44 protein-coding genes and 1 riboswitch (1 of these 45 cut by a window edge) are annotated in these 57,671 nt (G+C 60.3%); of the genes, 31 read left to right on the top strand and 13 right to left on the bottom strand.

The genetic code is table 11. From position 1 onward, the window contains the following. Positions 1-885, top strand: partial view of a bifunctional D-glycero-beta-D-manno-heptose-7-phosphate kinase/D-glycero-beta-D-manno-heptose 1-phosphate adenylyltransferase HldE gene (hldE, locus tag IB246_RS08970; protein ID WP_008040393.1) — the 3' portion only. It extends 540 nt beyond the left edge of the window; only the last 885 of its 1,425 coding nucleotides appear in the window; the start codon falls outside the window, past its left edge; its stop codon occupies positions 883-885. 137 nt (positions 886-1,022) lie between these two features. Here the strand turns inward: hldE and IB246_RS08965 are convergent, their stop codons facing one another. The 4 genes from IB246_RS08965 to IB246_RS08950 all read right to left on the bottom strand — a co-directional run bounded on the left by IB246_RS08965 (position 1,023) and on the right by IB246_RS08950 (position 4,544). Beyond that, on the bottom strand, positions 1,023-1,991 hold the full coding sequence (locus IB246_RS08965) for a hypothetical protein (protein WP_008040396.1): 969 nt from the start codon (positions 1,989-1,991) through the stop codon (positions 1,023-1,025). 33 nt (positions 1,992-2,024) lie between these two features. Next, positions 2,025-2,837, bottom strand: coding sequence for an aldo/keto reductase (locus IB246_RS08960; protein WP_008040399.1), 813 nt, complete (start codon positions 2,835-2,837; stop codon positions 2,025-2,027). Continuing rightward, on the bottom strand, positions 2,834-4,009 hold the full coding sequence (locus IB246_RS08955) for an NAD(P)/FAD-dependent oxidoreductase (protein ID WP_008040401.1): 1,176 nt from the start codon (positions 4,007-4,009) through the stop codon (positions 2,834-2,836). Before IB246_RS08955 ends, IB246_RS08960 begins: the two co-directional genes overlap by 4 nt. A 202-nt stretch (positions 4,010-4,211) precedes the next feature. After that, complete coding sequence (locus tag IB246_RS08950; protein ID WP_008027887.1) at positions 4,212-4,544, bottom strand: DMT family transporter; 333 nt, start codon at positions 4,542-4,544, stop codon at positions 4,212-4,214. A 102-nt stretch (positions 4,545-4,646) separates the two neighbouring features. On the opposite strand from IB246_RS08950, the gene IB246_RS08945 reads away from it, so the two are divergent. Continuing rightward, positions 4,647-5,567, top strand: a complete 921-nt coding sequence (locus tag IB246_RS08945; RefSeq protein ID WP_008040402.1) for a LysR family transcriptional regulator — start codon at positions 4,647-4,649, stop codon at positions 5,565-5,567. Continuing rightward, on the top strand, positions 5,560-6,837 hold the full coding sequence (gene waaA / locus IB246_RS08940) for a lipid IV(A) 3-deoxy-D-manno-octulosonic acid transferase (protein WP_008040404.1): 1,278 nt from the start codon (positions 5,560-5,562) through the stop codon (positions 6,835-6,837). Before IB246_RS08945 ends, waaA begins: the two co-directional genes overlap by 8 nt. Before the next feature lie 193 nt (positions 6,838-7,030). Here waaA and IB246_RS08935 read toward each other — a convergent pair whose 3' ends face one another. Continuing rightward, positions 7,031-8,470: a TolC family outer membrane protein gene (locus IB246_RS08935; protein ID WP_008027893.1), complete on the bottom strand. Its 1,440-nt coding sequence runs from the start codon at positions 8,468-8,470 to the stop codon at positions 7,031-7,033. A gap of 192 nt (positions 8,471-8,662) precedes the next feature. Further along, positions 8,663-8,768, top strand: a riboswitch (TPP riboswitch). 163 nt (positions 8,769-8,931) lie between these two features. On the opposite strand from IB246_RS08935, the gene thiC reads away from it, so the two are divergent. Both thiC and cytX read left to right on the top strand, forming a co-directional pair. After that, on the top strand, positions 8,932-10,821 hold the full coding sequence (gene thiC / locus IB246_RS08930; RefSeq protein ID WP_008027894.1) for a phosphomethylpyrimidine synthase ThiC: 1,890 nt from the start codon (positions 8,932-8,934) through the stop codon (positions 10,819-10,821). A gap of 155 nt (positions 10,822-10,976) precedes the next feature. After that, positions 10,977-12,269, top strand: coding sequence for a putative hydroxymethylpyrimidine transporter CytX (gene cytX / locus IB246_RS08925; RefSeq protein ID WP_008027897.1), 1,293 nt, complete (start codon positions 10,977-10,979; stop codon positions 12,267-12,269). Here cytX and IB246_RS08920 read toward each other — a convergent pair. Further along, positions 12,238-12,984 carry an RsiV family protein gene (locus IB246_RS08920; protein WP_008040407.1) on the bottom strand — a complete coding sequence of 249 codons (747 nt, stop codon included), beginning with the start codon at positions 12,982-12,984 and terminating at the stop codon, positions 12,238-12,240. The genes cytX and IB246_RS08920 overlap by 32 nt on opposite strands. Before the next feature lie 229 nt (positions 12,985-13,213). Here IB246_RS08920 and IB246_RS08915 point away from each other — a divergent pair, with 229 nt between their 5' ends. The 9 genes from IB246_RS08915 (at position 13,214) to IB246_RS08875 (ending at position 22,616) form a co-directional block, all read left to right on the top strand. Then, positions 13,214-13,831, top strand: a complete 618-nt coding sequence (locus IB246_RS08915) for an NUDIX domain-containing protein (RefSeq protein ID WP_008027900.1) — start codon at positions 13,214-13,216, stop codon at positions 13,829-13,831. Continuing rightward, a complete protein-coding gene (locus tag IB246_RS08910; RefSeq protein ID WP_008027902.1) occupies positions 13,822-14,274 on the top strand; it encodes a DUF1249 domain-containing protein in 453 nt (150 codons plus the stop codon). Before IB246_RS08915 ends, IB246_RS08910 begins: the two co-directional genes overlap by 10 nt. 107 nt (positions 14,275-14,381) lie before the next feature. Then, positions 14,382-15,197: a 3',5'-cyclic-AMP phosphodiesterase gene (gene cpdA, locus IB246_RS08905; RefSeq protein WP_192230015.1), complete on the top strand. Its 816-nt coding sequence runs from the start codon at positions 14,382-14,384 to the stop codon at positions 15,195-15,197. 187 nt (positions 15,198-15,384) lie between these two features. Further along, the gene (locus IB246_RS08900; protein WP_008040411.1) at positions 15,385-15,993 is read left to right on the top strand and encodes a YqiA/YcfP family alpha/beta fold hydrolase; all 609 of its coding nucleotides are present in this window, start codon (positions 15,385-15,387) and stop codon (positions 15,991-15,993) included. A 42-nt stretch (positions 15,994-16,035) separates the two neighbouring features. Continuing rightward, positions 16,036-17,940, top strand: a complete 1,905-nt coding sequence (parE, locus tag IB246_RS08895; RefSeq protein ID WP_008027908.1) for a DNA topoisomerase IV subunit B — start codon at positions 16,036-16,038, stop codon at positions 17,938-17,940. Next, positions 17,940-18,929, top strand: a complete 990-nt coding sequence (locus tag IB246_RS08890) for an esterase-like activity of phytase family protein (RefSeq protein WP_008040412.1) — start codon at positions 17,940-17,942, stop codon at positions 18,927-18,929. Before parE ends, IB246_RS08890 begins: the two co-directional genes overlap by 1 nt. Beyond that, positions 18,926-19,450, top strand: a complete 525-nt coding sequence (locus IB246_RS08885) for a TIGR02281 family clan AA aspartic protease (RefSeq protein WP_008027912.1) — start codon at positions 18,926-18,928, stop codon at positions 19,448-19,450. Before IB246_RS08890 ends, IB246_RS08885 begins: the two co-directional genes overlap by 4 nt. Positions 19,451-19,457: 7 nt before the next feature. Next, positions 19,458-21,725 (top strand): DNA topoisomerase IV subunit A, encoded by a 2,268-nt coding sequence (parC, locus tag IB246_RS08880; RefSeq protein ID WP_008027914.1) that lies wholly within the window; start codon positions 19,458-19,460, stop codon positions 21,723-21,725. A 177-nt stretch (positions 21,726-21,902) separates the two neighbouring features. Next, on the top strand, positions 21,903-22,616 hold the full coding sequence (locus IB246_RS08875) for a membrane integrity-associated transporter subunit PqiC (RefSeq protein ID WP_008027916.1): 714 nt from the start codon (positions 21,903-21,905) through the stop codon (positions 22,614-22,616). A 252-nt stretch (positions 22,617-22,868) separates the two neighbouring features. Here the strand turns inward: IB246_RS08875 and IB246_RS08870 are convergent, their stop codons facing one another. Then, complete coding sequence (locus IB246_RS08870; RefSeq protein WP_008040413.1) at positions 22,869-24,389, bottom strand: AhpA/YtjB family protein; 1,521 nt, start codon at positions 24,387-24,389, stop codon at positions 22,869-22,871. A 135-nt stretch (positions 24,390-24,524) separates the two neighbouring features. On the opposite strand from IB246_RS08870, the gene serB reads away from it, so the two are divergent. Beyond that, positions 24,525-25,739 carry a phosphoserine phosphatase SerB gene (gene serB, locus IB246_RS08865; protein WP_008027919.1) on the top strand — a complete coding sequence of 405 codons (1,215 nt, stop codon included), beginning with the start codon at positions 24,525-24,527 and terminating at the stop codon, positions 25,737-25,739. 120 nt (positions 25,740-25,859) lie between these two features. Here the strand turns inward: serB and IB246_RS08860 are convergent, their stop codons facing one another. The 4 genes from IB246_RS08860 to IB246_RS08845 all read right to left on the bottom strand — a co-directional run bounded on the left by IB246_RS08860 (position 25,860) and on the right by IB246_RS08845 (position 31,124). Beyond that, a complete protein-coding gene (locus tag IB246_RS08860; protein WP_192230013.1) occupies positions 25,860-27,641 on the bottom strand; it encodes a molecular chaperone in 1,782 nt (593 codons plus the stop codon). Positions 27,642-27,851: 210 nt separating this feature from the next. Then, positions 27,852-28,712 (bottom strand): archaetidylserine decarboxylase, encoded by an 861-nt coding sequence (asd, locus tag IB246_RS08855; RefSeq protein ID WP_008040415.1) that lies wholly within the window; start codon positions 28,710-28,712, stop codon positions 27,852-27,854. Positions 28,713-28,730: 18 nt separating this feature from the next. After that, entirely contained in the window at positions 28,731-29,546 is an 816-nt protein-coding gene (locus IB246_RS08850; protein ID WP_008040417.1) for a rhodanese-like domain-containing protein, read from the bottom strand. Between the two features lie 39 nt (positions 29,547-29,585). After that, on the bottom strand, positions 29,586-31,124 hold the full coding sequence (locus tag IB246_RS08845) for an HDOD domain-containing protein (protein WP_008040419.1): 1,539 nt from the start codon (positions 31,122-31,124) through the stop codon (positions 29,586-29,588). A 166-nt stretch (positions 31,125-31,290) separates the two neighbouring features. Here IB246_RS08845 and motA point away from each other — a divergent pair, with 166 nt between their 5' ends. Both motA and motB read left to right on the top strand, forming a co-directional pair. Continuing rightward, positions 31,291-32,142, top strand: coding sequence for a flagellar motor stator protein MotA (motA, locus tag IB246_RS08840; protein ID WP_008027935.1), 852 nt, complete (start codon positions 31,291-31,293; stop codon positions 32,140-32,142). 3 nt (positions 32,143-32,145) lie between these two features. Further along, positions 32,146-33,165, top strand: coding sequence for a flagellar motor protein MotB (gene motB, locus IB246_RS08835; RefSeq protein WP_008040420.1), 1,020 nt, complete (start codon positions 32,146-32,148; stop codon positions 33,163-33,165). Positions 33,166-33,792: 627 nt separating this feature from the next. On the opposite strand, the gene rsgA is transcribed toward motB, so the two are convergent. Beyond that, a complete protein-coding gene (gene rsgA / locus IB246_RS08830; protein ID WP_008035286.1) occupies positions 33,793-34,824 on the bottom strand; it encodes a small ribosomal subunit biogenesis GTPase RsgA in 1,032 nt (343 codons plus the stop codon). A gap of 107 nt (positions 34,825-34,931) precedes the next feature. On the opposite strand from rsgA, the gene orn reads away from it, so the two are divergent. From orn to IB246_RS08805, 5 genes are all read left to right on the top strand, one after another. Further along, positions 34,932-35,474, top strand: coding sequence for an oligoribonuclease (orn, locus tag IB246_RS08825; protein WP_008035288.1), 543 nt, complete (start codon positions 34,932-34,934; stop codon positions 35,472-35,474). A gap of 179 nt (positions 35,475-35,653) precedes the next feature. Then, entirely contained in the window at positions 35,654-36,265 is a 612-nt protein-coding gene (locus IB246_RS08820) for a trimeric intracellular cation channel family protein (protein WP_008035291.1), read from the top strand. 125 nt (positions 36,266-36,390) lie between these two features. After that, positions 36,391-40,350 (top strand): dermonecrotic toxin domain-containing protein, encoded by a 3,960-nt coding sequence (locus IB246_RS08815; RefSeq protein ID WP_008043112.1) that lies wholly within the window; start codon positions 36,391-36,393, stop codon positions 40,348-40,350. 150 nt (positions 40,351-40,500) lie between these two features. Next, entirely contained in the window at positions 40,501-41,496 is a 996-nt protein-coding gene (locus tag IB246_RS08810; RefSeq protein ID WP_008043114.1) for a hypothetical protein, read from the top strand. A 93-nt stretch (positions 41,497-41,589) separates the two neighbouring features. Continuing rightward, positions 41,590-46,359 carry an RHS repeat domain-containing protein gene (locus IB246_RS08805; RefSeq protein WP_008043116.1) on the top strand — a complete coding sequence of 1,590 codons (4,770 nt, stop codon included), beginning with the start codon at positions 41,590-41,592 and terminating at the stop codon, positions 46,357-46,359. A 39-nt stretch (positions 46,360-46,398) separates the two neighbouring features. On the opposite strand, the gene queG is transcribed toward IB246_RS08805, so the two are convergent. Further along, positions 46,399-47,469: a tRNA epoxyqueuosine(34) reductase QueG gene (gene queG, locus IB246_RS08800; protein ID WP_008043118.1), complete on the bottom strand. Its 1,071-nt coding sequence runs from the start codon at positions 47,467-47,469 to the stop codon at positions 46,399-46,401. 63 nt (positions 47,470-47,532) lie between these two features. On the opposite strand from queG, the gene IB246_RS08795 reads away from it, so the two are divergent. The 9 genes from IB246_RS08795 (at position 47,533) to hflC (ending at position 57,603) form a co-directional block, all read left to right on the top strand. Further along, positions 47,533-49,032, top strand: coding sequence for a bifunctional ADP-dependent NAD(P)H-hydrate dehydratase/NAD(P)H-hydrate epimerase (locus IB246_RS08795; protein WP_008043119.1), 1,500 nt, complete (start codon positions 47,533-47,535; stop codon positions 49,030-49,032). Further along, on the top strand, positions 49,020-49,490 hold the full coding sequence (tsaE, locus tag IB246_RS08790; RefSeq protein WP_008035315.1) for a tRNA (adenosine(37)-N6)-threonylcarbamoyltransferase complex ATPase subunit type 1 TsaE: 471 nt from the start codon (positions 49,020-49,022) through the stop codon (positions 49,488-49,490). The genes IB246_RS08795 and tsaE overlap by 13 nt, the downstream gene beginning before the upstream one ends. Positions 49,491-49,538: 48 nt before the next feature. After that, on the top strand, positions 49,539-50,918 hold the full coding sequence (locus IB246_RS08785; RefSeq protein WP_404943243.1) for an N-acetylmuramoyl-L-alanine amidase: 1,380 nt from the start codon (positions 49,539-49,541) through the stop codon (positions 50,916-50,918). Next, positions 50,915-52,825 (top strand): DNA mismatch repair endonuclease MutL, encoded by a 1,911-nt coding sequence (mutL, locus tag IB246_RS08780; protein WP_008035318.1) that lies wholly within the window; start codon positions 50,915-50,917, stop codon positions 52,823-52,825. The genes IB246_RS08785 and mutL overlap by 4 nt, the downstream gene beginning before the upstream one ends. After that, positions 52,825-53,796, top strand: coding sequence for a tRNA (adenosine(37)-N6)-dimethylallyltransferase MiaA (gene miaA / locus IB246_RS08775; RefSeq protein WP_008035319.1), 972 nt, complete (start codon positions 52,825-52,827; stop codon positions 53,794-53,796). Before mutL ends, miaA begins: the two co-directional genes overlap by 1 nt. 94 nt (positions 53,797-53,890) lie before the next feature. Continuing rightward, complete coding sequence (gene hfq, locus IB246_RS08770) at positions 53,891-54,151, top strand: RNA chaperone Hfq (RefSeq protein ID WP_007902656.1); 261 nt, start codon at positions 53,891-53,893, stop codon at positions 54,149-54,151. 12 nt (positions 54,152-54,163) lie between these two features. Next, positions 54,164-55,465, top strand: a complete 1,302-nt coding sequence (gene hflX, locus IB246_RS08765) for a ribosome rescue GTPase HflX (protein ID WP_008035321.1) — start codon at positions 54,164-54,166, stop codon at positions 55,463-55,465. A 96-nt stretch (positions 55,466-55,561) separates the two neighbouring features. Beyond that, complete coding sequence (gene hflK / locus IB246_RS08760) at positions 55,562-56,734, top strand: FtsH protease activity modulator HflK (protein ID WP_008035322.1); 1,173 nt, start codon at positions 55,562-55,564, stop codon at positions 56,732-56,734. Further along, positions 56,734-57,603 carry a protease modulator HflC gene (gene hflC, locus IB246_RS08755; RefSeq protein WP_008035323.1) on the top strand — a complete coding sequence of 290 codons (870 nt, stop codon included), beginning with the start codon at positions 56,734-56,736 and terminating at the stop codon, positions 57,601-57,603. Before hflK ends, hflC begins: the two co-directional genes overlap by 1 nt. Positions 57,604-57,671 lie beyond the last annotated feature (68 nt).

Genomic DNA, 57,671 nt, shown 5'->3' with positions numbered 1-57,671 from the left:
GATTTCTCGATCTACCGGGGTGCGAGCCTGATCACTCCGAACCTCAGCGAATTCGAGACCATCGTCGGCGGTTGCGCCGATGAGCATGAACTCGTGAGCAAGGGCGCGCAGCTGATGCACGACCTCGACCTCGGCGCGTTGCTGGTGACCCGCGGCGAACACGGCATGACCCTGTTGCGCCCGGATCATCCGGCGTTGCACCTGCCGGCTCGGGCACGTGAAGTGTTCGACGTGACCGGTGCCGGCGATACGGTGATTTCTACCCTGGCGGCGGCGATTGCCGCGGGCGAGGAATTGCCTCACGCCGTGGCCCTGGCCAACCTGGCGGCAGGCATCGTTGTCGGCAAGCTCGGTACGGCGGCCATCAGTGCCCCGGAACTGCGTCGCGCCATCCAGCGTGAAGAAGGTTCCGAGCGCGGTGTGCTGGGTCTTGAGCAGTTGTTGCTGGCGGTCGACGATGCGCGTGCGCACAAAGAGAAGATCGTCTTCACCAATGGCTGCTTCGACATCCTGCACGCCGGCCACGTGACGTACCTCGAACAGGCGCGCGCTCAAGGCGATCGTCTGATCGTTGCGGTCAACGACGATGCTTCGGTCAGCCGCCTGAAAGGGCCGGGTCGTCCGATCAACAGCGTCGACCGTCGCATGGCGGTACTGGCCGGTCTGGGTGCGGTGGATTGGGTGATCAGCTTCCCTGAAGGCACCCCGGAAAACCTGCTGCGCGAGGTCAAGCCGGACGTGCTGGTCAAGGGTGGGGACTACGGGATCGACCAGGTCGTCGGTGCGGACATCGTGACGGCATATGGCGGAACGGTAAAAGTGCTGGGGCTGGTGGAAAACAGTTCCACGACCGCGATAGTCGAAAAAATCCGCAAGTCCGAGTGATACCAAACTTTTGTAGGAGCTGGCTTGCCAGCGATGGCCTCAAGGGCGCCGCGTTTACTCAGTAGACACGCGTCATCGTTAACGACCATCGCTGGCAAGCCAGCTCCTACAGGGTTAGGTGTACGCCTGCTGGGTTTTTAGGAACTGACCTTCTTGCGCGGCACGATCTTTTTCAGCAATTGCTTCGCCTTCCCGCGCAACCGCGCCAAACCGGAATCTTTCCCCGGCGGGTTCAAGCCTTGCTGGCGCACCCAATCCTTCCAGCGAATCCGCTCATCGCGCACCAGCCAGCCTTGCTGCTGGGCAAAACTCTCTGCCAGATACAACCCGCGCGTGCTCGCCGGGTAAAGGTGATCCTTTTTCAGGGTATACAACTCGGCCATCGGCTGGCCGTCCTGCAACGGCATCAGGTACAAGTCGGGACGCTTGCGGTCGAGGCGGGCCACCAGTTGATCGCCCTCCAGTCGTTCGTCGACATGAAACAGGCTCAGGGATTTGGCTTCCTTGGGCACGTCCAGGCGCAAGTCATAGATCAGTTGCAGCGACGCGGTCGGCAGGTGCACATAGGCGCGCGGTCGTTCGATCAACTGCAGGTTGGCGCAGCGCACCGGCCGCGCCGAGCCGGATAGCGGCGTCAGCCGAAACGGCAACGCCTCGCGATAGTGCAGCGCGGCGGAGTAGGGCGCCGGCAGCCAGGTGTCGTTGAAACGCCCGCCGAGCCAGCCTTCCGGCGTTTCCAGCAGGCACTCTTCGGCAATCTCCTGGATGGCGGTGTGCAGCGGCAGGTTCAGTTCGTGGGCCGGCACGTAACCGGAGATCAGCTTGAGCACCACATCGCCACGGTCTTGCCGACGCTGACGTACCAACACCCAGTAATCGCGATTCTGCCAATGCAGGGTCAGGCGCACCGAAACCCCGAGATTGGCCAACTCCACGGCGAACCGTTCGCTGTCAGCCACTGTCACCGGGCGGCGACGTTGCAACGTCTGGGAAAAATTCAGCGGCATCCCGACGCTTTGATAACTCAGGCCTTCGGGAGTCGCTTCGACGAATAACGGCAGGGTCTTGAAGTTGCTCGGGTTCTTTCTAATGAGCGTACGCGGCATGTCGGCTCCTGCTTAAGGCCGCGTGGGGCGGCATCAGTTGCTACGTAGGACCTGGGCAACGGTCGCGACGTTGTGGGCGAGGTGCAGCGGATTGATGGTCCCGACAATAGCACTGGCCACCCCCGGATGTTCAAACAACAACTCGAAACTGGCGCGCACCGGATCCACGCCTGGACTCAGGCAGACGTGACCGCTGGCGAGGGCTTTTTTGACCAGGATGGCTTTGCCGTGATCAGCAGCATAGTCAATGACCGGCTTCTCGTTTCGTTCGTTCAGATTGTAGGTGACCATCGCGCAATCACCTTGTTCCAGAGCCTTCAAACCGCCTTCGACGGTTTTGCCGGAGAAACCATAGCCACGAATCTTGCCTTCGGCCTTGAGCGCGGCGAGGGTCGCGTAGACTTCGCTGTCGTTGAGGATCGCCAGGTCGTTGCCGTCGGAGTGCACCAGCACCAGATCGATAAAATCGGTTTCCAGACGTTGCAGGCTGCGTTCCACCGAGAGCCGGGTATGCGCGGCGCTGAAATCGTGGCGGGACAGGCCGTCAGCAAACTCTTCGCCGACCTTGCTGACGATCACCCAGTCCTGGCGTTGACCGCGTAACAACGGGCCGAGTCGTTCTTCACTGCGACCATAGGCCGGGGCGGTGTCGATCAGGTTGATGCCCAGGTCGCGCGTGAGTTTGAGCAGCATGCGCGCTTCGTCATCGTCGGGGATCTGGAAACCGTTGGGGTATTTCACGCCTTGATCGCGGCCGAGTTTGACCGTGCCCAAACCCAGGGGCGAAACCATCAGGCCGGTGCTGCCCAGCGGGCGATGCAAGTCGTGCAGGGTCGGTTGGCTCATGGCAGCAGTTGCTCCCAGGCCGGGACGCCCATCGGCGGCTTCGGCAACTCGGGCAGCGGCGCGTGAGGGCTTGGCTGGATGCCGTCACGTTGCAATGAGCTGATGACGCGGTCGGCAAAGTCCGGCGCCAGCGCCAGTTTGGTCGGCCAGCCGACCAGCAAACGGCCTTCTTCGGCAAGGAAGGCGTTGTCCGGTCGCGTCAGGCCCGATTGCAGCGGCTCGGCGCGGTCCACACGCAAGGTCGCCCATTGCGCGGTGCTCAAGTCGATCCATGGCAGCAATTGGCCGAGTTCTTTTTGCGCGGTGGCGATTTGCTCGGCCGGTTCGCGGGCAACCCCTTCGGCCTCGGCGATATCGCCACCCAGGTACCAGACCCATTGGCCATCGGCGGCCGGATGGGTGGTCACGGTGATGCGCGGCTTGGTGCCGCCACCCAGGCAATGGGCGTACAGCGGTTTGAGGCCTGGCCCTTTGGCGATGATCATGTGCAGCGGCCGACGTTGCATGGCGGGCTTGGTCAGCCCCAGTGCTTCGAGTAGCGCTGCCGTCCCGGCACCGGCACTCAAGATGATGCGTTGGGCGCGGATTTCACGCTCGTCGACCTTCAGGCCGACCAGAACGCCAGCGTCCAGCAACGGCTCGATCGTCTTCCCGGCGAGCAAGCCGTCACCGGCCAGGTCGGCGAGGCGCTGAATCAGGCTTGGCACGTCGATCACCAGTTCTGCCAGTCGATAGACCTTGCCCTTGAAGCGCTTGTCTTGCAGGGCTGGCGGCAGTTGATCGCCCTTGACCTGATCGACGCGGCCGCGCACGGCTTTGCTGGCGAAGAAGCTGGTGAGGTTGCCGGCGATTGTGCCGGGGGACCAAAGGTAATGGGCTTCGGACAACAGGCGCACGCCGGACAAATCCAGTTCACCGTCACCGGCCAGGGCTTCACGCCAGCGGCGCGGCATGTCGGCGATGGCTTCCGAGGCGCCGGTCAGGGCGCCATGCAGCGCGTACTTGGCGCCGCCGTGGATGATGCCTTGGGACTTCAGGCTCTGCCCGCCACCGAGGGTGGCGCTTTCCACCAACACGGTCGAAAAACCCTGGCGGCGCAGGCGCGCGTTCAGCCAGAGGCCGGCGACACCAGCGCCGACAATCAAAACGTCGGTGGAAATAACGGATGGCATGCAGCGACCTCAGTGTTCAAGACGAGGGCGCAGTATACAGACTCGAAGAATGGAGGTTTTGCTGGCAATCAATCTATAGCCGGACACAAATTCTGTGGGAGTGAGCCTGCTCGCGATGAGGGCGGTACATTCAGCAGAGATGTTGACTGACATACCGCAATCGCGAGCAGGCTCGCTCCTACAATGGATTGTGTTTCAGGTTTTAGTGGCCCGCTGTTTTGGAGAAGAGCTGGATCACTACGACGCCCAGCACGATGAGCGCCATCCCGAGCATCGCCGGTACATCCAACTTCTGCCCGTAGATAAACAGCGCCGCGACGCTGACCATCACGATCCCCATGCCGGCCCACACCGCGTACGCCACACCCACCGGCACGCTGCGCACCACCAGCGTCAGCATCCAGAAGGCAATGCCATAACCGACGATCACCAGAATCAGCGGCAGCGGTGTGCTGAAGCCTTTGACCGCTTTCATCGAAACAGTGGCGATCACTTCGGCGCAGATGGCGATGGCCAGGTAGTAGTAAGCGGTCATGGGTGCATCCTCGTGTGAAGTGTTGCTTTATGAGGTCGGCATTTTAGAGGTTGCTCAGATGGGGTAAAGTCATTACCTATCTGTGCTGGAGATGGGTTGGTCATGAACATTCAATGGAATCTGGAGCAGTTGCGTTTGTTCGTCAGCGTTGCCGAGCAGCGATCGTTTTCCGCTGTGGCGCGGGACCAGCGCAAGGCGCAGTCGGCGGTCAGCAGTTCGATAGCGCTGTTGGAAGAAGACCTGGGTGTGAGCCTGTTCGACCGCAGCAGCGGCCGGCAGCCGAAACTCACTGAGGCCGGCAATGCGTTGCTGGATGAGGCGCGGGAAGTGCTGCGTCAATGCGAGCGCCTGAATGGCCGTGCGCTGGCAATGACGCGTGGGCAGGAAGCTCGCCTGCGCGTGGCTCAGGATGAGGCGATGCCGTATCAGCCGATCATTGAAAGTTTCGAAGCCCTGGCGGAACAGTTTCCCAGCCTTGAAGTGCAATTGACCAGCGCTGCCCAAGGCGATGTGGCGCGCAAGCTGGTGGAGCGCCGGGCCGATCTCGGTCTGTTGTTTTATCACGATCAGATTCCCGAGGCGCTCGAACGTCGAGTGCTGGGCAGCGTCGAAATGGTCACGGTATGTGGCGTCGGGCATCCATTGGCAACGCAGGCTCCGGTCGATTGTCAGCAACTGGCGCAGCATCGGCAGTTGCTGATGTCGACCCAGTCCAGTGTGTATCCCGGCAGCGAGCCGGCCAGCCCGCAGGTCTGGCGGGCCGACAGTTTCTACGTGATGGCCGAATGGCTGGTGCGCGGCCTCGGCTGGGCCTGGTTGCCACGGCACGTGGTGCAGTATCCGGCGTATCAGGGGCTGATGGTCGAACTGGCCAGCGAATGGACGCCGCCGGCGCTGGTGGTGGAGCTGGTCTGGCGCCGGGATGAACCGCTCGGCCCGGCAGCCCGTTGGCTGGCGGAACGTTTTGCCGTGCACTTGCAGGCGATCGGCGAAAAAACCGATAAACTCCGCCGCCATGAATAGAACTCTCTACACCGCGCTGTTTTACCTGGGGCTGCCACTGGTAGCGATTCGGCTGTGGCTGCGCTCGCGCAAGGCACCGGCGTATGCCAAACGCATCGGCGAGCGGTTCTCGCTCGGGCTGCCGGCGATGAAGCCAGGCGGCATCTGGGTGCACGCGGTGTCCGTGGGCGAGAGCATTGCCGCAGCGCCGATGATTCGCGCGTTGCTGCAACGTTATCCCGCGCTGCCGATCACCGTGACCTGCATGACGCCGACGGGCTCCGAACGCATCCATGCCTTGTTCGCCAACGAGCCGCGCATTCAGCACTGCTATTTGCCTTACGACTTGCCATGCGCGGCGGCGCGGTTTCTTGACCGGGTCCGGCCAACACTGGCGGTGATCATGGAAACCGAGCTCTGGCCCAACCACATTCACCAATGCGCCAAACGCGGGATTCCTGTGGCGCTGGCCAACGCACGACTGTCCGAGCGTTCCGCCAAAGGCTATGGCCGCTTCGGTAAATTGACTCAGCCGATGCTCGCCGAAATGAGCCTGTTCGCCGTGCAGACCGAAGCCGAGGCCCAGCGCTTCCGCGATTTGGGCGCCCGTGCGGAAACGGTTGAAGTGACCGGTTCGATCAAGTTCGACCTGACCATCGACCCGCAACTGCTCCAGCGTGCGACCGAGTTGCGTGGGCAATGGCGGGCGCAGGAACGTCCGGTGTGGATCGCCGCCAGCACTCACGACGGTGAAGATGAAGTGGTGTTGGCGGCGCATCGTCAACTGCTCGACAGTCATCCTGATACGTTGCTGATTCTGGTGCCGCGCCATCCGGAGCGTTTCAACGCGGTGTTCGAGCTTTGCAAGCAACAAGGTTTCGCCACAGTACGTCGTTCCTCCGGCGAGCCGGTCACCGCCGATACGTCGGTGTTGCTCGGCGACACCATGGGCGAGTTGCTGTTTTTGTATGCCCTGGCCGACAGCGCTTTTGTCGGCGGCAGTCTGGTGCCGAACGGTGGCCATAACTTGCTGGAACCCGCCGCGCTGGCGAAACCGGTGCTCAGTGGGCCGCACCTGTTCAACTTCCTCGAAATCGCCGCGCAGTTGCGCAGCGCCGGGGCGTTGCAGGAAGTGGAAGATGCCGAGGGTTTGGCGCTGGCGGTGCAGCGGCTGTTCGAATTGCCGCGCGATGCGCAGCGAATGGCAGACGCGGGGCTGAAAGTGATGCGCACCAATCAGGGCGCGTTGCAGCGGTTGCTGGATGGGTTGGATCGATTGATCAATCGCTGACTTGTAGGAGCCAGGCTTGCCGGCGAAGGCTTCCTTGAAATCGCCTTCGCCGGCAAGCCTGGCTCCTACGGGTTTTGCGTGAACCCAGAAGCTCCGTCATCCCCCGATTCTGTAGGAGCCAGCTTGCTGGCGATGGCGTCTTCGGAATCGCTATCGCCGGCAAGCCGGCTCCTACAAAGAGTCGCGTCGAATACTATTGCCCCGGTTTTGCCTTTAACTGCTCAGCCGCAGCCTTGGCCAGGTCCGGTGGCAGGAAGTCCTTGTCCGGGTTGTAGTCAGCCTTGAGATAGCGTTTGAGGTCCTGCAAATCCCCCGGGTTCAACGTGCCGGCGGCCTGCTTCAGGCGCAGGTTGTCGAGGATGTAGTCGTAGCGGGTGTTGTTGTAATTGCGCACCGAGGTGTACAGCTGACGCTGCGCGTCGAGCACATCGACGATGTTGCGCGTGCCCACCTGATAACCGATTTCGGTCGCTTCCACCGCGCTCTGGTTGGAGATGATCGACTGCTTGCGCGCCTGCACCTGCTCGACATCGGTGTTCACCGCGCGATGCAGGTTGCGGGTGTTTTCCACCACCTGCCGACGCAGGCCTTCACGCTGTTGTTCGGTCTGATCCAGGCGCGAGTACGACTCGCGAACCTGCGAACTGGTCAGCCCGCCGCTGTAGATCGGGATGTTCAATTGCAGCGCCAGCGTGCGTTGCTCGACGGGGCCACCATATGGCTGGCCGAAGCCGTTCGGGTTGCTGAAGCCCAAGGCATCGTTATCGCCTTTCTCATACTTGGCCACCGCATCCACCGTCGGTGCGTGGCCGGCCTTGCGCTGCTTCAGGGTTTCTTCGGCGGCGCTGACTGCGTAGTTGCTGGCCAGCAGATTCAGGTTCTGTTTGGCGGCGGTGTCGACCCAGGCCTTGGCGTCGTTCGGTGCCGGCGGCAGGATCGGCAAGGTGTGAACGATGCCCTGAATCGAGTTGTACTGACGGTTGGTCAGAGTGATCAACGCTTCAAACGCATCATCCACCTGACGCTGCGCAACGATCCGGTTGGCCCGTGCGGTGTCGTAACTGGCTTGCGATTGCAGCACGTCGGTCTTGTCCGACAGGCCGACATCGAAGCGTTCGTTGGACTGGTCGAGCTGACGCTTGAACGCCGCTTCCTCGGCCTTGGTCGAGGCCAGGTTGTCCTGGCTGCGCAGCACGTTGAAGTAGTCCTCGGCGGTTTGCAGGATCAGGTTCTGCTCGGTCGCCGAGAGTTGCAGGGCGGCTTGCTCATTGACGTCCTTGGCGGCCTGGTACTGGAACCAGCGATCGGCACGAAACAAAGGCTGAGCCAACGTTGCCTGATAGGAATTGGCGCTACGGTTGGCAACGGACGACGGTTGATCGATATCGGTGCGCACGTTGGCCAACTGGGCGCCACCGGAAATATTCGGCAGCAAGCCGGCGCGTGCCTGGGGCACGACTTCTTTCTGCGCGCCGTATTGGGCGCGGGCGGCGGCCAGGTCGGCGTTGTTGTCCACCGCTTCCTGGTAGACGCTGACCAGATCGGTCTTGGTCGATAAGGGCGCTTCTGCTGCCCAGGCCATTCCATTGGAAGCACAAGACACGGCAAGGGCCAGTGAGAGTTTGCGCAGCATGAGGCCATCCCTAAAAATTACACTGATAATTTGAGCGCCAAAGGTACGGCGCAGCCCACTCAGCGTCAATGCGCGACATGGCCGTTGCGAGTGTAGTTGCGCATACGTGCGGCAACAATCGTCTGATTGCGCCATTCATCATGGTGTTTACTGCGGTGTTGGCGTTCTTTGTCAGTTGTGTCTAGACTGGCCGGGTTCTTGTCGGGGTGCCTTGCTATGAGGCTGAGATCGAATAATTTCGGATCCCGTTGAACCTGATCAGGTTAGCGCCTGCGTAGGGAACAAGATTTCTCGTCACCCGGCGAGTCCTCTTGTGCTTCGTCCGGGATGTTGTTCGACAATCGAACACCCCTCGAGCACTGAGCACAGCACTGCTGGTTTTCCCAGCGTTCGTGCGTCCATTCGATTACAGGTTCGCTCCGACAAAAATCCACTGCCTGGATGTGTTCGGAGAGCCCGTGATGACGATAAAACCAAAAAACATAACGAACCTGAGTGACTCGGCCCAAGTCGATCAACAATCGGTTCAACCGTTTACCCGCTCGCAAAAAATCTACGTTCAGGGCTCCCGCCCGGACATCCTCGTGCCGATGCGCGAAATCAGCCTTGATGTGACCCCGACCGACTTCGGCGGTGAGATCAACGCGCCGGTTGTCGTGTACGACACCTCGGGTCCGTACACCGACCCCAACGTGATCATCGACGTGCGCAAAGGCCTGGCCGACATCCGCTCGCCGTGGATCGAAGCCCGTGGCGACACCGAGCGCCTGCCCGGCCTCAGCTCGAACTTCGGCAAGGAACGCCTCGCCGATCCGGAGCTGACCAAGCTGCGATTCGCTCACGTGAACAACCCGCGCCGCGCCAAGGCCGGTGGCAACGTCACGCAAATGCACTACGCGCGTCAGGGCATCATCACGCCCGAGATGGAATTCGTCGCCATCCGCGAAAACATGAAGCTTGAAGTCGCCCGTGCCGCTGGCCTGCTGGATCAGCAACACGCCGGCCACAGCTTCGGCGCCAGCGTGCCGAAAATCATCACCCCCGAATTCGTTCGTGAAGAGATCGCTCGCGGTCGCGCGATCATCCCGGCCAACATCAACCACACCGAACTGGAACCGATGATCATCGGCCGTAACTTCCTGGTGAAGATCAACGGCAACATCGGCAACAGCGCACTGGGTTCGTCCATCGAAGAAGAAGTGGCGAAACTGACCTGGGGCATTCGCTGGGGCGCGGACAACATCATGGACTTGTCCACCGGCAAGCACATTCATGAAACCCGCGAGTGGATCATCCGCAACTCGCCAGTGCCGATCGGCACCGTGCCGATTTATCAGGCGCTGGAAAAAGTCGGCGGCGCTGCCGAAGACCTGACCTGGGAGCTGTTCCGCGACACGCTGATCGAACAGGCCGAGCAGGGTGTCGATTACTTCACCATCCACGCCGGCGTGCTGCTGCGCTACGTGCCGCTGACCGCCAAGCGTGTGACCGGCATCGTTTCCCGTGGCGGCTCGATCATGGCCAAGTGGTGCCTGGCGCACCACAAAGAAAACTTCGCCTACACGCATTTCGAAGAGATCTGCGAAATCATGAAGGCCTACGACGTCAGCTTCTCGCTGGGCGACGGCCTGCGTCCGGGCTCGATTGCCGACGCCAACGACGCCGCGCAATTCGGTGAGCTGGAAACCCTCGGCGAGCTGACCAAGATCGCGTGGAAGCACGACGTGCAAACCATGATCGAAGGCCCGGGCCACGTGCCGATGCAGTTGATCAAAGAGAACATGGACAAGCAGCTCGAGTGCTGCGACGAGGCGCCGTTCTACACCCTCGGCCCGCTGACCACTGACATCGCGCCAGGCTACGACCACATCACCTCGGGTATCGGTGCGGCGATGATCGGCTGGTTCGGTTGCGCGATGCTCTGCTACGTGACGCCGAAGGAACACTTGGGCCTGCCGAACAAGGATGACGTGAAGACCGGGATCATCACTTACAAGATCGCCGCGCATGCCGCCGATCTGGCGAAGGGACACCCGGGCGCGCAGATTCGCGACAATGCCTTGAGCAAGGCGCGATTCGAGTTCCGTTGGGAAGACCAGTTCAACCTGGGCCTCGATCCGGACACCGCACGTTCGTATCACGATGAGACGTTGCCGAAGGATTCGGCCAAGGTCGCGCATTTCTGTTCGATGTGCGGGCCGAAATTCTGCTCGATGAAAATCACCCAGGAAGTCCGCGAATACGCGGCCAACCAGCGGATCGAAACCGTCGACGCCGAAGTCGCCCGCGGATTGGCGGAACAGGCTGAGCGGTTCAAGCAGGAAGGCAGTCAGCTGTACAAGAAGGTTTGATCTGATCCGCAGCGTCAGTGCTTCCTGACTGGCGCATACCCTGTAGGAGCGAGGCTTGCCCGCGAAGGCGTTTTACCTGACACACCGCCTTCGCGGGCAAGCCTCGCTCCTACAGGGGGCGGGTACAAAAATAATGTTCCTCTGAGATAACACCCTTGAGCATTCAACCCAGCACTTATTCACCCGACATCGCGGTGCCGACCGACAAACGTGTCTTCGGCGGCCGTGATCTTTTTTCCCTGTGGTTCTCCCTCGGCATCGGCCTGATGGTTTTGCAGACCGGCGCATTGCTCGCGCCAGGTCTTGGCCTGTCCGGTTCGCTGCTGGCAATCTTCCTCGGCACGCTGGTCGGCGTTCTGCTGCTGGCCGCTGTCGGCGTGATCGGCAGTGACACCGGCCTGTCGTCGATGGCCGCGCTCAAACTCAGCCTCGGTGCGAAAGGCGCGAGCCTGCCAGCGGTGCTGAACCTGCTGCAACTGATCGGTTGGGGCTCGTTTGAAATCATCGTCATGCGCGACGCTGCCAGCCTGCTCGGCGCGCGTGCGTTCAGCGAAGGCAGTCTGTTCTCCAGTCCGCTGCTCTGGACGTTGTTCTTCGGTGCCTTGGCAACCTTGCTGGCCGTCAGCGGTCCGTTGACCTTCGTGCGCCAGATCCTGCGCAAATGGGGCATCTGGCTGCTGCTGGCCGCGTGCATCTGGCTGACCTGGAACCTGTTCGCCAAAGCCGATCTGGCGGCGTTGTGGGCGCAGGCCGGGGACGGTTCGATGCCGTTCGCCGTGGGCTTCGACATTGCCATCGCGATGCCGCTGTCGTGGCTGCCGCTGATCGCTGACTACTCGCGTTTCGGCAAGCGTGCGAAAAACGTGTTCGGCGGGACGGCGATTGGTTTCTTTATCGGCAATTTCTGGCTGATGAGCCTGGGCGTGGCTTACACCCTGGCGTTCGCGCCGAGCGGTGAAGTGAATGCCTTGCTGTTGGCGCTGGCCGGTGCCGGCCTGGGGATTCCGCTGCTGCTGATTCTGCTCGATGAGTCGGAAAACGCCTTTGCCGACATTCACTCGGCGGCCGTTTCCAGCGGGATTTTGCTGCGCTTGAAAGTCGAACACCTGGCGTTGGCCATCGGTGTGGTCTGCACCCTGATCGCCTTGTTGGCGCCATTGGCCCAGTACCAGAACTTCCTGCTGTTGATCGGTTCGGTGTTTGCGCCGCTGTTCGGCGTGGTGCTGGTGGATCACTTCATCCTGCGCAAGCGCTCGGCTCAAGTGGCGTCAGCCGCATTGCGCTGGCCGGCGCTGCTCGCCTGGCTGGGCGGGGTCAGCACCTATCACTTGCTGGCCAATCTGTATCCGGACATCGGCGCAACCCTGCCGTCGTTGATTCTGGCAGGGCTGCTGCAACTCGTGCTGGGTCGGGCCTTCAGTTACGGCCGGGAAACAGCTCGGGCTTGATGATGCCGTTCAGGCGAGGGTAGGGGATCTTCAGTTCGACGTGGCCCAGCGCGTAAGGCGCGATGGTGCTCACGTCGTACTTGAGGATCACCCCGCCGTAGGTCAGCGCAATGTTCTGGGTTTTCTGGAACGGCCAGCTCTTCACGAACTCCGGTTCCTGATCGAGCTTGGTGCTGATCAACCAGCTGTTGTGCGCAACCTGCGCCGCTTTCCAGAATGCCTCTTCCTGACCTGGCACCAACATGTCGGACAAGGTCAGCACTTTATGCTGCTGGCGCGAATAGTTGATGAAGCTGCGGCCCGGCGTGCCATGTGCACCGCCGGTGTCCAGGTAGCTGGAAAATTCGACGATCACCAAGCCGTCATGCTGCTCACGTACTTTGGCTTGCAAGTAGCTGCTGTAGCGCGGGCCGGCGGTGCGCAAAAACTCATCGCGATAGGCCGCCAGCGTCGGCGCCACCGGGGCGTCGGGCGAGGTGCGGGTCATTTGCAGCAGACGTTTTTCGACAATGCCGTCCAACTGCGGCTCGGCGGGGAAGCGCAGCGTATCGATGTTCACCAGCGGGCAGTCAGGTGTCGTGCAGCCCGGTTTCAGCTGTTCGGAAGCATCGCGGGTAGTCTCCAGCGGCGCCCGGTAGTTGGGCTGGAACAGGCTTTGGCAAGCGCCCAGGGTCAGGGCGATTGCGGCCACGGAGGCGATTTTAAAAAGCGACATGGGCGTCCTTCGTAAAACAGGGAAAGGCAAAAAGTTATCCGCTTCGACTCTCAACGAAGCAGTCAGTTCGCCACTAAGCTAATTAGAGTTGGTTTCGCCCTCACCGTCTATCCCGCTGACTGGAAAGGGGCTGCATCAAACGGCGCGGGCGCGTTAGGATGGCGCGAAGTCGAGGTTGCAAGTAACCAAAAGGAGCCTCGGATCGGACTAGCAGTAAACGAGGATTGTCATGACTGATTTTGCCAACGCCATTCCGACCGCCGTTGATATCGTTCGGCGCGAAAAGTGCTACGAGGGCTTTTACAAGCTCGATCGCGTGCACTTGCGCCACGAGTTGTTCGCCGGTGGCATGAGCCGCGAAATCAATCGTGAAGTGTTTGTTCGCCACGATGCGGTCTGCGTGTTGCCCTACGACCCGCAGCGCGATGAAGTGGTGTTGATCGAGCAGTTTCGCGTCGGCGCCATGGGCAAGACCGACAATCCCTGGCTGATTGAACTGGTCGCTGGTCTGATCGACAAGGATGAAGTGCCGGAAGAAGTTGCTCACCGCGAAGCGCAGGAGGAAGCTGGGCTTGTATTCGGGGCGCTCTGGCCGATGACCAAGTATTTTCCATCGCCGGGTGGCAGCAATGAATTCGTGCATTTGTTCCTGGGGCGTTGCGAGACAACCGGGGTCGGCGGCCTGCATGGGCTGGAGGAAGAAGCTGAAGATATCCGCGTCACGGTCTGGGCGTTCGAGGATGCCCTGCAAGCCGTACGCGACGGACGAATTGCCAACGCGGCCAGCATCATTGCCTTGCAATGGTTAGCTTTGAACCGCGCTGAAGTGAGGGGGTTATGGTCGTAAACAAGTTGCGCGATCGCTACCGGGTGGACCTCGTGGGGCTGCAAGCCTCTTGCGAGGCCAACTACGCGCGCCTGATGCGACTGCTGCCGGACATGCGCAACGAGCCGGCGGCGCGGCGCATTGCCGTGACCCACGGCGAGCAGATGCTCGGCGTGCTGGCCCTTGAAGTGCTGCAGGTCTGTCCATACACCACGACCCTGCAAGTGCGTCAGGAACACAGCCTGCCGTGGCTGCCGGTGCCGCAACTGGAAGTGCAGGTCTATCACGACGCCTGCATGGCCGAAGTGGTCAGCGCCGAACATGCGCGACGCTTTCGCGGGATCTATCCTTACCCGAACGCCTCGATGCACCAGCCGGACGAAAAGGCGCAGCTGAACATGTTCCTGGGTGAATGGCTGAGCCATTGCCTGGCGTGTGGGCACGAATACGCCGTTGTGCGTTGAGCTCGCTAGATGTGAACTGCGTCAGCTTCTCGGATTTCCTCTTTCGTTCGTCCCCCAGCATAATCGCGGCATTCCACTTATCCCGTGTTTAGCCCTGGGAGACCGCCTTGCCGAGCGTATCCACTTTGACCCCCGCCGATTCGGCGTTGCTGGTGCAACTGTCCGACAGCCATCTGTTTGCCGAAGCGGACGGCACGTTGCTGGGCATGAATACGCGCGACAGCCTGCAAAAGGTCATCGAGCTGGTCAGGCAGCAACAGCCGCAGATCGATCTGATCATTGCCAGCGGCGATCTTTCCCAGGACGGGACGCTGGAGTCGTATCAGCAGTTTCGCGACCTGACCCGGCAACTCGATGCACCGGCGCGCTGGATTCCCGGCAATCACGACGAACCGCAGATCATGGCCGCAGCCGCCGTGCACAGCGCGCTGCTGGAACCAGTGGTGGATGTCGGCAACTGGCGCGTCACGTTGCTCGACTCGGCGGTGCCGGGGTCGGTGCCCGGGTATTTGCAGGATGAACAATTGCAGTTGCTGGCGCGCTCGCTGAGCGAGGCACCGGAGCGCCATCATCTGGTGTGCTTCCACCATCATCCGGTGTCGATCGGGTGTGCGTGGATGGAGCCGATCGGGTTGCGCAATCCCGAAGCACTGTTTGCTGTGCTGGACCGGTTCCCGCAAGTACGTGCGGTGCTTTGGGGGCACGTGCATCAGGAAATCGATCAAGTGCGTAACGACGTGCGCCTGATTGCCTCGCCCTCGACCTGCATTCAGTTCGAGCCGGGCAGTGAGGATTTCAAGGTCGGCGAGCAGGCGCCAGGGTATCGGTGGTTGCGGCTGTTGCCCGATGGTCGGCTCGAAACCGGCGTAGAGCGCGTGACCGGGTTCGACTTTCAGGTCGATTACGGCTCCTACGGCTACTGAATATCTGCGGTGCTGCCATCGCCAGCAGGCTGGCTCCCACAATGAATCCGCGTCGTGCACAAATCCCTGTGGGAGCCAGCCTGCTGGCGATGGCGTCCGCTCAGGCGACATGAATTCCACGGATATCCCCGATTCCCCCGACACCCTGTAAACTCCGCCTTCTTTACCCGACGCACAGGGAGTTCAAATGTCCGGTTCGATCCTTTATATCCACGGTTTCAACAGTGCGCCTTCGTCAAAAAAGGCCACTCAGTTGATCGAAGTGATGGAGCGTCTGGGCTTGAGCGATCACCTGCGCGTTCCGGCCCTGCATCACCATCCGCGCGAGGCCATCGGTCAGCTCGAACAGGCAATTTCGGAGCTTGGCCGGCCACTGCTGGTCGGCAGCTCACTCGGCGGCTACTATGCGACTCACCTGGCCGAGCGCCATGGCTTGAAAGCCCTGTTGATCAACCCCGCCGTCAGTCCGCACCGGATGTTCGACGGGTATCTGGGGACGCAGAAAAACCTGTATACCGATGAGGCCTGGGAATTGACCCACGACCATGTGACGGCCCTGGCCGAGCTGGAAGTGCCGGCACCCCAGGACCCGCAGCGGTATCAGGTATGGTTGCAGACGGGCGACGAAACGCTGGATTATCGCCTCGCCCAGCAGTATTACCGGGCCTGTGCCTTGCGCATCCAGGCCGGCGGCGACCATAGTTTCCAGGGTTTTGCCGGGCAATTGCCGGCAATGCTGAGTTTTGCCGGCATCGGCGCAGATTTGTATCAGGCGATTGATTTCACTGCACTGTGAGTCATCGCCTCTATTTAATAGAACATTTGACGACGAGACCCCATGGCCACTCCCAGCGCTAGCTCTTATAACGCAGACGCCATCGAAGTCCTCTCGGGCCTCGACCCGGTGCGCAAACGCCCCGGCATGTACACCGACACCAGTCGGCCGAACCACCTCGCCCAGGAAGTCATCGACAACAGCGTCGACGAAGCCTTGGCCGGGCATGCGACGTCGGTGCAGGTCATCCTGCACGCCGATCACTCCCTGGAAGTCAGCGATGACGGCCGTGGCATGCCGGTGGACATTCACCCGGAAGAGGGTGTGTCGGGCGTCGAACTGATCCTCACCAAGCTCCACGCGGGCGGCAAGTTTTCCAACAAGAACTACCAGTTCTCCGGCGGTCTGCACGGGGTGGGTATTTCGGTGGTCAACGCCTTGTCGACCGAAGTCCGGGTGCGCGTGAAGCGCGACGGCAACGAATACCAGATGACCTTCGCCGACGGTTACAAGAAGACCGAGCTGGAAGTGGTCGGCACCGTTGGCAAGCGCAACACCGGCACCAGCGTGTTCTTCGCGCCAGACCCGAAGTACTTCGACTCACCGAAATTCTCCATCAGCCGCCTCAAGCACGTGCTCAAGGCCAAGGCCGTTCTGTGCCCGGGGCTGCTGGTCAGTTTTGAAGACAAGGCCACCGGCGAGAAAGTCGAATGGCATTATGAAGACGGCCTGCGCTCCTACCTGGTGGACGCGGTCAGCGAATTCGAGCGCCTGCCGGACGAGCCGTTCTGCGGCAGCCTGGCCGGTAACAAAGAAGCGGTCGACTGGGCGCTGCTGTGGTTGCCGGAAGGTGGCGACAGCGTGCAGGAAAGCTACGTCAACCTGATCCCGACGGCCCAGGGCGGTACGCACGTCAACGGTTTGCGTCAGGGCTTGCTTGATGCCATGCGCGAGTTCTGCGAATTCCGCAGCCTGCTGCCACGCGGCGTGAAGCTGGCGCCGGAAGACGTCTGGGAACGCATCGCCTTCGTCCTGTCGATGAAAATGCAGGAGCCGCAATTCTCCGGCCAGACCAAGGAACGCCTGTCGTCCCGCGAAGCGGCGGCGTTCGTGTCCGGCGTGGTCAAGGACGCGTTCAGCCTGTGGCTCAACGCTCACCCGGAAACCGGCATGCTCCTGGCGGAGCTGGCGATCAACAACGCCGGCCGTCGTCTGAAGGCCAGCAAGAAGGTCGAGCGCAAGCGCATCACCCAAGGCCCGGCACTGCCAGGCAAGCTCGCCGACTGCGCCGGGCAGGACCCGATGCGTTCCGAGCTGTTCCTGGTGGAAGGTGACTCCGCCGGCGGTTCCGCCAAGCAAGCGCGGGACAAAGAGTTTCAAGCGATCCTGCCGTTGCGCGGCAAGATCCTGAACACCTGGGAAGTCGACGGCAGTGAAGTACTGGCCAGTCAGGAAGTGCACAACATTGCCGTGGCCATCGGTGTCGATCCGGGCGCGGCGGACATGAGCCAGCTGCGTTACGGCAAGATCTGCATCCTCGCCGACGCCGACTCCGACGGTCTGCACATCGCCACGTTGCTGTGTGCGCTGTTCGTCCAGCATTTCCGCCCGTTGGTGGATGCCGGTCACGTCTACGTCGCGATGCCGCCGCTGTACCGAATCGATTTGGGCAAAGAAATCTACTACGCCCTCGACGAAGCTGAGCGTGACGGCATCCTCGATCGTCTGGTGGCCGAGAAGAAACGCGGCAAACCGCAGGTCACCCGATTCAAAGGTCTGGGTGAAATGAACCCGCCGCAACTGCGCGAAACCACCATGGACCCGAACACCCGGCGTCTGGTGCAACTGACCCTGGAAGATTTCGAAGCGACTTCGGAAATGATGGACATGTTGCTGGCGAAGAAACGCGCCGGTGATCGTAAATCCTGGCTGGAATCCAAAGGCAACCTGGCCGAGGTTCTTGGCTGATGCGGTTTGGCTTTGCCCTGGCGTGTGCGTTACTTCTGACCTCGGCTTCGGCGTTTGCTGAGCCGGCACCGGAGTTGCGCCTGTTGTCCGAGCATCCCGTGGAGGGCATGCGCGGCGGCAACCTGTCGGGGCTGGCCCAGTGTGGCAAGAATCTGTGGGCCGTTTCCGATCGCGACGACGATCAGATCTACCGGCTCGAAACCGGCGACACGGTCTGGCAGGCTGAAACCGTGCGCATCGGTGTGCCGCCGGTGCCGGACAGCGATTTGCCCTGGGGTTTGCGTTCGCGGACCTGGGTGGCGTCGTTCGCGCGCGGCGGGGACCTGGATTTTGAAGGCATCACCTGCGACAGCGCCGGCAATCGCTACATCGTCAGCGAGTCCCATGCGGCGATTCTGCAAGTGCCGCCCGTTGGGCCGACGTCCTGGCTGAAGATTTCGCCGATGCTGGTTCGCGAGGCGCGGGCCAGCGGCATGTTGTTGCACTTCAATGCATTGTTCGAGGGCCTGGCGATCAATCCGGAGGGCGACCAGTTATGGTTGGCCGCCGAGCGTGAGCGCCGAGGACTGCTGTTGATCAAGCGTCAGCAAACGGTCTGGGATTGCGACGGCGGCTGCGTGCTGCTGAGCGAAGCCGGGATGGAAATGCAGCCGGCGAAATTTCCCAAGGCCAGAGCCGTGTCGCGGGATTTTGCCGATCTGTCGTTGTTCAACGGCAAGCTGTTTACCCTTGAGCGTAACGCGTTCGAGATTTGCCGCCGTGACGCGGTGACGGCCAAAGTCGAGCGTTGCTGGTCGTTTGCCGACGAGGCATTGCAGGAGAACCGTCGTTATCCACAGGGCTATGGCCTGACGGAAGCGTTGATCGTCGACGCCGATGGCGCCTGGGTCGGCATTGATAACAACGACGGTGCCCGTGCTGATGGCGAGTATCGCCCGGTCGTCTGGCGCTTTGCCGCGCCGGAAGGTGGCTGGAGTGCCAAGCCATGACGCCGCAAACACCTGGAAAACGCGCCGGTCGGGTGTTCATGGTGCTGGCCTGGTGCGCAGCGCTATTTCTGGCGACACGGTTTTTCGGCCAATGGGAGGAGCGTCAGCAAAATCCCAACGTCGTCGTCAGCTCGGAACAGGGCGAAGGTTTTATCGAAGTGAAACTGGCCAGCAACACCCAGGGGCACTTTGTCGCCAGCGGCCAGATCAACGGCCAGTCGGTGGATTTCATGCTGGATACCGGGGCGACCGATGTGGCGATCCCGGCAGAAATGGCCGAACGGCTGAAACTTGAACAAGGCTTCGGGGTGACCCTGAGCACCGCCAACGGTCGCACCGAGGGTTATCGAACCCGTGTCGACCGGCTGCAACTGGGCGACATTGTGCTGCGTGATGTGCGCGCCATCGTCGTGCCAGGCCTGGATGGCAAGCAAGTGCTGCTCGGTATGAGCGCGCTGAACAAACTTGAATTTACCCAGCGCGGTGGCACCATGCTGCTGCGCCAGACAACGAACCGATGAGGCCCGCATGAGCGACTCCCTTGATCTCAGCCTGGACGGTGTAGAGCGCCGGTCACTGGCTGACTTCACCGAAAATGCCTACCTCAACTACTCCATGTACGTGATCATGGACCGTGCCTTGCCGCATATCGGCGACGGCCTGAAACCGGTACAGCGCCGCATCGTCTACGCGATGAGCGAGTTGGGGCTGGACGCCGATTCCAAGCACAAGAAATCGGCGCGTACCGTCGGTGACGTGCTCGGTAAATTCCACCCGCACGGCGATTCGGCCTGCTACGAAGCCATGGTCCTGATGGCCCAGCCGTTCAGCTACCGCTACACGCTGGTCGACGGCCAGGGTAACTGGGGTGCGCCGGATGATCCCAAGTCCTTCGCCGCCATGCGATACACCGAAGCGCGGTTGTCGCGTTATTCCGAAGTGCTGCTCAGCGAACTGGGCCAGGGCACTGCGGACTGGGGCCCGAACTTCGACGGCACACTCGACGAGCCATTGGTGTTGCCGGCACGTTTGCCGAACATCCTGCTCAACGGCACCACCGGCATCGCCGTGGGCATGGCCACCGACGTTCCGCCGCACAACCTGCGCGAAGTCGCGACCGCCTGCGTGCGTTTGCTCGATGAGCCAAAAGCCACGGTCGAACAGCTCTGCGAACACATTCAGGGTCCGGATTACCCGACCGAAGCGGAAATCATCACCCCGCGCGCCGACCTGCTGAAAATGTACGAAACCGGCAAGGGCTCGGTGCGCATGCGCGCCGTGTACCACATCGAAGACGGCGACATCATCGTCACCGCGCTGCCGCATCAGGTGTCTGGCGCCAAGGTGCTGGAACAGATCGCGGCCATGATGCAGGCCAAACCGTCCAAGGCCCCGCAGATCGCTGACCTGCGCGACGAATCCGACCACGAGAACCCGTGCCGGATCGTGATCATTCCGGGCGCACGGAAAAACTTCGACCACGACGCGCTGATGCAGCACCTGTTCGCCAGCACCGAGCTGGAGTCGAGCTACCGGGTCAACATCAACATCATCGGCCTGGATGGCAAGCCGCAGCTGAAGAACCTGCGTGCGTTGCTGGTGGAATGGCTGGAGTTCCGCGTTCAAACCGTGCGTCGTCGCCTGCAATTCCGCCTCGACAAGGTTGAGCGTCGCCTGCACCTGTTGGACGGTTTGTTGATTGCCTACCTCAACCTGGATGAAGTGATTCACATCATCCGCACCGAGGAGCATCCGAAAGCCGCCCTGATCGCGCGTTTCGCCCTGAGCGAAATCCAGGCCGAGTACATTCTGGACACCCGTTTGCGTCAGTTGGCGCGACTGGAAGAAATGAAGCTGCGCTCCGAGCAGGATGAACTGCTCAAGGAACAAGCCAAGCTGCAAGCCCTGCTGGGCAGCGAAGCCAAGCTGAAAAAGCTGGTGCGCACCGAGCTGATCAAGGATGCCGAAACTTACGGCGACGACCGTCGTTCGCCAATCGTCGAGCGCGCCGAGGCCAAGGCCTTGACCGAGCACGATCTGCTGCCGAACGAGAAAGTGTCCGTAGTGCTATCGGAAAAAGGCTGGGTCCGCTCCGCCAAAGGGCACGAAATTGACGCCACCGGGCTTTCCTACAAGGCAGGGGACGGTTTCAAGGCCTTGGCGGCCGGACGTTCCAACCAGTTTGCGGTGTTCATCGACTCCACCGGTCGCAGCTATTCGGTGGCCTCGCACACCTTGCCTTCGGCCCGTGGCCAGGGCGAACCATTGACCGGTCGTCTGACGCCGCCGCCAGGTGCGACATTTGAATGCGTGCTGATGCCGGAAGACGATTCGCTGTACGTGATCGCCTCCGATGCCGGTTACGGTTTCGTGGTCAAGGGCGAAGACTTCCAGGCGAAGAACAAGGCGGGCAAGGCGCTGCTGAGCTTGCCGAACAATTCGAAGGTCATTCTGCCGCGTCCGGTGGCGGATCGTGAGAACAACTGGCTGGCGTCGGTGACCACCGAAGGTCGCTTGCTGATCTTCAAAATCAGCGATCTGCCACAATTAGGTAAGGGCAAAGGCAACAAGATCATCGGGATTTCCGGTGAGCGTGTGGCCAGTCGCGAAGAATATGTCACGGACATCGCTGTGCTGCCGGATGGAGCCACCTTGGTGCTGCAGGCCGGAAAACGTACCTTGTCACTGAAAGCGGACGACCTCGAACACTACAAAGGTGAGCGTGGACGTCGTGGTAACAAACTTCCACGGGGCTTCCAGAGGGTAGATGCGCTGCTCGTCGAAAACCTCAATTAACCGCGCTAGAGCGCTCGATCTACGATTTAACGAGTAGATCGACGCTTTGCCGCTGGAGTCGGAACGCATATTCACGGATGATATGGCCTTTCCAAGCGCCGGCGTGGCCGAGCGTTCTTCATATTTATTGAGTATTTTCACTGTGGTGTGCCTTGTGGCAACCACCTGGATGGGACGATGACTGCTCTGCGCCTTCCTTTTATTTTGATGCTCGCTGGCGTTCTTGGCCTGGCGGGTTGCAGCGTTCACCAACCGGTGTCGCTGTATCAGCTGGACAGCGGAAGTCCGGCTCAGCCTGCGCAAAGCGCGGGCATGGCGGTATTGCTCGGCCCGGTAACGGTTGCCGATTACCTGCAGCGTGAAACGCTGTTGCAGCGTCAGCCGGATGGCAGTCTTCAGGCCTCGACCGATGGTCGTTGGGCCGGCAGCCTTTCTTCCGACATCGATCAACTGTTGCTGCGTCAGGTAGCGGGTCATCTGGACAGTCAACGTGTGGTGCTGGCGCCGGCGAGCGTGGGTTTCACGCCGGATGTTCAGGTACTGCTGACCATCACGCGCCTGGACTCGGGTGAGTCGCAACCGGCGATCCTCGATGCTCAATGGCGTTTGATCGACCGTCGCGGGCAGGTTCGCGATAACCGCATCGTTCATCTGCAAGAACAGCACGCGGGCGGTACAGCGGCGCAGGTTCAGGCTCAGGGTGTGTTGTTGCAGAAGCTCGCCGAACAGCTGTCGATCGCGCTCAAGCCATTGGCCAATCAGCCACCGATTGCAGAAGCGCCAAAAAAACCGGCGGCCAAGCCTGTGGCTCCGGCGACAGAGCAAGAGAAACAGCCGAAGATCCCGATGGCTGCGCCGATTCGTACGGATATGGAAGTGTTCAGGTTCTAAGGCCTGGATAGATTTCAAACAGAGCCCGCAGAGATGCGGGCTTTGTTGTTTCTGCGGGTTGGAATCTCCATCGCCTGTTCCGGCCTCTTCGCGGGCAAGCCTCGCTCCTACAGGTATTGCTTCGTACACAAATCGCGCGAACCACTCGAAACCTGTAGGAGCGAGGCTTGCCCGCGAAGGCATCAGGGCGGGCAACAAAAAAGCCCGCAGACAATCACTTGTCTGCGGGCTTCTTCACATCCGGGCTAAGGCTTACGCCCGACGCTCATGCATCCGCGCCAACTGTCGCTCCAGCATCGACGGATAAGGCTCCATCAACCGCTCCACGCAGCACGCACCCTCAGGGCTGGCAATCGGGCGGATCCGCGCACGCTGGCGAATCAGCGCGTCGTCACTGATCTTGCGCTCCACCAGCAGCAGATTGCGGCTGTGTTGCGACAGGGCCAGTGCGTCCTGGGCGGTTTCGGTCAGCAACAGGTCGATCTGGCTCAGGCCGAACAGCTCATCACCCAAGGTCACGCCCAGCTGCAATTGCAGGGTGATGCCGCTGTCGGCGACTTCGATCTGCAACTGATGGCCCAAGGCTCGCAGCAACTCGCCGCAGCAGATGGCGTTGGTCAGGTAGTCGTCGCCGCTGTCCTCGGTGTGGAACACCATCAGCGTGCTGCCATCGTTCAGGCTGTGCAGTTCGCCCTCATAGAGCGAGGCCGCCTGATCGAGGCAATCGCGATAACGTTTGAGCAGTTCTTCCAGGCGCGCCCGTGGCAGGCGGCGCAATTGATCCTGGGCGCCCAGTTGCACGGCTAGCACTGCGCTGTGTTGCGGCACGTTCGATACCGGCGTTCTGACTACTGGTTTCGCGGCTGTCGATTCGTCACGCAAATCGGCAAACGCATCGTCGTCATCTTCGTCTTCGACGGTGCTGACGATGTGCCGTGGCGCAGGTTTGAGGCTGGCGACAGGCTTGGTCTCGTCGAAACTCGGGTCGCGCAGGTTGCGCACTTCGAAGGACGGCTCGGCGTCATCGTCGTAATCGACGTCGTCGAACTCAGGTTCTGGTGCGGGCTCCGGCTCGGACGGTTCCGGCGCGAAGTTGGCGTGCAGCTGGCGAGCCAGGTCGCCGATTTCATCCTGACGGTCGGTGGCCGGGGTGTATTCGTCGATGTTGCGCAGCCACACGCGCAATTGCAGCAGCGGCGTGGAGATGTGCCGACCCAGGCGCAGGCTCAAGGCCAGCGACAGTGCCAACAGAATCGCACTCAAGATGCCCATGCTTTGCAGGCTGATGGTCATCGGCTGCTGGAACTGATCCATGTCCAGGCTGATGCGCAGTTGCCCGGCGGTCACGTCCTGGAAGGTGATCTTGCTCTGGTACATGCCCTCGGCTTCGCCCAGCAGGCCGTGCTTGGGACGCTGACCGGCTTCGGCGAGGATGCGGTTGTCCACGCTATAAATGGCGGCGTGGGCCACCAGCTTGTTCTTGGTCAGGTTGTTGAGCAGCACGTTGAGGCTGAGGATGTCGTTGGACACCAACAGCTCCGTGGCGGACGTGGCGGTCTGCGTGGTCAGGCTTTCGCCCAACGCATCTGCCTGCTCGTGCATGGCCTGCTTGAACTGCAAACCCATCACGCAGGCGTAGATCACCAGGGCCAGAGCGACCAGGATCACGTTATGGCTGGCGATGCGCAATGCAATCGGTACACGGCGGTGGCGCAGTGCACGGAAGATCAGCAGAAAGAAGTTATCGGTTTTAACTGGCGTGGGCCGGTTCACTTGAGCTCGGCTCTTTTGTCCGTGAAGTTGACGCGCAGTATAGCGACAGGCCCTAGACCGGCAAAGCGCTCACGGTGCCCGATGGTCACTGAAAGTGGGTAGAATGCGGTTTTTTTCCACCTGCGGGGGTGCGCCTTGCGCGAAATCGTCCTGATAAACATCACTGGTGAGGACCGTCCGGGTCTGACCGCGGCCATTACCGGCGTTCTGGCCCAGGGTGGTGTGAACATTCTCGACATCGGTCAGGCGGTGATCCACGACACCTTGTCGTTCGGCATCCTGGTTGAAATTCCTGACACCGAGCAAGGCAAGTCGGTGCTCAAGGACATCCTGTTCAAGGGCTATGAGCTTGACCAACAGGTGCGTTTCACGCCGGTGTCCGAAGAGGATTACCAGCAATGGGTCGGTAATCAGGGCAAAAAACGCCACATCGTGACGCTATTGACCCGCAAAGTGACTGCCGGGCAATTGCAGGCCGTGAGTTCGATCACCGCCAAATATGGCCTGAACATCGACCACATCGATCGCCTGTCCGGGCGCATGCCGCTGGATACCCCGGCCGATAAAGGCAAGGGCTGCATCGAGTTTTCCGTGCGTGGCGAAGCGGCGGATCCACAAGCGTTGCGGGCCGAGTTCCTCAGCGTCGCCCAGGAATTGAACGTCGACATCGCCTTCCAGGAAGATTCGCTGTTCCGCCGCAACCGTCGTCTGGCGGTGTTTGACATGGACTCGACGCTGATCGAAGCCGAAGTCATCGACGAACTGGCCAAGGCGGCCGGTGTGGGCGATCAGGTTTCGGAGATTACCGAGCGGGCGATGGCCGGCGAGCTGGATTTCCGTGCCAGCTTCAAGGAACGCCTGGCGTTGCTCAAAGGGCTGGATGTCAGCGTGCTGGATTCGATCGGTGCCTCGCTGCGCCTGACCGAAGGCGCCGAAACCCTGTTCGCCGAACTCAAGCGTCTGGGCTACAAGACCGCGATTCTGTCGGGCGGCTTCACCTACTTCGCCAAGCAATTGCAGGCCAAGCTGGGCATCGACTACGTGTTCGCCAACGAGCTGGAAGTGGTCGATGGCAAGGTCACCGGCGTGGCGGTCGAGCCGATTGTCGATGCGCAGCGCAAGGCGGATCTGCTGAAGGAGCTGGCGCACAAGGAAGGCTTGCGTCTGGAGCAGACCATTGCGGTCGGCGACGGCGCCAACGATTTGCCGATGCTGGCGATTGCCGGGCTGGGCGTGGCATTCCGCGCCAAGCCACTGGTCAAGCAATCGGCGAAGCAGGCGATCTCCACGTTGGGGCTGGATGGCGTGCTGTATCTGCTGGGCTTTCGGGATCGTGACGGGCAGCTCTGAGTCTTGTATTGACTGATAGGGCCTCTTCGCGGGCAAGCCTCGCTCCTACAGGTAATTGCGTACCCCTGTAGGAGCGAGGCTTGCCCGCGAAGGACGCACCGCGGTCTCAGGACTTCACCCTCAAAGCGTCTGCCACAACGAATCAAACTCCTCCTCGATACCAACCACGCCGCTCCCCGCGGCGTTGTCGTTTCTGGCGGCCTCAAGCGACCGATACGCAAACTGATTGAAGCTGTTGGTGCTCGACACCCGCCGATCCAGTCCGGCCCGGCGCTCCTCGCCGTTGGTGTTGATCAGCACCTTGTGCCCTTCCTGGAACGGCAGGCGCGGAGCGAGCAGGGTGGCCGGCAAATCTATCGCGCTGATGGCCGGCAGTAACAGGCCGCGCAGGTAGTGACTGTGGTCGTCCCGGGTGCGCACCAGTTGCAGGCCGCAAGGTTCGGCGTATGGCGCGACTTGCTCGATGCCCATCTGCGTGCCGCCGCCGCGAACCTGGCGGATCCAGCGCACCACCGCAATGCTCCAGCCTGCGCCCGCCGTGTCCTCGATGCCGACCATCTCGCCAGCCTGTAACTCGGCAGGTACAGCGTCAGGCCAGGCCAGGCAATAACCGCCCGGGCTGTGATTGATCACGGGCAGGGCGTACGTCGGAAAGTGGCGGTCGCTGGCTTCGTGACTGTCGTCATTCTGCAGCTGCCGGTATTCGATTTCTTCGTAGGGCAGCAGCGTGTCAGCGGTGCCGTGGGGCGCTGCGTCGAAGGCATGGCTCCATTGGTCTTTTTCCCGGAGCGCGGGCGATATCGCCGTGAACTGCGCACGGCGGGCGCCGGGGTTTTTCAGGATTTCGCTGAACGGGCGCTGCCCGCCCAGATAGAAATGCAGCGCGCTCATGCCCACGCACAAGGTCAAGGTGCCTTGACTGGCGGTGCGCTGGAAACTGCGCTCGACCGCCTGCCCCCACGCGGCCCTCAGGTGTTGCAGCGTATCCAGGCTCAGACCTGCCGGCACCGGGAGTGGCGACTCACCGTCGTTTTTTTCCAAATGGGCATCGATGGCTGCGACCAGCGGCTGCGGATCGAACCCCAGCAAACGCTCCTGTTGCCCGGGCCGGAATTTCGAGCGGTAACGCGGCCCGATGTCGAGTTCCGGGGCGATGGCAAACAATCCATCGGCCGGTGTTTCCGGTTGCAGCTTGATCAGTTTGCTCCACGGCTCCAGCACTTCGGCGAGCCGCGCGATCTGGTTCTGGCGCAGTTGATTGCAACGTGCGGCGCCCACTAGCAGGGCGACCACGTACGTCTGTTCGATGCTCAGGTTTTGCGTCTGGCTCGCCAATTCATCGCGCAGGTTCAGATGCTGCAGTCGAAGGCTACAGGCGATTCGATACAGCTGGTGCAGCTCCAGCCACACGCCTTCCGGCACCGGGCAATAGAGTTGGGTGGCGCGGATCAGTGATCCGTTGAGGCAATGCATCGCCCGTTGCAATGCCAGGGCCAGCAGCGGCGCACGGTCCTTGCTGAAGCGCGGCGTGATGCGCACGACGATCTGTTTATAGCCGATCGCCAAGTGGCTTTGCAGCGCCTGGCAGAGGTTGGCGATCTTGCTTGAACGCTCGTCGAGGGTAATCGACTGGTGCAGGAAATGCCGCTCCAGGTGTTTGCAGACGTAATACACCTCGGGTCTTAGCAGTTCGAGCAATTGCAGGCGATTGTCGCTGGGCGTCAGTAACTGGTTCAGTTCGCTCAAGCCCTGATAGAGCTGGCGAGCGGTTTCGCCGATGTTGGCTTTGGGCAGCTTGGCGATCCAGCGCTTGAGGTCGCGCGGGGTGGCTTCGCAGAACGACAGGCGCAACTGTGCGGGGACAGGGGTGCGCAGCTGAAGGTGGGGACTGGTCTCATTCATGCGGTGGACAAACTCCAACCGGGAAATGGGCAGTGAATGACCAGACTTTAGCAGCTATGTCTTGGGGGCGCGCATTGCAATGCCTGTTCACTGTAGGAGCGAAGCTTGCTCGCGAAGAGCCGGAGGACGCCGCGGATCATCAGACAGATCCCGGTTGTCATTGACGACCTTCGCGAGCAAGCTTCGCTCCTACAGTAGAGCAGCGTTGGATCAGGCTTTCGGCAGGCCCATGCCCTGGCCCATCTGCACCGGCGAACCGGCCGCCAGTTCTTCAGCCCACTGCACTTGATCCGGGCCGAACAGCACAACAGCCGTCGAACCCAGTTTGAAACGACCCAGTTCCGCACCTTTCTCCAGGTGGATCGGCGCACGGGCAGCTTCGTCGTAGCGGAAGGTTTTCAGCTCGCGTTTCGGTGGAGTTACCAGACCCGCCCACACGGTTTCGATCGACGCCACGATCATCGCGCCCACCAGCACCACGGCCATCGGCCCGCGCTCGGTGTCGAAAATGCACGCCACACGCTCGTTGCGGGCGAACAGTTCCGGAACGTTTTCCGCAGTGGTCTGGTTGACCGAGAAAATCCGCCCCGGAATGTAGACCATCTCGCGCAGCGTGCCGGCCAGCGGCATGTGCACGCGGTGGTAGTCTTTCGGCGACAGGTAAATCGTCGCGAAATCACCGCCCATGAACGGCGCTGCGTTGGCCGCGTCACCGCCCAGCAGTTCCAGCACGCTGAAGCTGTGGCCCTTGGCCTGGAACACGCGACCGTGCTCGATCGGGCCGAGCTGGCTGACCGCGCCGTCGGCCGGGCTGAGGATGGCGCCCGGGGTTTCGTCCAGCGGACGAGCGCCGTCTTTCAAGGCGCGGGTGAAGAACGCGTTGAAATGCTCGTAGGCGGTCAGGTCTTCGACCAGGGCTTGGGACATGTCCACCTGATAACGCTTGGCGAACCACGCGGTGAACGCATTCTTGAACCAGCGCACACGGCATTCGGCGATGCAGCCGGCCAGTCGCGAGAGCAAGTGGTGGGGCAGCAGGTATTGGCTGAGGATAAACAAACGCTTATTCATTAACTGTCCTTAAAAACCTTAAATCTCTACAGGCGTATCGGGATGGTTACCCCATTCGCCCCAGGAGCCGGCGTAGCCTTTGACCCGCGGATAACCGAGGGACTTGGCCACCAGATAGGTGAAGCCAGAACGGTGGTGAGTCTGGCAGTGGGTAATCACTTCTTTGTCTTTGCTGATCCCGAGTTGTTCGAGGATCTGCGGCATGTCCGTGCGGATGCGCAGGTTGCGCGTCCGGTCCATGCCCGCGGTCCATTCGAAATTGACCGCGCCGGGAATGTGTCCGCCCTTGGCCGCCAGGACTTTCTCGCCGGAGTACTCCAGCGGCCCGCGCGCATCCCAGATCGCCAGGTCGGCGGCGCCGAGACGGCTTTGCAGGTATTCGCGGGTGGCGGTGGGTTCGTCGTGCAGGGTCAACGCAACCGGGCCGCCGACCGCGGGCGGGATCTGGATCGACATCGGCGAGCCTTCCGCCAGCCATGCCGTCAGACCGCCGTCGACATAGTGATACTTGTGGTGGCCGATGACATCCAGCAACCAGATAAAACGCCCGGCCCAACCGCCGCCTTCGTCGTCATACACGACGTAGACCGCATCGGGGTTGTGGCCCAGCTCGCCGAACAACGCTTCGAGAGCCGCTTGCGGCGGCATCAGGCCCGGCGCCGGTGGCTGGCCGAGTTGCGTGCGTTTCGGATCGACGAAGCGCGCGCCGGGAATATGCCCTTCGGCATAGCGGGCGCTGCTGGTCAGGTCCACCAGAATCAGATCGCGGGCGTCGAGGCGAGAGAGCAAGTCGCTCGGTTCGATCACCAGCGGCAAGCCAGAGAAGTCAGACATGTGAGGTCTCCAGAGCACAAAGGGGAGGATTGTAGCGGGTCATTGGCCGCGATGGCTAAAGGTGTGCAGGGCTTTCTCGATGCACTGCGCGGTTTTGCCAAAGGCTTGCACGGTAATTTCGGAGAACGGCCCGCCGCCCTGGTCCGCCACCACGATCATGATCACGCGGCCGTTGTTGACCAGCGAGCGCAACAGCAGGTGTTCGCCACCGAACTGCGAGCGCAGGCTGGCCGGCAGCAGTGCCGAAAATTGTGCGTTGTTGGCCGGGGTCAGGCGTACCTGGGCTTGCTGCGAGAGCAGGCGTTGCAGCACGGTGCTTTGGCTGACCACGAAATTCAGGCCGGCCGTTTCTTTCGGCAACCCGGCAATCTGGTGCACGCGCAGATTGGCGTGCGTGCGGTCGGCCATCAGGATCATCACCCGGCGCATGCCACATGCAACCAGTGCGTCGCGGGCCGAGTTGGTCAAGTGCATGGCATTGGTGAAACGACTCGGCTCCACCAGCAGCTCGGCGCATTGTTTGCGCCACTTGGCCAGGTCCTCGGCGGTCGGCGCCGGGGCTGGCAGCAAACCGGCGTGCACACGGTTCATGCCCTGCGGCCAGAGCAGCGCGACGGCGGGGTGCCAGAGGTCTGGCATGGCGTGCTGGCGCGCACTGTTGGCGGCCTGCTGGTGAAGTTGCTGCTGCACCTCGTCCATCGGCATTTGCAGGTAAAGGCTGGTCAGGTACTGCCAGCGTTCACTGTGCGGACAGTCCCAGGCGTGCTGTGCCGACAGCGCCAGACCGTTGGCCAGCAACACCGTGTTGGCCGGCTGATTGAGCCAGCGGCGCAACGTCGGATCGTCATCGAGACGGTTCTGCTGGCGCAATGGATGATCGCTGTCGCGCGCGATGCGCAGGACTTTCACCAGTTCCCGTTGCTCATTGAGTAACAGCTTGTAACCCTGCTGCACCCAGTTCGGCAGGTGCCAGATTTCCACCAGGGCCTGACCGATTTCCAGCAGGCGTACGCCGAATAATTGTTTCTCGACTTTACGTGCGGACTCGCCCTTATGGATGACCCGCAGCTCCCATTCTTCGAGCAATTGCGGATGGGTCAACGCCAATGGCCATAGCGGCGATAAAAACAGCAGGCTGCCCCAGTGGATGTCCTGCCACAGCCGCGCCAGGCGAGCGGCGAAAAAGCCGTTGGCCTGTTGCGTCGCGTGCTGGCTGATCATCTGCAACTGACGCAGGGCCACGGGAATGTCCGATTCCGGCATCGCGGGCAGCCGTGCGAGCAGTTCTTCGGTGCGCTTCAAACCGAGGCGATTGATCGCCACCTCAAGGTTTTCCGCAGGCTCGGTCATGCTGCCGTGGGTGTGCCGGTTGGCTTCACGAATCACGCTCAAGGCCAGGGCGGGGCTGTCCTGCATCAGCTCGGCGATATCGCGCAACGAGCTGCGGTTGTCGCCGATGGCCTTGCAGACCCGGTCATGACTGCCTTGCGGAACGGGCAGGTGCACGCCGTCCAGAAGCTTTACCCAGCCTTGGAGAGTGTTTGGTTTTGGAGTTGGAACGTTCGTTTCGTTAGCCATGGTTGGACGCGATCATCGTCTGCATTACCTATGCCCGAAGTGGGCCAAATTGGCTTTTCGCCTGAACTGGCTATAGTCTGGCGCAGTTTTGCCGATAAGTAGAAGAAGAGATTTTTTAACTTCCGAATATGACCTTGAACCCGACTCAGTAAGTGCTCTCCTACCTATGGCTAAAATAATCGGCATCATCGTCGTATTCGCGAGCGTGCTCGGCGGATACGTGCTTTCCCACGGCAAGATTGCCGCCCTGATTCAACCCTTCGAGGTGATGATCATCGGTGGCGCGGCCCTTGGTGCATTCCTCCAGGCCAACCCCGGTTACATGACCCTGCACGTGCTCAAGAAGTCCTTGAGCATGTTCGGATCGCGTTTCAATCACGGCTACTATCTTGAAGTGTTGGGGCTGATCTACGAGATCCTCAACAAGAGTCGCCGCGAAGGCATGATGGCCATCGAAGGCGACATTGAAGATGCCGCCGCGAGCCCGATCTTCGCCAAGTACCCGTCAGTGCTCAAAGACGAGCGCATGACCGCGTTCATCTGCGATTACCTGCGCATCATGTCCTCCGGCAACATGGCTCCCCATGAGCTGGAAGGCCTGTTCGACATGGAACTCTACAACCTCAAGGAAGACCTCGAACACCCGTCCCACGCGGTGAACGGCATCGCCGACGCCATGCCCGGTTTCGGTATCGTCGCGGCGGTATTGGGTATCGTGGTGACCATGGCGTCCCTGGGCGAAGGCGACCAGAAGTCCATCGGTCTGCACGTGGGTGCGGCACTGGTCGGTACCTTCTTCGGTATTCTCGCGGCGTACGGTTTCTTCGGTCCGCTGGCCCACTCCCTGGCCCACGATGCCAAGGAAGAGCTGAACGTCTACGAAGCCATCAAGGCCTCGCTGGTGGCTTCGGCTTCCGGCATGCCGCCATCGCTGGCTGTAGAGTTCGGACGCAAGGTTCTGTACCCGGCGCACCGTCCTAGCTTCGCTGAGCTGGAACAAGCGGTTCGCGGTCGCTAAGTCATGGAAAATAATCAGCCGATTATTATCAAGCGCGTCAAGCGCATCGCCGGCGGGCATCACGGGGGCGCCTGGAAAATCGCCTTCGCCGACTTCGCGACGGCGATGATGGCGTTCTTCCTGGTGTTGTGGCTGCTGTCCACCGCGACACCGGAACAGAAACTCGCCATCGCCGGTTACTTCAAAGACCCGATCGGCTTTTCCGAAAGCGGTACGCCGTACATCATCGATCTGGGCGGCACCCCGACCCTGGCGCCGGAAAACACCCTCAACCCCGAGGTGAAATCCCAGCCGCAGCCGGACAAGGTGACGGTCGACGCCGAGCAGGTCGAAGGCATGGCCGAGATGGTGGAGAAGGAACGCCTCGAACTGTTGCTGCAAGAACTGCAGAACAAGGTCGAAGAGAATCCGCAACTGAAGAAATTCAAGGACCAGATTCTGTTCGAAATCACGCCGGACGGTTTGCGCATCCAGATCGTGGACGCCGAAAACCGCCCGATGTTCGACTCCGGCAGTGCGCGCCTGAAACCGTACTTCGAAGACATCCTGCTGGCCATGGCCGACACCATCAAAGCAGTGCCGAACAAGATCAGCATCAGCGGCCACACCGACGCCAAGCCGTACAGTGGCCAGGGTGATTTCGGCAACTGGGAGCTTTCAGCCAACCGTGCCAACGCTGCACGTCGTGCGCTGGTGGCGGGCAGTTATCCGGAGCAGCAGATCGCACGCGTGGTCGGTTATGCCTCGTCGGCATTGTTCGATCGCGAGAACCCGCTCAACCCTGTCAACCGCCGCATCGACATCATCGTGCTGACCAAAAAAGCCCAGCGTGCCATCGAAGGTTCGCAAGGCGCGGAGCCGACTCCGGAGCCGACGCAAGGGCAGGGCGGCCCGGGTGAAGTGCCGGCCGATCCGAATGTATTGCCGGCGGATAAAGAACCGCTGCCGGCGCATGAGCTTCGCGAGCGTTTGAATCTGTTCGATGACCCGGCACCGAAACCGGCTGAACCGCCGAAGCAGTGACCCACAAAAAAGCCGACAGCGATGTCGGCTTTTTTATTTCACGGGTTTGAAGGCCGTGTGAGGTCCCTTGTAGGAGCCAGCTTGCTGGCGATGGCGGCCTGGCTGGCGTGGGTTTTTTGGTGTGTACATATCCATTCCTGCGGTAACGGCCGCCTATGGTTTCGCTCTTACAGCGAGTCACTTTGGAAAAGCCCCAAAGTAACCAAAAGGCTCTTGCCCCTTTCGTTCGGTGGCTCGCTAATGCTCACCATGCCCATCGGCCATCCATGCCGGGTTGCCCACTGCGCAGAACCTGCGCTCGGCCTCTCGAGGGGGCGCTCAGATCAAAAGCGGAAGGCGAGCTAACGCTCGGCCTGATGAGTGGTGAGAAGCGAAAGCAAACGCGATTCCCTGTAGGAGCCGGCTTGCCGGCGATAGCGGTGGGTCAGGCAATAAGTACGTGACTGAACGGACGCAATCGCCGGCAAGCCAGCTCCTACAGGTATTGCGCTCGTCCCGGTGTCGCCAAACTACGTCGAATTTGCAGGCACCAGGACAGCCATGACACTTTGGATGTGCAGGGCTGTGCACCGAAAATGAGAAAGCCGCGAGATGATCACGGCTTTTTTTGTTTCTGCGAGAAGCGGCCTAGTAGCTGCTCTCCGGCAAACTCGCAATGATCGAGCGATAGCTGTTCATCCGTTGCTGCTGCACGCGACCTTCTTCCAGTGCCTTGAGCAATGCGCAACCCGGTTCGCGGTCGTGCTTGCAGTCGCGGAAGCGGCAGGTGCCGATCAGGTCGTTGAACTCGATGAAACCGGCTTCGACGTCGGAGCGGCTGACGTGGCCCAGGCCGAATTCGCGAATACCCGGGGAGTCGATCAACTCACCGCCACCGGGGAAGTGGAACAGCCGCGCGGTCGTGGTGGTGTGGGTGCCCTGGCCGGACAGCTCGGACAACGGGCCGACGCGGGTTTCGACTTCCGGCAGCAGGCTGTTGACCAACGACGACTTGCCGACGCCGGACTGGCCGACGAATACGCTGATGCGTCCGTCCAGTTGTTCCTGAAGTTGCTCCATGCCATTGCCGTGGTGCGCCGACACTTCCAGTACCGGATAACCCAGCGTGCGGTAAACCGCGAGCAAGGCATTCAGCGCCGGGGCGTTCTGCTCGTCGATCAGGTCGAATTTGTTGAGCAGCAGCAACGGCCGGATGCCGGCGTGCTCAGCAGCGACCAGATAGCGGTCGATCAGGTTGGCGTGAGGCTCGGGCAGCGGCGCGAAGACGATGACGATCATGTCGACGTTGGCCGCCACCGGCTTGAGCTGGCCACGACTGTCCGGGCGGCAGAGTTCGGTTTTGCGCGGCAGTTGCGCCACGATCACCCCGATGCCCTGGTTGCCGGCACGCCAGACCACCTGATCACCGGTCACCAGCGCCGGCAGGTTGGCGCGCAAGTGGCAGCGGAACACCTGGCCGGCCAAATCGCCATCGAGGGCTTCGACTTCGACCTGCACACCGAAGTGTGCGATCACCAGGCCGGTCTGTTCCGGACCCAGGTCGCCACCCTCAAGTGCCTCGACAGCCGAGGACTCGCGTTTGGCGGCGCGGGCAGCGCGTTCGCCCTGAATCTTTTCGATGCGCCAGTTTTGACGACGATTGAGTTGGCGTTTGGCCATGGGTGTTCCGTATCAAGAATGCAGCGATTAGGTAAAACGGCCGCGAGTTTAGCACGCCCGGCCACCTCCCTAGGCTAAACTGCGCAGCATTGCCTAGGAGCCGACACATGCAAAACCCGCAGAATCTGATCTGGATCGACCTGGAAATGACCGGTCTGAACCCTGATACCGACGTCATCATCGAGATGGCCACCATCGTCACTGACAGTGATCTGAACACCTTGGCCGAAGGGCCGGTGATCGCGATTCACCACAGCGATGAAATCCTCGCCGGCATGGACGAGTGGAACACCCGTCAACACGGCGGCTCGGGCCTGACCCAGCGCGTGCGCGACAGCCGCATCAGCATGGCCGAAGCGGAAGCCGAGACCATCGCTTTCCTGGAGAAGTGGGTGCCGAAGGGCAAGTCGCCGATCTGTGGCAACAGCATTTGCCAGGATCGCCGCTTCCTTTATACGCACATGAAATCCCTGGAAAGCTTCTTCCACTACCGCAACCTCGACGTCTCGACTCTGAAAGAGTTGGCCGCACGCTGGGCGCCGGACGTGCGCGACAGCTTCAAAAAGGGTAGCACCCACCTGGCGCTGGACGACATCCGCGAATCCATCGCCGAGCTGCAGCACTACCGCAAGCATTTCATCAAATTCTGATTCAGCAGCGCCTGTGCTGACGCTTTCGCGGGCAAGCCTCGCTCCTACAGGGGCGCGTTGTGCCCGTAGGAGCGAGGCTTGCCCGCGAAGGGAGCGACGCGGCCTATCTCCGTGATCGCCCCCTTTTGGTGCTGCACCTAAATGGCTAGACTGCGCGCCTTCCTGCAAGGACCGCCACCATGTTGCTGATGCTTTACCTGATCGCCATCACCGCCGAAGCCATGACCGGCGCACTGTCTGCCGGCCGTCGCGGCATGGACTGGTTTGGCGTGGTGCTGATCGCCTGCATCACGGCGTTGGGCGGCGGTTCGGTGCGCGACGTACTGCTCGGTCACTACCCGCTGACTTGGGTCAAACACCCGGAATACCTGGTGCTGACCTCGGTTGCGGCCATGGTCACTGTTTTCACGGCCCGCTGGATGCGCCACCTGCGCTCACTGTTTCTGGTGCTCGACGCCGTGGGGCTGGTGGCGTTCACCCTGATCGGCTGCATGACCGCGCTGGAAATGGGCCACGGCATGCTGGTGGCCTCGGTCAGCGGCGTGATCACCGGGGTGTTCGGCGGCATCCTGCGCGACATTTTCTGCAACGACATCCCGCTGATCTTCCGCCGCGAACTCTACGCCAGCGTCTCCTTCGCGGCGGCGTGGTGCTACATGCTGTGCATCTATCTGCAACTGCCCGGTGAACAGGCCATTCTCATCACCCTGTTTGGTGGCTTCTTGCTGCGGTTGTTGGCGATTCGTTTTCACTGGGAAATGCCGAAGTTCGTTTATAACGACGAGCAATGAGTGGCAATGCTTACATTCGTCAAGAACGGCACGAATGACCTATAAAGTTGCGGTATATATGTAGCGCTTGTCAGGCGAGTAATTAAATAAGCTGTGGTTTTCCACTGTTTAAATAGGTTACTTGCATGTCTGATTCAGACTCGACAAACGCGCAGCCCGGCGCGCATCAAACGTTGATAATAAAGTCGATTCCCGACTGGTTGATTCGTGCGCCTGCCGAAAGACGCCTGGCATTGAAAAACGCCGGGGTTGTTTTTCCTGACTGGTACCGCTCGGCAACCGCCGCCACTCATGAGACCTTGAAGCAGGCAACTCAACGTAGTTGGGTTTCGCAAACCCGGGTGGACCGCCTGTTTGAAGGCCTTGCCGACGTTCGCGCATTTGCCGAGCCATTGCTGACTCAGGCCCTGAAAAGTCAGTTCGAGATAGAACTGGATGTCAGGAAAACGTACCTGCGACTCTATGTCCCCAAAGATTTACCGGTCCGCTATGAAGTGACGACGATTTCACTTCTGGATGCTGCCTTGCATAACTTCGAAATGAAGGAGACGGCAACGCATTACTTTGACAGCGCTTCATGTTTTATCACTGAGCCCGGTGCGGCCGGGCAGTTCGATGTTCTTCAGATTGATAGTCGCTTGTCTGTCGCGGCATTTGCCTCGCTGTGCCGACAACTTGATATCGGAGGGCGCTATAACCAGCAACTTGAGGCGCTGTTATTACCTGCGGATGCTGCGGCCAGGGCGATGCTGGCAAACAAAGTCATAACCAGTCAGCAGGATCGATTCAGGGTGGCGACACTCCTGGCGCGAATGAAAGGGGACATTGGGCACGCTGAACAGGCGCTGTTGCCGGGCCTGCTCACAGAGCAAAAAATACCGATGCCTGGCGCAACAGCGCTGCGTTTGTATCAACTGAGCCTCCTGGGAACGGCGTTGACCGGCATCGTGCTGTTCTCGGCGGATCCAGAACATTCTCGCGAAGTTGAACCGGTGATTGCCTACATCCCCGATGACCCTGAGCACCCGCTGAAAACCTATGCCTCCACCCGCGAATTCGTGGACGAACTGACCCGGCGATTGCGCTCTACCGATTACCAGCGTTTTTTTGCCCGATTTGTCGCTCACGACCAACGAGGCACTTTTTTCGCCACGTTGCTAAATTTGCTCAACGCCGCAGCCCCCGATGCGCGGCCCAACCTCAGGATGCAAACACAGCGCGTGGGTCCGCAATTGTGGACCTGGCTGTATCAATCCCGGTTGAACCAGATCCTCAATGACGCGCGCGTCATGGCCGTGTCTACCGCAGACGAAGACCGCAAGTCGCGTTGGGAACAATGGGACCGCCTGGAAAAAGTCGCCACCATTGTGCTGGAGGTCGCGGCGCTGGCGGCGATTCCGTTCGTGCCGTTTCTGGGCGAACTGATGTTGGCCTATACCCTGTACCAACTGCTGGACGACACGTTTACCGGCATCCTTGATTGGGCCGAAGGGCAGTTGATCGAAGCGTCGGCGCATTTGCTGTCCATTGCTGAAACGGTCGCCCAGTTGGGCGCGTTTGCCTTGGGCGGCCTGGCCGTCGGCAAACTGCTGTCCGTCACCCCCGGCGCTTTCGTCAACCGCTTGAAAGTCGTTGATTTGGGGGCGGGCCAGCAACGATTGTGGAATCCCGATCTGAGTGCGTATGAGCGTGCGGTGCGCTTGCCAGCCGACTCCCGGGCTGATGCGCTCGGTTTACATCGGCATCAGGGCGCGAGCGTGCTGCTTCTGGATGGGAAAACCTATGAAGTGGTGCCCGAGGCTGACGGGGATGCCTATCGCATTCGCCACCCGGACAGGCCGGATGCCTACAAACCACAACTTGCTCACAACGGCGCAGGAGCGTGGGCGCATGAGGTTGATCGCCCCATGGAGTGGCGGCGCGCACAGCTGTTTCGTCGCCTGGGGCATTCGGTGGCCGAGTTTTCGGATGTCACGGCTGGACGCATTCTGGCGGTGAGCGGCATCGACGAGGCAGTGCTGCGCGACATGCACGTTCATACCCGGCGCCCCCCGGCCTTGCTCGAAGACACCATCCGGCGGTTCAAACTCGATCAGCAGATTCAGGCGTTCATCGCGCAGATGCAAAGCACCGATTCGCAGGTGTATTTGAAAGCCGATCGGCAGATGCAGGTGCAACTGCTGCGAGCTCAGGGCGTCAGCCTGCAGGACAGCCAGCTGCGAAGCGGCGATGTGGTTCGAAGCGTGGTTGAAACACTTGAGGATGCACAGCTGAAAAAACTGCTGGGTGAAAGCCCGGCGTTTGGCGATTCATTGCCAGGAATCGACGTGCGAGCCGCCGGGCTGCGACTCAGAATCGCGGGTTGGGCACAGGAAAGTCGCGCCAGTTTGTTCGAGGCAAGTGAGCACCACTTTGAGCTGAGCAGTGATGAAAACACCCGACAGATACGCCGGATTTTTCCTGATCTGCCCAAAACCATCGCTGAAGAATTATGGCGCCATGCAGCGGCTGCCGATCGCCTTCACATGCAGCACAACCCCGGAATCACCCGGCGAATGGCGCATGAAGCGCTGTTCTATCTACGGGAGGTGCGCCTGAGCAGGGCGTACGAAGGGCTTTATCTGGAGACGAGTGCGAATCCGGACTCCGACAGGTTGGCGCTGCATAGGCTCGAAAGCCTGAACGGCTGGTCGCCAGAGGTGCGCATCGAAGTGCGAGAGGGCAGCATTGACGGTGCGTTGGTGGACAGTATCGGTGGTCCCGAGGCCCCGATCCGCAAAGTCCTGGTCAGACAGGATGGCCAGTACCAAGCCTACGATGGCTTCGGCAAGGAGCTGCACGCATTCGACGATCTCTACGGCGCTGTCCAGCATGCTCTTCCCGATGTTCAGCGCCGGGCGTTGGGTTTGCCTCATGTCGGGCAGGGCGTGGGGCTTCGGCAGGCGGTCAGGCAACAATCACTGATGCCTCGCTCGCAAGCCCGGGCCTTGCTGGGACAGCCGCCTTTGGAGGCGGACGCTCGTTCGCCCATGGGGCTGGCCGTGGGGCGTACCGGCTATCTGTTGGGCGGTGGCGATTTCGTACCGGAGCCGGTGCGCTCCGTAGGGCAGCGGCTTCAAGCGCTGTACCCGACGCTCTCCGAGGAAGAAATGACGACGCTACGCAGCGAGCGATTGATCGGGGAGCAGGTGTTGGCCGTTGCGCGCCTGGAGAATGAGTACGTCACGTTGGTCAATGATTTGGAGATGTGGAGCAATGACGTGCCTCCCCGTCATCCGGCCACGGGATCGATGCTCACAGACAATGAACTCTCTATTCAGCGCCAGGGCAGAAAGCTGTTCGCGCAGGAGTTGCAGGCGAATTGGAGTCGCAGGCTGACGATGGCCAACCGCTACACACCGACCATGCTTGATTACGATCTGGAGATACTCGGTGAGTTACCGGTGTTGTCGGCAGACTTCAGCCATGTTCGTGAGTTGTCTTTGAGCAGCAGCGCCGGGTTGGGCGGGCATTCCTTTCTCGCCAGCTTCCCGGGTGTGCGGTACCTGACATTGTCAGGCTTCGCGCTGGAGACTTTGCCCATGGAAATCTATCAGATGAGGGCACTGGAGACGCTGACCCTTGATGACTGTGCTATCGAACTGAATGAGGCAGCGGTCGAAGGCCTCGCGCATATGGAAGATTTGACGCTTTTACACTTGGACCACAACCCGCTTGGGCTGACCCCCGATGTTCGTTACATGAGCCAGCTGGACAGTCTCTACTTGAAAAACACGGGTTTGATGGAGGTGCCTGCCGGACTGTTCGATCTTGAACAGTTGGCATTCGCCGATCTGAGATTCAATCAGATCACCACATTGCCGGATGAGCTGTTTGAAGTTTCAGATGCTCGAGAGGTTAATTACAACTTGTTGGGTAATCCGTTAAGTGAAGCCTGCAGGTCGCGCATTGAGAGTTATATTGAGAACTCAAGTCTTGATAAAAAGATAATGATTCAATTTGATGGTGCGCTGGGTGAAGAAATCGATTGGCAGGAAGCGCCTGATTCGGACGACAGCGGAGTTGGTGAAGGTGATTCGGACTGAGTCGGCTGTAATACTTTGTAAGTGATTGGTTGGGTGGAAGGTTTCATGTTTAAGTTTGTGGTAATTACTGCATTGAGGCGCTGATTTTTTCTTGTTATTAATCGGTGATACGACCCGTTGAATCGATTAATAACCAGCAAGGAATGCGTCATGAGTAATGTTCAAGGCTTGACTGCTTCGGTAGAAAGTAACAAACCATCCATATCCGGATTATCAAGACTGGAGGTCCGTTTCGAAGCCCCCGGTGTCGAATCAAAAAAAGTGTATGCCAATGGGCGGATGCAAGTTCGCGTCTGGGTGTTCGTCGAAGCGGTAGATGAAAATGGTGATGCAGTTGAAATCGACCTTTCCCCGCTTCAATTCTCCGCAAAGCTGATTCATTTCCACAATGGCCAGCCATTGGAAGGGGAGTCGTATCAAAATCTGCCACTGGCTGGTTGGAATGCCAGTCGTTACGAAAACGGGTACACCCATGACGTGCCCGGAGGCGTTCAATCCGGTAGCGCAGGGAGCATCAGCGGAACACCAGTCGAGTTCTGGGTTTCATCGTCTATCGAAGGACAAGCACAAATCGCCGCCGAAGTGACGGTGCAGGGTAAGGTTTACCGAAGCAATAACACCCTGAATCCGGATGGCCGGAAGATTCCCCGCAGCGTTGTGATTCATGCGGAAAAAAGCCCTGTTTATGGCGTAGAGCAATTTACGTGGCAGTCGCATGAAATGCGCGGGTCGTTTGAGGGTGATCTATTGTTTCGATACCACTTGGGGCTGTATCCAGGTGGCAAGCAAGTAAAGTTACGGCGTTGGGAAAGTCGTCAGTACGAAGTCGGCGGCACCTACCCTGTTTTATTCTGTGACACGGGATTGATTCTGGGGCGGGATGCGCCGAGGTCCTTCGTGGGTGTCATTGCTCCTTCTCGGGCAACAGAGTTGGATGTCTATGTTTCTGAGTGGCGAAAGGTTGAAGTAAACCAGCGTTCGGGGGAGTTGACAGTTATAAAAGGTGTGCCTCCGCAGTATGTTTACACTAATCAAGTGAGAGTTGAACCTTTTCACTTTGTCGCTTTCGATGAGTTCGGTAATACGCACAATCTGTCGATTGAAATCGATATTCCTAATGATGAGTTTGTGTTGAGAAGAGGCTGAGAATCAATTGGGTCAAAGCTTTGATCAAGACATGTGCGTAGCTGATGTGCTGCGTGATGATTCAATATTCATGAGTTTTAGGGGTATCTGATAATGACAGTCAGTGAAGTGGCGAACGTCTATTCCAATGCGTTTAATTTTGATGAGTTTCTCTCCGGCGGGGTCGACCCCCGTACCGGTATTTACACCTGTTCGTTGATGTTGGGTGACATCAAGTCCGCAGACTTGAACGGTCCTTCTTTGCCAATCAGCTTGTCCTACAGCCCACTCAACAGTATCGACAGCGGTTTCGGCAGCGGTTGGTCGATGGCAATGACCCGTTACGACGCGGGCAATGAAATACTCGGTTTGTCCGGTGACGGAAGTTTCAAGACGAAGCAGACAGCCGCCCACCTGGTCTTCGATGAGTTGAAACTTGAGACGCTCAAGGTTGAACGGTCTGGGCCAGGGCGTTTTGACGTCATCCATAAAAATGGTGTGCGTGAAGAGCTGAAGATCTTTGAGGGCAGCGATGTAGCGGTGCCGATGAGGATCGTTGGCGCCAATGGCGCTGCCATCACGCTCGACTACACCGCCATCAACGGGCAACCGGCGCTGGTGGCTGTGAAGGACACACAACGTACGTTGCTGAGCATTTCCCGTACCAGGGGCAAGGTTACGCTGACGCAATACCCCGGCACCGAATGTGAAGCCAGCTTTGTGTTGTCGCTCGCTAACAACGCGGTGGCTTCCATTGATTTGCCCGTAGGCGGGTCCTGGTTTCTGACCTATGAGCCTTTCGGCAATCTCCAGTGCCTGACCCAGGTCGATTCGCCGCTAGGAGCGCGAGAGATAATCGGGTATCAGGAAGCGGGGCATCAATTCCCGCCCGGTTCGCCGATTCGCTCCATGCCTTATGTGATCTCCCACACCGTGTACCCACGGCAGAATCAGCCCGCGATCACAAAAAATTATGAGTTCTCGCAGAAAAATTTTCAGGGCTTCGATGACGACGGCAGGCGATGGTCCCCGGACGGTGACACGCTCTACAGGAGCTCGTCGGGCTATTTGTATTCTTCGACCGAAAAACTGATGGCGGGCACAAAGGTCCACAGCTCCACGGTGCGCACCTACAACAAATATCATCTGCTGGTTTCGCAGGTGACAACCTGTCAGCAGATGATCACCACCCGGTCCACGGTGTACCACATCGATTCGAGCAAGAGCTTTCTCGAGCAACCTGCGCAGTTTCGATTGCCCAAAGTCCAGACGTTACGCTACGAAAACCGCACCGCCGGGACATCGCGCGAAGAGCTTACCCACACCGAATTCGATGGGGCAGGCAACCTGCTCAAACAGGTCGGACCAGATGGCGTCACGACCCTGTCCGAATTTTATCCCGCTGCCGGAGCGGAGGGATGCCCTGCCGACCCATTGGGATTTGTCCGGTTCGAGAAGCAGAGAACCATCATCCCGGCATCACAAGCATCGGATAAACCAAGCGCCGCCTCGACGGTGATGCGTTATCGCTATGCCTTGCACGCCTCGTTGCAAGGTTCGCCGGTGACCGCCGTGCTGCCTGTCGAGGAGAGCTTTTATGAGCTGAGCGCAGACGCTGAAATTCTGCGTTCGAAAACACAACGGGTTTACGTCAATCAGCCTCATGACCGGCTGCGCCATGGCTTGCTGCAAAAACAAACCGTCACGCAGAACGCCTTGGCGACGGTTACCGAGTTTTCCTATGTGCTCGACAACAACCGGCTTGAAATTCAGAGCACCCTCAAGGGTTTCGATGGCACCGTCAAAACCGCGGCTCAGACACTCTCATCGCTCAACGGCATGAAGCTGGGCGAGCGCGGCGAAGACCAGGGAGCGGTTGCCTACACGTTCGACGCCATTGGCCGGCCCCTGAGCGAAACGTTTTCGCCGGGCACGGCCAACGCCGCCACCCGCCGCATGGTTTATCAGGCGGCCAGCAATAAAGCACCGGCGACGATGCTCACGACGGATGTGGCCGGCGTTCAGCAAAAAGTCGTGTACGACGGCCTCGGGCGCGTCGTCGCAGTCGAAGAGCAGGATTGCGATAACCCGGACGAAGCGGCCAGGACCCAGTTGCTCGTTATCTATACAGCGCGCCACGATGCGCTGGGCCAGTTAGTGGAACAAACGCATTCTGACTGGTGGGATGGGGTTGCGAGGCCGGTCAAGACCGGGTTTGTCTACGATGGCTGGGGACAGGTCAAGACCACGCTTCACGCTGACGGGCGCAAGGAGCATTGCACAATCGACCCTGTGGCCCGCACTGAAACCCGCTGGCTTGAGGGCATGGGCAAGTCTGTCACCGGCCTCAATGTTTTCGGCAAGCCTGATCATATCGAGTCGTTCAATATTGCGGGTGAAACCCAAGGCGCAATCGTTCATGGCTATGACGGCATCGGCCGAGCCATCAGCCAGACCGATCCTGTCGGCAACACCACCACCTATGAGTACGACGTGTTTAATCGGTTGCGGCGCAGCGTCTTGCCCGACGGGAACACCGTGCAGACCGACTACGCGCTGCACAGCCAGGCGTCGCTTGCCACTGAAGTGAAAGTGGCGGACCAAAGTCTTGGGCGGCAGACATTCGATGGCTTGGGCCGCTTGAGCGAAAGCACCGTGGGTGGACGCGCGTTCACTGCGGGCTACGCGGCAGGATTCACGCAACCGATCTGGCAGAAAAGCGCCAGCGATGAAAAAGTCGAGTTCGTTTATGCGCGCGATTTCGGCGGGCGCGTGACGCAACGCAAGGCGACCGGACTGGACGCCGAATTTACCTACAATCCGCTGCACGGTCAGTTAGCCAGTTGTGTCGAGCAGGGGCGGGAAGCGCGTTTCGAATATCACCCTTCCGGACGCCTGAAAAGTGAAACCACTGCGCACGCGGGCGTGGACCGGACGGCGTCGTACACGTACACGTTCGGTGGTCGGCCACTGACTTGCGTCGATGTGCTCGGTCAGGCACACAAGACGGGGTACGACGAATGGGGGCGGGCAAAGTCGTTTGAGCAGAATTCGCTCAAGGCCGATTTCATCTACAACGCCGTGGGCCTGCTGGAGCGGGTCGACTCGCAGGATACGCAGGCCAAGCGTTCCATGACGACCCGCCTGGTCTACGACGATCAGGGGCGAGAAATTTCGCGCAGCTTTGAGGTCAAGGGCGCTGCTACTCAGACCCTGAAATCGAGTTACGACCTCGCTGGCAAGCTGACGCAGAAGGTACTGGGCATCGGTGAAGACGTTCTGCGCGACGAACGCTTCGACTACGACATCCGAGGTCGATTGGGCCACTACACCTGTAGCGGAACGCTGCGGCCACGCGATCCTTTCGGCAAAGACATTATCAAGCAGACCTACGTTTACGATGCGCTGGATAACATCGTCAGCCTGCAAAACGATTTTCCCGGTGGCAGCAACACCACGACCTTCACCTACAGCGCTGTCGATCCCACGCAACTGATCGAGGTTCAGCACTCTCACGCGGATTATCCGCCGCCGGTTACGCTGCAATATGACGCCAACGGCCAGATGATCCAGGACGATCAGGCTCGTACGCTGAGCTACGACGCACTGGGGCGATTGACGCAAATCGCTGCGGCATCCGGGGCGGTGATGCGCGGCTATCACTACGATGCGCGCGATCGCCTGGTCGAGCTGTCACAACCCGGCGGGCCGGGTGCCCAGCGCTTCTACCATGACGGGCGGGTGATCAACGAGATCAGCGGTGCTGACCGTCGTACCTGTGGGCGCCAGTCCGGTTTATTGCTGGGGGAACAGCAGCAGGGCGCGGCCACCGGATTGACGCTGTTTGGCACAGACCTGCAGCAAAGCGTTTTGATCGCCGAGTCCGGTGCACAGCGCGACGAAGTTGCCTACAGCCCCTACGGATATCGTCCTGCCGAAGGCGGGATATTCAGCCAGGCAGGATTCAGCGGTGAGCAGCTTGATCCGTTGACCGGGCTCTATTTGCTGGGCAATGGTTACCGGGCCTACAGCCCGACGTTGATGCGTTTCCTCAGTCCGGACAGCTTGAGCCCGTTTGGCGCGGGTGGATTGAACCCATACGCTTACTGCCTGGGCGATCCGATCAATCGGGTTGATCCGACCGGGCATGTTTCCTGGCAATCTGCCTTGGGCGTTGGCCTTTCGTTGTTCAGTATCGCGACAAGCATCCTGACCTTTGGCGCAACCACGCCGCTGGCGGTCGCGAGCCTGACGTTGGCGCTGGCTTCCGGGATCGCCGGCATTGCGAGTGAGATTGCCCATGAAGTGATGCCGCAATCAGAGCTGGGGGACGTCCTCGGCTACGTGAGCCTGGGGTTGGGGTTGGCGTCTTTTGCGGCTGGGGCAGGGGCGGCCGCTCAGGGCGCCGGCAAGGTTGCGGGAGCGTTCCGGTCAGGTTTGAGCGGAGATGCGCGAGGGGCGGCCAAGGCGATGGCCAGCGGGACGGGCGGAAGTCGCTCTGGAGCCGGATCATCCCCCCCGCCTGCGGGAGCAGCGTCTTTAAGATGGAAGATCAAGTTTTACAACTCACAGCGCGGCGTTCCTGGTTTTGACACGCTGACAGACGACGGCAAGAAGAAATACTTTTTGTTCAAGAACGCTATTAATGATGAGGGGATATCGCCGGTCGAGGCAGCAGCGCGGCTAGGCAGCAGTACTTTCTATAACGAAATGGTGCCGTTTAGATCCCCAAACGCCAGACAGCTTCTCGAGCCGGGATACTTCAATTTCACCGGCGAAACCGAGATCAGGCTTAGTGGGGCCAAACGTCTGTTTTTTTACGCAAATAGAGACAAGCGATGGGTGACATTGTATTGGATCGGCCATACAAAAAAAGGAAGTTGAGGCCGAGGTGAGCATACGCGTCGTGAGTGGGTGGCGAGATCAGGCGTTGCGCAGTTCATGCTGACGCAATGCCCACTCCACATGCTCTCTCACCAACTCCGACGGGTATTCCCGTCGCGCCTTCAATGCTTCCAGTACCGGAATCGTTGAAGGCGCATTCCCCAAACCCACCGCCAGATTCCGCAACCAGCGCTCATAACCCGCCCGACGCAGCGGCGAGCCTTCGGTGCTGCTCAGAAACCGGTCTTCATCCCACATGAACAGCTCCGCCAGTTCAGCGTTGTCGAGGTTGTGCCGTGGCTTGAAGTCGCTTTCGCCGGACGGACGGGCAAAACGGTTCCACGGGCAGACGATCTGGCAGTCATCGCAGCCGAACACCCGATTGCCGATCAATGGCCGCAGATCCTCGGGGATCGCGCTTTTCAGTTCGATGGTCAGGTAGGAAATGCAGCGCCGGGCGTCTAGGACATAAGGGCCAACAAAGGCGTTGGTCGGGCAGATGTCGAGGCACGCGGTGCAGCGGCCGCAATGTTCGGTGGCGTGCGGTGGGTCTTCCGGCAGCGGCAGATCGACAAAGAGCTCACTGAGAAAGAAGTAACTGCCGGCCTTGCGATTCAAGACCAGCGTGTTTTTGCCGATCCATCCAAGGCCGGCCTTTTCTGCGATGGCTTTTTCCAGCACCGGTGCGCTGTCGACAAATGCGCGGTAGCCGAACGGGCCGATGACCGCCTGAATCTTTTCTGCCAGTTGTTGCACGCGTTTACGGATCAACTTGTGGTAATCGCGGCCCAAGGCATAACGCGACACGTAGGCTTTTTCCGGCTGAGCCAGCAATTGCGCCATTTGGGTATCGCCCGGCAGGTAATCCATGCGCAGGGACACCACCCGAAGCGTGCCGGGCACCAGCTCTTCCGGGTGTGAGCGTTTGCTGCCATGGGCGCCCATGTAGTCCATTTCGCCGTGGTAGCCGGCTTCGAGCCAGCGCGCCAGGTGCTGCTCATGCTCGGCCAGATCCAGGCCGCTGATGCCGACTTGCTGAAAGCCCAGCTCGCGGCCCCAGTCCTTGATGGATTGGGCGAGGGCGGGCAGGTCTGTGGTAATAGCGGGCATGAGGCGAGAGAAACCGGAGCTGAGGTGCGTATAATTCTGCCAGACATCGGAGCCCGAAGACGCATGCCGCACACTAAAGATGATTTACCCGACGTGCTGTACAGCGCCGCGCAAGTGCGAGCGCTCGATGCGAGCCTGATTGCGGCCGGTACGCCGGGCTTCGAATTGATGCAGCGGGCGGCGCGGGCAACCTGGCGTGCGTTGGTCCGGCACTGGCCGACGGCCAACGAACTGACGGTGGCCGCCGGCCACGGCAACAACGCCGGTGATGGTTATCTGGTCGCGGTGTTGGCCAAGCGTGCCGGCTGGCATGTGCGCGTGCTGGCGGTCGGTGATCCCCAGCGTTTGCAGGGCGATGCTGCCTTGGCCCACGCCGAGGCCCTGTCCGAAGGCGTCGCCGTTCAAGCCTGGAGTGCACAGTCGGAGTTGCGTGGCGTTGTGTTGGACGCCTTGCTCGGCACCGGCCTGACAGGCAAGGTGCGCGAGCCTTACGCCAGTGTCATCGCGGCGATCAATGCCAGCGGCCTGGCGGTTGCGGCGGTGGATATTCCGTCGGGCCTTTGTGCGGATACGGGAAGCGTGCTCGGTGCGGCTGTCCGGGCGGACCTGACCGTGACCTTCATTGGTTTGAAACTGGGCCTGTTCACAGGGGAGGCGGCGGACGTGGTGGGCGAGTGGGTCTTTAATGATCTGCAAGCTTCGCCTGAGTCTTTGAGCGGGATCGCCATCAGTGCTTGTCGTTTGACGGCCGGTAACTTGTCGCGTCTGGCGGGGCGTGCGCCGACTGCGCATAAAGGCAAATTCGGCCATGTCTTGCTGATCGGCGGTGATCGCGGTTTCGGCGGTGCCATTTTGCTGAGTGCACAAAGTGCGCTGCGCAGTGGCGCCGGCATGGTGTCGGTGGCCACTCGCAGCGAGCACGTGCCAGCCGCACTGGCCAGAATTCCCGAGGCGATGGTGCTGGGCACTTCGTCGGCGAATCAGCTGATGGGTTTGCTGCAAAAGGTTTCCGTGCTGGTGGTCGGTCCGGGCTTGGGGCAGGCTTCGTGGGGGCGCAGTCTGCTGTCGGCGGCGGCCAATGCGCCGCTTCCACAAGTCTGGGACGCCGATGCGTTGAATATGCTGGCTGACGAACTCGTGAGCCTGGCCAAGGACTGCGTGATCACGCCGCATCCGGGGGAGGCGGCACGGTTGCTCGGGATCAGTACCGCTGAGGTTCAGGCCGACCGTCCGTCCGCTGCTCACGCATTGAGCAAAAAATATACAGCTGTAGTGATTCTGAAAGGCGCCGGCAGTCTTATCGCCAGTCCTGACGGGCGCCTGGCGGTGTGTCATCAGGGCCATCCGGCCATGGCCGCTGCCGGTCTGGGCGATGTGCTGGCCGGTCTGGTCGGCGCGTTGCTGGCCCAGGGCATGGACGCGTTCGATGCGGCCTGCCTTGGCGTCTGGCTGCACGCCAATGCCGGCGCGCAACAAGGTAAATCGGGCCGTGGGCTGGCGGCCAGTGATCTGATTCCAGCCATTCGTCAGTTGTTGGAGGAGCAAGCACCGTGTCTGAAGTAACCCTGTACCTGGCTGATGAAGAAGCGATGACCGCGTTTGGCGCCCGCATCGCGAAAACCACCGAAGGGCACGGTCTGATTTTTCTGGAAGGGGATCTGGGGGCGGGGAAAACCACGTTGTCCCGCGGCATCATCCGGGGGTTGGGGCATGAGGGCGCGGTAAAAAGTCCGACGTTCACCCTGGTCGAGCCCTACGAGATTGGCGACATCCGCGCCTTCCATTTCGATCTCTATCGTTTGGTCGACCCTGAAGAACTGGAGTACCTCGGCATCCGCGACTACTTCGAAGACGATGCCTTGTGCCTGATCGAGTGGCCCGATAAAGGTGCAGGCTTTTTGCCAAAGCCCGACCTGACCATTACCATTAGCCCGCAAGACAGCGGGCGTTCGCTGAAAATTTTGTCCCAGGGCTCGCGTGGCGAGTCGTGGTGTGCCGCTTTGGCATTGGAAATCAATTAAATGATGGGGTCAGGTATGCGCTTTCGCGCGATGGTAGCTGCCGTAGGGATGTTGTTTTTGGCGGTGACCGTCGACGCTGTGGCCGAAACGAAGGTCAACAGCGTCCGTCTGTGGCGGGCGCCGGACAACACACGGTTGGTGTTCGACCTGACCGGGCCGGTGCAACACAGCGTTTTTACCCTGACAGCCCCGGACCGACTGGTGATCGACATTAATGGCGCCACCCTCGGTGCGCCGCTGAACGTCTCCACCGCCAACACCCCGATCACCGCCATGCGCTCGGCCCAACGCACGCCGACCGACCTGCGGGTGGTCATCGACCTGAAAAAAGCCGTCACGCCGAAGAGCTTCACCCTGGCGCCGAACGCCCAGTACGGCAACCGCCTGGTGGTCGATCTGTTCGATAACGCCGCCGACGCCGCGCCGATTCCTGCGCCGACCAACGTCGCGACCGTCGCACCGGTGCCGGTCACCCCGGTCGATCCCCCGGTCAAGCTGCCGCCCGCCCCGGCCGGCAAGCGCGACATCATTGTCGTGATCGATGCAGGTCACGGCGGCGAAGACCCGGGTGCCTCGGGCTCTCGTGGTCAGCGTGAAAAAGACGTGGTGCTGGCGATCGCTCGCGAATTGCAGCGCCAGGTCAACGGCATGAAAGGCTTCCGCGCCGAACTGACCCGTACCGGCGACTACTTCATTCCGTTGCGTGGCCGTACCGAAATCGCCCGCAAGAAAGGCGCCGACCTGTTCGTTTCGATCCACGCCGATGCCGCGCCTTCGGCTGCTGCGTTCGGTGCCTCGGTGTTCGCCCTGTCTGATCGCGGCGCCACGTCGGAAACTGCCCGTTGGCTGGCCGACAGTGAAAACCGCTCCGACTTGATCGGTGGTGCCGGCAACGTCAGCCTCGACGACAAGGACCGCATGCTCGCAGGCGTGCTGCTCGACTTGTCGATGACCGCCTCGCTGACGTCCAGCCTGAACGTCGGCCAGAAGGTTTTGAGCAACATCGGCCGCGTCACGCCGCTGCACAAACAGCGCGTGGAACAAGCCGGGTTCATGGTGTTGAAGTCGCCGGACATCCCGTCGATCCTGGTGGAAACCGGGTTCATCTCCAACGCCAACGAAGCCTCGAAACTCGCGGCGTCCAGCCACCAGCAAGCGCTGGCTCGCTCGATCAGCAGCGGCGTACGCCAGTTCTTCCAGCAGAATCCGCCACCGGGTACTTACATCGCCTGGCTGCGCGATTCCGGGAAAATCGCCCAAGGGCCGCGTGATCACCGGGTGAACCCGGGTGAAACCCTGGCGATGATCGCCGTGCGTTATCAGGTGTCCCCGGCCACCTTGCGCAGCGCCAACAACCTGAAAACCGACGAGCTGAAAATCGGTCAGACCCTGACCATTCCCGGCACCGAACTGGCATCCAAAGAATGAATCAGGCCGTGATCAACAGCGCTCGCATTGAGCTGCTCAGCCCGCGACTGGCGAACCAGATTGCCGCCGGCGAGGTGGTCGAGCGCCCGGCTTCGGTGATCAAGGAGCTGCTGGAAAACAGCCTCGATTCCGGCGCCAAGCGCATTGACGTCGATGTCGAGCAGGGCGGCGTCAAGCTGCTGCGGGTGCGCGACGATGGCAGCGGCATTTCTGCCGATGACCTGCCGCTGGCCCTGGCCCGTCACGCCACCAGCAAGATCCGCAACCTGGAAGACCTCGAACAGGTGATGAGCCTCGGGTTCCGTGGTGAGGCACTCGCCTCGATCAGCTCCGTGGCGCGCTTGACCCTGACCTCCCGCACCCGCGATGCCGATCAGGCCTGGCAGGTCGAAACCGAAGGCCGGGACATGGCGCCCCGCGTGCAGCCAGCCGCTCATCCGGTGGGCACCTCCGTGGAAGTGCGGGATCTGTTCTTCAACACCCCGGCGCGGCGCAAGTTTCTCAAAACCGAAAAAACCGAATTCGATCACCTGCAAGAAGTGATCAAGCGTCTGGCCCTGGCGCGCTTCGACGTGGCGTTCCACCTGCGCCACAACGGCAAGACCATCCTCAGCCTGCATGAAGCCCATGACGACGCGGCCCGCGCCCGGCGTGTGGCGGCGATCTGCGGCTCGGGGTTCCTGGAGCAGGCGCTGCCGATCGAAATCGAGCGCAACGGCCTGCATTTGTGGGGCTGGGTGGGCTTACCGACCTTCAACCGCAGTCAGGCGGACTTGCAGTACTTCTTCGTCAACGGCCGCGCCGTTCGCGACAAACTGGTGGCCCACGCGGTGCGCCAGGCCTATCGCGACGTGCTGTTCAATGGTCGGCACCCGACTTTCGTGCTGTTTTTCGAAGTCGATCCGGCCGGTGTCGACGTCAACGTGCACCCGACCAAACACGAAGTGCGCTTCCGTGACGGGCGCATGGTCCACGATTTCCTCTATGGCACTTTGCACCGTGCCTTGGGCGATGTGCGACCGGATGATCATCTGGCGGCACCGGTGGCGACCGCCATCGTTCGTCCGAGCGGCCTCGAAGCCGGTGAATTCGGTCCGCAAGGCGAAATGCGCCTGGCGGCCAATGCGTTGCTGGAGCAGCCCCAAGCGCAACCGTCGTTCAACACGCCGGCGGGCTCGGGCGCTGGTGCCGGTTATCAGTATCAATACACGCCGCGCCCTCAGTCCGGCGTGCCTGCGGCTGAAGCCCAGGCGGCTTACCGTGAGTTTTTTGCGCCGCTGCCGGAAGCCAATGCTGTCGCGCTGCCAGCCGGTCAGGACGATATTCCACCGTTGGGTTACGCATTGGCGCAACTCAAGGGCATCTACATCCTTTCGGAAAACGCCCAAGGCCTGGTATTGGTGGACATGCACGCCGCTCATGAGCGGATCATGTACGAACGCCTGAAAGTCGCCATGGCCAGCGAAGGCCTGAGCGGTCAGCCGCTGTTGGTTCCGGAATCGTTGGCGGTGAGCGAGCGCGAAGGCGATTGCGCCGAAGAAAACGTCGCGTGGTTCCAGCGTCTGGGCTTTGAGTTGCAGCGTCTCGGCCCGGAAACACTGGCTATTCGACAGATTCCGGCCTTGCTCAAGCAGGCGGAAGCCAACCGGTTGGTCAGCGATGTTTTGGCCGATCTGATGGAATATGGCACCAGTGACCGGATTCAGGCGCACCTGAACGAATTGCTTGGCACCATGGCCTGCCACGGCGCGATTCGGGCGAATCGGCGTCTGGCCCTGCCGGAAATGAACGGTCTGCTGCGTGACATGGAAAACACCGAGCGCAGCGGTCAATGCAACCATGGCCGACCGACCTGGACCCAATTGGGCCTGGACGATCTGGACAAACTGTTCCTGCGCGGTCGTTGATGAGCCAGCTCCCTCCTGCGATTTTCCTGATGGGCCCGACCGCAGCGGGCAAGACCGACCTGGCCATCGAGCTGACCAAAGTCCTGCCTTGCGAGCTGATTAGCGTCGATTCGGCGCTGGTCTATCGCGGCATGGACATCGGCACCGCCAAGCCCTCGAAAGAGATTCTGGCCGAATTTCCCCATCGTCTGATCGATATTCTTGACCCGGCAGAGAGCTATTCCGCCGCAGATTTCCGCCGTGACGCCCTTGAAGCGATGGCCGACATCACCGCGCGGGGCAAAATTCCGCTGCTGGTGGGCGGCACAATGCTCTATTACAAGGCTTTGGTCGAAGGCCTGGCGGACATGCCGGCGGCCGATCCTGAAGTGCGCGCGCAGATCGAAGAAGAAGCTGCACGCCTTGGCTGGCAAGCCCTGCACGACCAATTGGCGATCATCGACCCGGAATCGGCGGCGCGTATTCACCCGAACGATCCGCAACGACTCAGTCGAGCGCTGGAAGTTTATCGTGTCAGCGGTCAGAGCATGACCGAGCTTAGACTGAGACAATCTGCGCAAAGTACTGAAGCAGCCGCTTCGGGACTGCAACAATTGCCCTATACTGTCGCGAACTTGGCCATTGCTCCGGCAAATCGTCAGGTACTGCACGAGCGAATTAAACAAAGATTCACTTTAATGTTGGAACAGGGATTCATCGACGAGGTCGTAGCCCTGCGTAAGCGAAGTGACCTGCATTCCGGGTTGCCGTCTATACGTGCAGTAGGCTACCGACAAGTCTGGGACTACCTGGATGGCAAGCTGACGCAAGCCGAGATGCAGGAGCGTGGAATCATTGCCACGCGCCAATTGGCAAAACGTCAGTTCACCTGGCTGCGCAGTTGGGCTGATTTACACTGGTTGGACAGCCTGGATTGCGACAATCTGCCGCGCGCCTTGAAATACCTGGGGACCATCTCCATATTGAGCTGAGTCCTTGCAATTGCCGTCTATCCTTGGGGGTGTGACGGCCACAAGCCATCTGTTTACCTATTTTTTATATTGAATCCTTAAAGGAGTGCGGCACATGTCAAAAGGGCATTCGCTACAAGACCCTTACTTGAATACTTTACGTAAAGAGAAAGTTGGGGTGTCCATCTACCTGGTCAACGGGATCAAACTGCAAGGCACGATCGAGTCTTTCGACCAGTTCGTTATCCTGCTGAAGAACACCGTCAGCCAGATGGTTTACAAACACGCTATCTCTACAGTGGTGCCGGTTCGTCCAATTCGTCTGCCTAGCGCAACCGAATCCGAAGCAGGCGACGCTGAGCCAGGTAACGCCTGATAGGAGTCTCCTTTGTTCTTTGAGCGCCACGGTGGTGGTGAGCGAGTGATCCTCGTTCACTTGGATGGACAGGACCCTGAGGCGCGCGAAGATCCGCAGGAGTTTCAGGAATTGGCTAATTCGGCCGGCGCCGAGACCGTTGCGTTTTTTAACGTGCCGCGTCATCGGCCAACCGCCAAATTCCTGATCGGTAGCGGCAAGGTCGAGGAACTGCGCGACCTGGTCCATGCCGAAGAAGCCGATCTGGTGATCTTCAATCACACGCTTACGCCCAGTCAGGAACGTAACCTCGAACGTGTTTTCGAGTGTCGCGTGATCGACCGCACCGGTCTGATTCTCGATATTTTCGCCCAGCGCGCCCGTACCCATGAAGGCAAGCTCCAGGTAGAACTGGCCCAGCTTGACCACATGAGCACCCGGCTGGTTCGTGGCTGGACTCACCTTGAGCGTCAAGGTGGCGGTATCGGCATGCGTGGCCCGGGTGAAACCCAGCTGGAGACCGACCGTCGCTTGCTGCGGGTTCGCCTGCGACAGATCAAGGGCCGACTGGAAAAAGTGCGCAGCCAGCGCGAACAGTCGCGACGTGGCCGTACGCGTGCGGATATCCCTACCGTGTCTTTGGTGGGGTATACCAACGCCGGCAAATCCACGCTCTTCAATAACGTGACGAAATCCGACGTGTACGCGGCTGACCAGTTGTTTGCCACGCTGGACCCGACCTTGCGCCGTCTGGAACTGGCCGACCTGGGGCCGATTGTCCTGGCCGACACCGTGGGTTTCATTCGTCACTTGCCCCACAAGCTGGTCGAGGCATTTCGGTCTACGCTCGAAGAGTCGAGCAACTCCGACCTGTTGTTGCACGTGATCGATGCGGCCGAACCGGATCGCATGTTGCAGATCGAGCAGGTGATGGTGGTGCTGGGCGAGATTGGTGCCCAGGACTTGCCGATCCTCGAGGTCTATAACAAACTCGATTTGCTTGAAGGCGTTGAGCCACAGATCCAGCGCGACGAAAGCGGCAAGCCTCAACGGGTCTGGTTGTCGGCGCGTGATGGCAGTGGTCTGGAATTGCTCGAACAAGCCATTGCCGAGTTGCTGGGCAGTGAGATGTTTATCGGTACCTTGCGCTTGCCGCAACGATTCGCTCGACTGCGTGCGCAGTTCTTCGAACTCGGAGCGGTGCAGAAAGAAGAACACGACGAAGAAGGTGTCAGCTTGCTGGCCGTTCGATTGCCACGCTCGGAGCTCAATCGGCTGGTCAGCCGTGAAGGCGTTGTGCCGACAGAGTTCATCGAACAACACACTTTGCAATAAAAGCCTGAGAAAGCGGTTGTGCCGCGGTGACAGGCATTCTGTAGCATTGGTCGGCGCGCCGTGGGTGCGTCTTTGCTTTATCAGATGGAGAGCGCTATGGCTTGGAATGAGCCGGGTGGCAACTCGAATAATCAGGATCCTTGGGGTGGCAAGCGTCGCAATAACGGCGACCGCAAGGGACCACCGGATCTCGACGAGGCCTTCCGAAAGCTGCAGGAAAGCCTGAATGGGTTGTTCGGTGGTGGTAAGAAACGCGGTGATGACGGCGGTGGTCCGGGCAAGAGTGGCGGCTTTGGCGGCCTGCTCGGCATCGGCCTGGTCGTGTTGGCGGCCGTTTGGCTGTACAGCGCGGTCTATGTAGTCGACGAGCAGGAGCAAGCCGTGGTGCTGCGCTTCGGTAAGTACTACGAAACCGTCGGCCCGGGTCTGAACATCTATTTCCCGCCGATCGATCGCAAGTACCTGGAAAACGTCACGCGTGAGCGTGCGTACACCAAGCAGGGTCAAATGCTGACTGAAGACGAAAACATCGTCGAAGTACCGCTGACCGTGCAGTACAAGATCAGCAACCTGCAGGACTTCGTGCTGAGCGTCGATCAGCCGGAAATCAGCCTGCAGCACGCGACCGAAAGTGCCCTGCGCCATGTGGTGGGTTCCACCGCGATGGACCAGGTGCTGACCGAAGGTCGTGAATTGATGGCCAGCGAGATCAAGGAGCGTCTGCAACGCTTCATGGATACCTATCGCACCGGCATCACCGTCACCCAGGTCAACGTACAGAGCGCAGCGGCACCGCGTGAAGTGCAGGAAGCCTTCGATGACGTGATCCGCGCCCGTGAAGACGAGCAGCGTTCGCGCAACCAGGCTGAAACCTATGCCAACGGCGTCGTACCGGAAGCCCGTGGTCAGGCCCAGCGCATCATCGAAGATGCCAACGGCTACCGTGACGAAACCGTCTCGCGCGCCAAGGGTGAGGCCGATCGCTTCACCAAACTGGTCGCCGAGTACCGCAAGGCACCTGAGGTCACCCGCCAGCGTCTGTACCTGGACACCATGCAGGAAGTCTTCAGCAGCACCAGCAAGGTTCTCGTGACCGGCAACAAGAATGGCCAGAGCAATCTGCTGTACTTGCCGCTGGACAAGATGGTCGAAAGTGGTCGCAACACCAGCACTTCGGTGACCGGTGCGGCAGCCACCAGCAATGAAGCGAATGCACGTGCGGCAGCTGATCTGCAGCAACAGCCTGCACGTACCAGGGAGAGTCGCTGATGAGCAATAAATCGCTGATCGCCCTTATTGTCGGCGTCGTCGTGGCGATCGCAGCCTGGAACTGCTTCTACATCGTGGCTCAGACCGAGCGTGCGGTGTTGCTGCAGTTCGGTCGCGTGGTTCAGACCGATGTTCAGCCGGGCCTGCATGTGAAAGTGCCTTACGTTAACCAGGTGCGTAAGTTCGACTCGCGCCTGATGACGCTGGATGCACCGACACAACGCTTCCTGACGCTGGAAAAGAAAGCAGTCATGGTCGATGCCTACGCCAAGTGGCGCGTGAAGGACGCTGAGCGTTACTACACCGCGACTTCCGGCCTCAAGCAGATTGCTGACGAGCGTCTTTCCCGTCGTCTGGAGTCGGGCCTGCGTGACCAGTTTGGTAAACGCACGCTGCACGAAGTGGTCTCGGGTGAGCGCGATGCGCTGATGACCGATATCACCGCTTCGCTGAACAAGATGGCGGAAAAAGAGCTGGGCATCGAAGTGGTCGATGTTCGGGTCAAGGCCATCGATCTGCCGAAAGAAGTAAACCGCAGTGTGTTCGAGCGTATGAGCTCCGAGCGTGAGCGTGAAGCTCGCGAGCACCGCGCCAAGGGTAACGAGCTGGCAGAAGGCATTCGTGCCGACGCCGATCGTCAACGCCGCGTGCTGCTGGCTGAAGCCTATCGTGAATCCGAAGAGGTTCGCGGTGATGGCGATGCCCAGGCCGCTGCGATCTACTCCAAGGCCTACGGCCAGGATCAGGAGTTCTACGGTTTCTACCGTAGCCTGCGTGCCTACCGTGAAAGCTTCGCGAACAAATCCGACGTCATGGTCCTGGACCCAAGCAGTGACTTCTTCCGTTACCTGGAAAAAGCCAAGCCTTGATACGACGTTGACCTGAATCATCCCCCGCCTGGCGGCTAAAGCCTCGGGCGGGGTGATCCTTTGGGAAA

This window comes from Pseudomonas sp. PDM01, from assembly GCF_014852325.1.
Lineage (GTDB): Bacteria > Pseudomonadota > Gammaproteobacteria > Pseudomonadales > Pseudomonadaceae > Aquipseudomonas > Aquipseudomonas migulae.
Note: the sequence above shows the minus strand (reverse complement) of the source record. Positions and strands in the feature narration are given on the sequence as shown.

Excerpts from the sequence above, each read along its gene's own strand:
- IB246_RS08965 (WP_008040396.1), bottom strand. The coding sequence starts at position 1,991 with ATGCCGCGTACGCTCATTAGAAAGAACCCGAGCAACTTCAAGACCCTG.
- IB246_RS08960 (WP_008040399.1), bottom strand. The coding sequence starts at position 2,837 with ATGAGCCAACCGACCCTGCACGACTTGCATCGCCCGCTGGGCAGCACC.
- IB246_RS08955 (WP_008040401.1), bottom strand. The coding sequence starts at position 4,009 with ATGCCATCCGTTATTTCCACCGACGTTTTGATTGTCGGCGCTGGTGTC.
- IB246_RS08950 (WP_008027887.1), bottom strand. The coding sequence starts at position 4,544 with ATGACCGCTTACTACTACCTGGCCATCGCCATCTGCGCCGAAGTGATC.
- IB246_RS08945 (WP_008040402.1), top strand. The coding sequence starts at position 4,647 with ATGAACATTCAATGGAATCTGGAGCAGTTGCGTTTGTTCGTCAGCGTT.
- waaA (WP_008040404.1), top strand. The coding sequence starts at position 5,560 with ATGAATAGAACTCTCTACACCGCGCTGTTTTACCTGGGGCTGCCACTG.
- IB246_RS08935 (WP_008027893.1), bottom strand. The coding sequence starts at position 8,470 with ATGCTGCGCAAACTCTCACTGGCCCTTGCCGTGTCTTGTGCTTCCAAT.
- thiC (WP_008027894.1), top strand. The coding sequence starts at position 8,932 with ATGACGATAAAACCAAAAAACATAACGAACCTGAGTGACTCGGCCCAA.
- IB246_RS08920 (WP_008040407.1), bottom strand. The coding sequence starts at position 12,984 with ATGTCGCTTTTTAAAATCGCCTCCGTGGCCGCAATCGCCCTGACCCTG.
- IB246_RS08915 (WP_008027900.1), top strand. The coding sequence starts at position 13,214 with ATGACTGATTTTGCCAACGCCATTCCGACCGCCGTTGATATCGTTCGG.
- IB246_RS08910 (WP_008027902.1), top strand. The coding sequence starts at position 13,822 with ATGGTCGTAAACAAGTTGCGCGATCGCTACCGGGTGGACCTCGTGGGG.
- IB246_RS08900 (WP_008040411.1), top strand. The coding sequence starts at position 15,385 with ATGTCCGGTTCGATCCTTTATATCCACGGTTTCAACAGTGCGCCTTCG.
- parE (WP_008027908.1), top strand. The coding sequence starts at position 16,036 with ATGGCCACTCCCAGCGCTAGCTCTTATAACGCAGACGCCATCGAAGTC.
- IB246_RS08890 (WP_008040412.1), top strand. The coding sequence starts at position 17,940 with ATGCGGTTTGGCTTTGCCCTGGCGTGTGCGTTACTTCTGACCTCGGCT.
- IB246_RS08885 (WP_008027912.1), top strand. The coding sequence starts at position 18,926 with ATGACGCCGCAAACACCTGGAAAACGCGCCGGTCGGGTGTTCATGGTG.
- parC (WP_008027914.1), top strand. The coding sequence starts at position 19,458 with ATGAGCGACTCCCTTGATCTCAGCCTGGACGGTGTAGAGCGCCGGTCA.
- IB246_RS08875 (WP_008027916.1), top strand. The coding sequence starts at position 21,903 with ATGACTGCTCTGCGCCTTCCTTTTATTTTGATGCTCGCTGGCGTTCTT.
- IB246_RS08860 (WP_192230013.1), bottom strand. The coding sequence starts at position 27,641 with ATGAATGAGACCAGTCCCCACCTTCAGCTGCGCACCCCTGTCCCCGCA.
- asd (WP_008040415.1), bottom strand. The coding sequence starts at position 28,712 with ATGAATAAGCGTTTGTTTATCCTCAGCCAATACCTGCTGCCCCACCAC.
- IB246_RS08850 (WP_008040417.1), bottom strand. The coding sequence starts at position 29,546 with ATGTCTGACTTCTCTGGCTTGCCGCTGGTGATCGAACCGAGCGACTTG.
- IB246_RS08845 (WP_008040419.1), bottom strand. The coding sequence starts at position 31,124 with ATGGCTAACGAAACGAACGTTCCAACTCCAAAACCAAACACTCTCCAA.
- motA (WP_008027935.1), top strand. The coding sequence starts at position 31,291 with ATGGCTAAAATAATCGGCATCATCGTCGTATTCGCGAGCGTGCTCGGC.
- motB (WP_008040420.1), top strand. The coding sequence starts at position 32,146 with ATGGAAAATAATCAGCCGATTATTATCAAGCGCGTCAAGCGCATCGCC.
- rsgA (WP_008035286.1), bottom strand. The coding sequence starts at position 34,824 with ATGGCCAAACGCCAACTCAATCGTCGTCAAAACTGGCGCATCGAAAAG.
- orn (WP_008035288.1), top strand. The coding sequence starts at position 34,932 with ATGCAAAACCCGCAGAATCTGATCTGGATCGACCTGGAAATGACCGGT.
- IB246_RS08820 (WP_008035291.1), top strand. The coding sequence starts at position 35,654 with ATGTTGCTGATGCTTTACCTGATCGCCATCACCGCCGAAGCCATGACC.
- IB246_RS08815 (WP_008043112.1), top strand. The coding sequence starts at position 36,391 with ATGTCTGATTCAGACTCGACAAACGCGCAGCCCGGCGCGCATCAAACG.
- IB246_RS08810 (WP_008043114.1), top strand. The coding sequence starts at position 40,501 with ATGAGTAATGTTCAAGGCTTGACTGCTTCGGTAGAAAGTAACAAACCA.
- IB246_RS08805 (WP_008043116.1), top strand. The coding sequence starts at position 41,590 with ATGACAGTCAGTGAAGTGGCGAACGTCTATTCCAATGCGTTTAATTTT.
- queG (WP_008043118.1), bottom strand. The coding sequence starts at position 47,469 with ATGCCCGCTATTACCACAGACCTGCCCGCCCTCGCCCAATCCATCAAG.
- IB246_RS08795 (WP_008043119.1), top strand. The coding sequence starts at position 47,533 with ATGCCGCACACTAAAGATGATTTACCCGACGTGCTGTACAGCGCCGCG.
- IB246_RS08785 (WP_404943243.1), top strand. The coding sequence starts at position 49,539 with ATGTTGTTTTTGGCGGTGACCGTCGACGCTGTGGCCGAAACGAAGGTC.
- mutL (WP_008035318.1), top strand. The coding sequence starts at position 50,915 with ATGAATCAGGCCGTGATCAACAGCGCTCGCATTGAGCTGCTCAGCCCG.
- miaA (WP_008035319.1), top strand. The coding sequence starts at position 52,825 with ATGAGCCAGCTCCCTCCTGCGATTTTCCTGATGGGCCCGACCGCAGCG.
- hfq (WP_007902656.1), top strand. The coding sequence starts at position 53,891 with ATGTCAAAAGGGCATTCGCTACAAGACCCTTACTTGAATACTTTACGT.
- hflK (WP_008035322.1), top strand. The coding sequence starts at position 55,562 with ATGGCTTGGAATGAGCCGGGTGGCAACTCGAATAATCAGGATCCTTGG.
- hflC (WP_008035323.1), top strand. The coding sequence starts at position 56,734 with ATGAGCAATAAATCGCTGATCGCCCTTATTGTCGGCGTCGTCGTGGCG.